49 protein-coding genes and 1 tRNA gene (1 of these 50 running past the window's edge) are annotated in these 57,671 nt (G+C 65.7%); 26 read left to right on the top strand and 24 right to left on the bottom strand.

Translation table 11 applies throughout. From position 1 onward, the window contains the following. Positions 1–294: the end of an EAL domain-containing protein gene (locus RTQ83_RS07595; RefSeq protein WP_312512826.1), read on the top strand. Its footprint begins 2,316 nt before the window's first position; 294 of the gene's 2,610 nt are visible here — the last part of the coding sequence; its start codon lies beyond the left edge, outside the window; the stop codon is at positions 292–294. Positions 295–307: 13 nt separating this feature from the next. Here RTQ83_RS07595 and thiL read toward each other — a convergent pair whose 3' ends face one another. Then, the gene (gene thiL / locus RTQ83_RS07590) at positions 308–1,288 is read right to left on the bottom strand and encodes a thiamine-phosphate kinase (RefSeq protein ID WP_312512824.1); all 981 of its coding nucleotides are present in this window, start codon (positions 1,286–1,288) and stop codon (positions 308–310) included. A gap of 161 nt (positions 1,289–1,449) precedes the next feature. Between thiL and RTQ83_RS07585 the strand changes: the two genes are divergently transcribed. From RTQ83_RS07585 to RTQ83_RS07570, 4 genes are all read left to right on the top strand, one after another. Continuing rightward, a complete protein-coding gene (locus tag RTQ83_RS07585) occupies positions 1,450–3,762 on the top strand; it encodes an NADP-dependent malic enzyme (RefSeq protein ID WP_312512822.1) in 2,313 nt (770 codons plus the stop codon). A gap of 340 nt (positions 3,763–4,102) precedes the next feature. Further along, complete coding sequence (gmd, locus tag RTQ83_RS07580) at positions 4,103–5,143, top strand: GDP-mannose 4,6-dehydratase (protein WP_312512820.1); 1,041 nt, start codon at positions 4,103–4,105, stop codon at positions 5,141–5,143. 1 nt (position 5,144) lies between these two features. Beyond that, positions 5,145–6,104 carry a GDP-mannose 4,6-dehydratase gene (locus RTQ83_RS07575; RefSeq protein WP_312512819.1) on the top strand — a complete coding sequence of 320 codons (960 nt, stop codon included), beginning with the start codon at positions 5,145–5,147 and terminating at the stop codon, positions 6,102–6,104. Positions 6,105–6,175: 71 nt separating this feature from the next. Then, positions 6,176–7,330, top strand: a complete 1,155-nt coding sequence (locus tag RTQ83_RS07570; protein WP_312512817.1) for a glycosyltransferase family 4 protein — start codon at positions 6,176–6,178, stop codon at positions 7,328–7,330. A gap of 22 nt (positions 7,331–7,352) precedes the next feature. Here the strand turns inward: RTQ83_RS07570 and RTQ83_RS07565 are convergent, their stop codons facing one another. The 10 genes from RTQ83_RS07565 to hutC form a co-directional block, all read right to left on the bottom strand. Continuing rightward, entirely contained in the window at positions 7,353–8,381 is a 1,029-nt protein-coding gene (locus RTQ83_RS07565; protein ID WP_312512816.1) for a two-component system response regulator, read from the bottom strand. Next, positions 8,378–11,704 (bottom strand): MHYT domain-containing protein, encoded by a 3,327-nt coding sequence (locus RTQ83_RS07560; protein ID WP_312512814.1) that lies wholly within the window; start codon positions 11,702–11,704, stop codon positions 8,378–8,380. Before RTQ83_RS07560 ends, RTQ83_RS07565 begins: the two co-directional genes overlap by 4 nt. A 402-nt stretch (positions 11,705–12,106) precedes the next feature. Further along, positions 12,107–12,191 (bottom strand) — tRNA-Leu (locus RTQ83_RS07555). Positions 12,192–12,317: 126 nt separating this feature from the next. Next, on the bottom strand, positions 12,318–12,785 hold the full coding sequence (locus RTQ83_RS07550) for a hypothetical protein (RefSeq protein WP_312512812.1): 468 nt from the start codon (positions 12,783–12,785) through the stop codon (positions 12,318–12,320). A 233-nt stretch (positions 12,786–13,018) separates the two neighbouring features. Further along, positions 13,019–14,740: a glycosyltransferase gene (locus tag RTQ83_RS07545; protein ID WP_312512810.1), complete on the bottom strand. Its 1,722-nt coding sequence runs from the start codon at positions 14,738–14,740 to the stop codon at positions 13,019–13,021. A 128-nt stretch (positions 14,741–14,868) separates the two neighbouring features. Next, the gene (locus RTQ83_RS07540; protein WP_312512808.1) at positions 14,869–15,138 is read right to left on the bottom strand and encodes a type B 50S ribosomal protein L31; all 270 of its coding nucleotides are present in this window, start codon (positions 15,136–15,138) and stop codon (positions 14,869–14,871) included. Positions 15,139–15,331: 193 nt separating this feature from the next. Next, positions 15,332–16,594, bottom strand: coding sequence for a transcription termination factor Rho (gene rho, locus RTQ83_RS07535; RefSeq protein ID WP_312512806.1), 1,263 nt, complete (start codon positions 16,592–16,594; stop codon positions 15,332–15,334). 135 nt (positions 16,595–16,729) lie between these two features. Then, complete coding sequence (gene trxA / locus RTQ83_RS07530) at positions 16,730–17,056, bottom strand: thioredoxin TrxA (RefSeq protein ID WP_290417537.1); 327 nt, start codon at positions 17,054–17,056, stop codon at positions 16,730–16,732. A 232-nt stretch (positions 17,057–17,288) separates the two neighbouring features. Next, positions 17,289–17,687: a response regulator gene (locus RTQ83_RS07525; RefSeq protein ID WP_312512800.1), complete on the bottom strand. Its 399-nt coding sequence runs from the start codon at positions 17,685–17,687 to the stop codon at positions 17,289–17,291. 82 nt (positions 17,688–17,769) lie between these two features. Continuing rightward, on the bottom strand, positions 17,770–18,498 hold the full coding sequence (gene hutC / locus RTQ83_RS07520; protein ID WP_312512798.1) for a histidine utilization repressor: 729 nt from the start codon (positions 18,496–18,498) through the stop codon (positions 17,770–17,772). A 148-nt stretch (positions 18,499–18,646) separates the two neighbouring features. Here hutC and ada point away from each other — a divergent pair, with 148 nt between their 5' ends. The 8 genes from ada to hutI all read left to right on the top strand — a co-directional run bounded on the left by ada (position 18,647) and on the right by hutI (position 28,916). Beyond that, positions 18,647–19,723, top strand: a complete 1,077-nt coding sequence (ada, locus tag RTQ83_RS07515) for a bifunctional DNA-binding transcriptional regulator/O6-methylguanine-DNA methyltransferase Ada (protein WP_312512796.1) — start codon at positions 18,647–18,649, stop codon at positions 19,721–19,723. 100 nt (positions 19,724–19,823) lie between these two features. Next, on the top strand, positions 19,824–21,503 hold the full coding sequence (locus RTQ83_RS07510) for an amidohydrolase (RefSeq protein ID WP_312512794.1): 1,680 nt from the start codon (positions 19,824–19,826) through the stop codon (positions 21,501–21,503). A gap of 130 nt (positions 21,504–21,633) precedes the next feature. Further along, on the top strand, positions 21,634–23,340 hold the full coding sequence (gene hutU / locus RTQ83_RS07505) for a urocanate hydratase (protein ID WP_312512792.1): 1,707 nt from the start codon (positions 21,634–21,636) through the stop codon (positions 23,338–23,340). Between the two features lie 13 nt (positions 23,341–23,353). After that, positions 23,354–24,901, top strand: a complete 1,548-nt coding sequence (gene hutH, locus RTQ83_RS07500) for a histidine ammonia-lyase (RefSeq protein ID WP_312512790.1) — start codon at positions 23,354–23,356, stop codon at positions 24,899–24,901. 21 nt (positions 24,902–24,922) lie between these two features. Then, positions 24,923–25,720 (top strand): N-formylglutamate deformylase, encoded by a 798-nt coding sequence (gene hutG, locus RTQ83_RS07495; protein ID WP_312512787.1) that lies wholly within the window; start codon positions 24,923–24,925, stop codon positions 25,718–25,720. After that, positions 25,717–27,078, top strand: coding sequence for a formimidoylglutamate deiminase (locus RTQ83_RS07490; protein WP_312512785.1), 1,362 nt, complete (start codon positions 25,717–25,719; stop codon positions 27,076–27,078). Before hutG ends, RTQ83_RS07490 begins: the two co-directional genes overlap by 4 nt. A gap of 25 nt (positions 27,079–27,103) precedes the next feature. Next, positions 27,104–27,709, top strand: a complete 606-nt coding sequence (locus RTQ83_RS07485) for a HutD family protein (RefSeq protein ID WP_312512783.1) — start codon at positions 27,104–27,106, stop codon at positions 27,707–27,709. After that, the gene (gene hutI, locus RTQ83_RS07480; RefSeq protein WP_312512781.1) at positions 27,702–28,916 is read left to right on the top strand and encodes an imidazolonepropionase; all 1,215 of its coding nucleotides are present in this window, start codon (positions 27,702–27,704) and stop codon (positions 28,914–28,916) included. Before RTQ83_RS07485 ends, hutI begins: the two co-directional genes overlap by 8 nt. A 260-nt stretch (positions 28,917–29,176) precedes the next feature. Here the strand turns inward: hutI and RTQ83_RS07475 are convergent, their stop codons facing one another. From RTQ83_RS07475 to RTQ83_RS07460, 4 genes are all read right to left on the bottom strand, one after another. Further along, positions 29,177–29,668: a GNAT family N-acetyltransferase gene (locus RTQ83_RS07475; RefSeq protein WP_312512779.1), complete on the bottom strand. Its 492-nt coding sequence runs from the start codon at positions 29,666–29,668 to the stop codon at positions 29,177–29,179. Then, a complete protein-coding gene (locus RTQ83_RS07470) occupies positions 29,665–30,603 on the bottom strand; it encodes an EamA family transporter (RefSeq protein ID WP_312512776.1) in 939 nt (312 codons plus the stop codon). Before RTQ83_RS07470 ends, RTQ83_RS07475 begins: the two co-directional genes overlap by 4 nt. Positions 30,604–30,711: 108 nt before the next feature. Beyond that, positions 30,712–31,170: an Mpo1-like protein gene (locus tag RTQ83_RS07465; protein ID WP_312512773.1), complete on the bottom strand. Its 459-nt coding sequence runs from the start codon at positions 31,168–31,170 to the stop codon at positions 30,712–30,714. Positions 31,171–31,216: 46 nt separating this feature from the next. Further along, positions 31,217–32,194: a LysR family transcriptional regulator gene (locus RTQ83_RS07460; RefSeq protein ID WP_312512770.1), complete on the bottom strand. Its 978-nt coding sequence runs from the start codon at positions 32,192–32,194 to the stop codon at positions 31,217–31,219. Positions 32,195–32,330: 136 nt separating this feature from the next. On the opposite strand from RTQ83_RS07460, the gene RTQ83_RS07455 reads away from it, so the two are divergent. From RTQ83_RS07455 to RTQ83_RS07435, 5 genes are all read left to right on the top strand, one after another. After that, entirely contained in the window at positions 32,331–32,549 is a 219-nt protein-coding gene (locus RTQ83_RS07455; RefSeq protein WP_312512768.1) for a hypothetical protein, read from the top strand. After that, entirely contained in the window at positions 32,546–33,397 is an 852-nt protein-coding gene (locus tag RTQ83_RS07450) for an alpha/beta hydrolase (protein ID WP_312512765.1), read from the top strand. The genes RTQ83_RS07455 and RTQ83_RS07450 overlap by 4 nt, the downstream gene beginning before the upstream one ends. A gap of 408 nt (positions 33,398–33,805) precedes the next feature. After that, positions 33,806–35,014 carry an efflux RND transporter periplasmic adaptor subunit gene (locus tag RTQ83_RS07445; RefSeq protein ID WP_312512763.1) on the top strand — a complete coding sequence of 403 codons (1,209 nt, stop codon included), beginning with the start codon at positions 33,806–33,808 and terminating at the stop codon, positions 35,012–35,014. 4 nt (positions 35,015–35,018) lie between these two features. Continuing rightward, positions 35,019–38,201, top strand: a complete 3,183-nt coding sequence (locus RTQ83_RS07440) for a multidrug efflux RND transporter permease subunit (RefSeq protein ID WP_312512761.1) — start codon at positions 35,019–35,021, stop codon at positions 38,199–38,201. A 1-nt stretch (position 38,202) separates the two neighbouring features. Continuing rightward, a complete protein-coding gene (locus RTQ83_RS07435; RefSeq protein WP_409456089.1) occupies positions 38,203–39,690 on the top strand; it encodes an efflux transporter outer membrane subunit in 1,488 nt (495 codons plus the stop codon). Positions 39,691–39,800: 110 nt separating this feature from the next. Here the strand turns inward: RTQ83_RS07435 and RTQ83_RS07430 are convergent, their stop codons facing one another. Beyond that, entirely contained in the window at positions 39,801–40,553 is a 753-nt protein-coding gene (locus RTQ83_RS07430) for a glucose 1-dehydrogenase (RefSeq protein WP_409456088.1), read from the bottom strand. 499 nt (positions 40,554–41,052) lie between these two features. Here RTQ83_RS07430 and RTQ83_RS07425 point away from each other — a divergent pair, with 499 nt between their 5' ends. After that, the gene (locus RTQ83_RS07425) at positions 41,053–41,583 is read left to right on the top strand and encodes a DNA-deoxyinosine glycosylase (protein WP_312512759.1); all 531 of its coding nucleotides are present in this window, start codon (positions 41,053–41,055) and stop codon (positions 41,581–41,583) included. A gap of 72 nt (positions 41,584–41,655) precedes the next feature. On the opposite strand, the gene RTQ83_RS07420 is transcribed toward RTQ83_RS07425, so the two are convergent. Together RTQ83_RS07420 and RTQ83_RS07415 are read right to left on the bottom strand one after the other, a co-directional pair. Continuing rightward, entirely contained in the window at positions 41,656–42,723 is a 1,068-nt protein-coding gene (locus RTQ83_RS07420; RefSeq protein ID WP_312512757.1) for a hypothetical protein, read from the bottom strand. Positions 42,724–42,836: 113 nt separating this feature from the next. Beyond that, positions 42,837–43,694: an HDOD domain-containing protein gene (locus tag RTQ83_RS07415; protein ID WP_312512754.1), complete on the bottom strand. Its 858-nt coding sequence runs from the start codon at positions 43,692–43,694 to the stop codon at positions 42,837–42,839. Positions 43,695–43,905: 211 nt separating this feature from the next. Here RTQ83_RS07415 and RTQ83_RS07410 point away from each other — a divergent pair, with 211 nt between their 5' ends. Further along, on the top strand, positions 43,906–44,475 hold the full coding sequence (locus tag RTQ83_RS07410) for a DNA-3-methyladenine glycosylase (protein WP_312512751.1): 570 nt from the start codon (positions 43,906–43,908) through the stop codon (positions 44,473–44,475). A 30-nt stretch (positions 44,476–44,505) separates the two neighbouring features. Here RTQ83_RS07410 and RTQ83_RS07405 read toward each other — a convergent pair whose 3' ends face one another. Together RTQ83_RS07405 and RTQ83_RS07400 are read right to left on the bottom strand one after the other, a co-directional pair. Continuing rightward, a complete protein-coding gene (locus RTQ83_RS07405; RefSeq protein WP_312512748.1) occupies positions 44,506–46,212 on the bottom strand; it encodes a methyl-accepting chemotaxis protein in 1,707 nt (568 codons plus the stop codon). A gap of 122 nt (positions 46,213–46,334) precedes the next feature. Continuing rightward, positions 46,335–46,790, bottom strand: a complete 456-nt coding sequence (locus tag RTQ83_RS07400) for a cache domain-containing protein (RefSeq protein WP_409456087.1) — start codon at positions 46,788–46,790, stop codon at positions 46,335–46,337. A 287-nt stretch (positions 46,791–47,077) separates the two neighbouring features. Between RTQ83_RS07400 and RTQ83_RS07395 the strand changes: the two genes are divergently transcribed. The 3 genes from RTQ83_RS07395 (at position 47,078) to RTQ83_RS07385 (ending at position 51,194) form a co-directional block, all read left to right on the top strand. Continuing rightward, a complete protein-coding gene (locus RTQ83_RS07395) occupies positions 47,078–48,508 on the top strand; it encodes a lysine 2,3-aminomutase (protein WP_312512746.1) in 1,431 nt (476 codons plus the stop codon). 2 nt (positions 48,509–48,510) lie between these two features. Then, positions 48,511–49,794 carry an MFS transporter gene (locus RTQ83_RS07390; protein ID WP_312513051.1) on the top strand — a complete coding sequence of 428 codons (1,284 nt, stop codon included), beginning with the start codon at positions 48,511–48,513 and terminating at the stop codon, positions 49,792–49,794. A gap of 83 nt (positions 49,795–49,877) precedes the next feature. Next, entirely contained in the window at positions 49,878–51,194 is a 1,317-nt protein-coding gene (locus tag RTQ83_RS07385) for a sorbosone dehydrogenase family protein (RefSeq protein WP_312512743.1), read from the top strand. 28 nt (positions 51,195–51,222) lie between these two features. Here RTQ83_RS07385 and RTQ83_RS07380 read toward each other — a convergent pair whose 3' ends face one another. From RTQ83_RS07380 to RTQ83_RS07365, 4 genes are read right to left on the bottom strand one after another with little or no spacing between them, the layout of a single operon-like run. Beyond that, complete coding sequence (locus RTQ83_RS07380) at positions 51,223–51,552, bottom strand: hypothetical protein (RefSeq protein ID WP_312512740.1); 330 nt, start codon at positions 51,550–51,552, stop codon at positions 51,223–51,225. A 5-nt stretch (positions 51,553–51,557) separates the two neighbouring features. Then, positions 51,558–54,065, bottom strand: a complete 2,508-nt coding sequence (gene ctaD, locus RTQ83_RS07375; protein ID WP_312512737.1) for a cytochrome c oxidase subunit I — start codon at positions 54,063–54,065, stop codon at positions 51,558–51,560. Continuing rightward, positions 54,062–55,030: a cytochrome c oxidase subunit II gene (coxB, locus tag RTQ83_RS07370; RefSeq protein ID WP_312512735.1), complete on the bottom strand. Its 969-nt coding sequence runs from the start codon at positions 55,028–55,030 to the stop codon at positions 54,062–54,064. Before coxB ends, ctaD begins: the two co-directional genes overlap by 4 nt. Positions 55,031–55,042: 12 nt before the next feature. Beyond that, positions 55,043–55,453 carry a c-type cytochrome gene (locus tag RTQ83_RS07365; RefSeq protein WP_312512732.1) on the bottom strand — a complete coding sequence of 137 codons (411 nt, stop codon included), beginning with the start codon at positions 55,451–55,453 and terminating at the stop codon, positions 55,043–55,045. 80 nt (positions 55,454–55,533) lie between these two features. Between RTQ83_RS07365 and RTQ83_RS07360 the strand changes: the two genes are divergently transcribed. The 3 genes from RTQ83_RS07360 (at position 55,534) to RTQ83_RS07350 (ending at position 57,432) form a co-directional block, all read left to right on the top strand. Further along, entirely contained in the window at positions 55,534–56,160 is a 627-nt protein-coding gene (locus RTQ83_RS07360) for a cytochrome c (RefSeq protein ID WP_312512729.1), read from the top strand. After that, on the top strand, positions 56,157–56,516 hold the full coding sequence (locus RTQ83_RS07355) for a c-type cytochrome (RefSeq protein ID WP_312512727.1): 360 nt from the start codon (positions 56,157–56,159) through the stop codon (positions 56,514–56,516). Before RTQ83_RS07360 ends, RTQ83_RS07355 begins: the two co-directional genes overlap by 4 nt. Before the next feature lie 64 nt (positions 56,517–56,580). After that, positions 56,581–57,432 carry a fumarylacetoacetate hydrolase family protein gene (locus RTQ83_RS07350; protein WP_312512724.1) on the top strand — a complete coding sequence of 284 codons (852 nt, stop codon included), beginning with the start codon at positions 56,581–56,583 and terminating at the stop codon, positions 57,430–57,432. Positions 57,433–57,671 lie beyond the last annotated feature (239 nt).

Genomic DNA, 57,671 nt, shown 5'->3' with positions numbered 1-57,671 from the left:
CAGGTGATCCTGTGCGACCAGCGCATGCCGGTGATGAGCGGCACCGAATTCCTCAGCAAGGTCAAGGAGATGTATCCCGAGACCATGCGCATCATCCTGTCCGGCGACACCGCGCTCGACGCGGTGCTCGATTCGGTCAACCGCGGGGCGATCTACCGCTTCTATACCAAGCCGTGGAACGACCAGGAACTGCGCGACAATGTGCGGCTGGCGTTCAGGCATTACTGGATGGAGCACGGGCCGTACGATGACCGCAAGGTGCCGCGCGAAGGGGATGAGGCGCAGGTGGCGTAAGGGGAAGCGCGTCTTATCCGGCCGCGAAGTGATCCCACCCGGCCAGGCCTAACTCAAGCGGCTTGCCATCCGCATCGACCAGCCGCAATCCGGCCTGCGCATCGATCGTCCCGACGCGTGTCACCTGCGTGTCGGACTGGCGCCCGGCGTCGATGACGGCAGCGCGCGCACCGGCCGGCGCGGTGAAGCACAGTTCGTAATCGTCGCCGCCGGCCGCGGTGAAGCGGCGCCGCAGGTCGCGCCCCTGGCGCGCCAGCACCGGGCCCGCCGGCAGCGCATCGACGTTCAAGGTGGCGCCGACCCCGGACGCGGCCAGGATATGCCCGAGGTCTCCGGTCAGCCCATCCGAGATATCGAGCGCCGCATGGGCAATCGGCGCACTCGATGGTGCCAGCCCGAGCGCCAGCCCGAGCGCCACGCGCGGCGTCGGCAGGTGCATGCGCAGGCCGGCCTGCTCGAGCGCTTGCGGTTCCAGTGCAATCTCGTTCAGGTAGCCGGCCAGCGCCAGGCGCGCGTCGCCCAGCGTCCCCGAAATCCAGATGTCGTCGCCGGCCTGCGCCGCGTCGCGCCGCAACGCGTGTCCCGGCGCCAGTTCGCCGAACACGGTGATGCAGATATTCAGCGGTCCCTTGGTGGTGTCGCCGCCGATCAGCTCGCAGCCATGCGCATCGGCCAGCGCGAACAGTCCCTGCGCAAAGCCTTCCAGCCAGGCCGGATCGGCGCCCGGCAGCGCCAGCGATAACGTGAAAGCGACCGGCCGCGCGCCCATCGCCGCCAGGTCGGACAGATTCACCGCCAGTGCCTTGTGCCCCAGCATGCGCGGGTCGGCGCCGGCGAAGAAATGGCGGCCTTCGACCAGCATGTCGGAAGAAATCGCGAGCTGGCGGCCGGGGGTGGGCTGGAGCAGGGCGCAGTCGTCGCCAATGCCCAACACCGCCCGTCCGGGACGGTCGCGCTTGAAATAACGCTTGATGAGGTCGAATTCGGAGAGCATGGGCGACGATTGTACCTTGTCAGCCAGGCTGGATAAACGCCTTGGATTGACAGGCGAACAATTGCTGCAAGTGCACATAAATCGAGTAAAAATACGTAGGCTTTGACAACTTCCTGTCTGATAGAATCGTAGACCCGTTTGCAACAGGAAGGCTGCCCAGCATGGATTCGTCATCTGACAAAAAAGAAGAATTGCGTCAGCAACTGCGTCAAGCAGCGCTCGAATATCACCAGTTCCCCCGGCCCGGCAAGATCGCCGTCACGCCGACCAAGGGTCTGCTGAACCAGCGCGACCTCGCACTGGCCTACTCGCCGGGCGTGGCCGCCCCTTGCGAAGAGATCGTCAAGGACCCGGCCAATTCGTTCAAGTACACCGCGCGCGGCAACCTGGTCGCCGTGATCTCCAACGGCACCGCCGTGCTGGGCCTGGGCAATATCGGCCCACTGGCATCCAAGCCGGTGATGGAAGGCAAGGGCGTGCTGTTCAAGAAGTTCGCCGCCATCGACGTGTTCGACATCGAGATCAACGAAACCGATCCCGATAAACTGGTCGACATCATCGCCTCGCTCGAGCCGACCTTCGGCGGTGTGAACCTGGAAGACATCAAGGCGCCGGAGTGCTTCTACATCGAGCGCAAGCTGCGCGAACGGATGAAGATCCCGGTCTTCCACGACGACCAGCACGGCACCGCGATCATTGTCGGCGCCGCCATCCTGAATGGCCTGAAGGTCGTGGGCAAGAGCCTCAAGGAGTGCAAACTCGTGGTCTCGGGTGCCGGCGCGGCCGCACTGGCCTGCCTCGACCTGATCGTCGACCTCGGCTTCCCGATCGAAAACATTTTCGTGACCGACCTGGCCGGCGTGGTCTACAAGGGCCGCGTCGAACTGATGGACCCGGACAAGGAACGCTTCGCGCAGGACACGCCGCACCGCTCGCTGGCCGAAGTCATCCCCGGCGCCGACATCTTCCTCGGCCTGTCGGCCGGCGGCGTCCTGAAGCAGGACATGGTGGCCTCGATGGCCCCGAATCCGCTGATCCTGGCGCTGGCCAACCCGACCCCGGAAATCCTGCCGGAAGACGTGAAGGCGGTGCGCAGCGATGCCATCATCGCCACCGGCCGTTCGGACTACCCGAACCAGGTCAACAACGTGCTGTGCTTCCCGTACATGTTCCGCGGCGCCCTCGATTGTGGCGCGACCACCATCACGCGCGAAATGGAAATCGCCGTGGTGCACGCGATCGCCGACCTGGCCCACGCCGAGCAGTCTGACATCGTGGCCTCGGCCTACGGCATCTCGAACCTGTCGTTCGGTCCGGAATACCTGATCCCGATGCCGTTCGATCCGCGCCTGCTGACCCATATCGCGCCGGCCGTGGCCAAGGCGGCGATGGACGGCGGCGTCGCCTCCCGTCCGATCGAGGACCTGGCCGCCTACGCCGAAAGTCTGCAGCAGTTCGTGTACCGCAGCGGCACCTTCATGAAGCCGCTGTTCTCGGTGGCCAAGAGCGCCCCGAGCGAACTCAAGCGCATCGTCTATGCCGAAGGCGAAGAAGAGCGCGTGCTGCGCGCGGTGCAGGTGGTGGTCGACGAAAACCTGGCGCGTCCGATCCTGGTCGGCCGTCCGGCGGTGCTGGAGCAGCGCATCGAGAAGTTCGGCCTGCGCCTGAAGCTCGGCAAGCACTTCGACGTCATCAACCCGGACTTCGACGAGCGCTACCGCGATTACTGGCAGAGCTATCACCGCATGGTGATGCGCAAGGGTATCACCGAAGACCTGGCCAAGCTGGCCATGCGCCGTCGCCACACGCTGATCGGCGCCATGATGATCCACAAGGGCGAAGCCGACGGCATGATCTGCGGCACCTACGGCACCACCCAGGTGCACCTCGAGTACATCGAGCAGGTGCTGGGCAAGCGCGCCGGCAGCAATGTCTACGCGGCGATGAACTTCATCATCACGCCGGAACGCCAGCTGGCCATGGTCGACACCCACGTCAACGAGAATCCGACTGCCGAGCAATTGGCCGAGATCACGATCATGGCGGCCGAAGAGATGGAACGCTTCGGCATCGTGCCGCGCGCGGCGCTGCTGTCGCACTCCAACTTCGGCACCGCTAACACCGAGTCGGCGCTGAAAATGCGTGCGGCCCTGGCCCTGGTGCAGCAGAAGAAGCCGGACCTGGAAATCGACGGCGAGATGCACGGCGACGCCGCGTTGGACGCCAAGAACCGCGCCAAGATCATGCCGGAATCGACCCTGACCGGCGACGCCAACCTGCTGGTGCTGCCGAACATCGACGCCGCCAACATCTCGTACAACCTGCTCAAGACGGCGGCCGGCAACGGCATCGCGATCGGCCCGGTGCTGCTCGGCTGCGCGCGTCCGGTGCATATCCTGACGCCGTCGGCGACGGTGCGCCGCATCGTCAACATGACCGCGCTGGCGGTGGTCGACGCGGTGTCGCAGCGCTAAGCCGCAAACTGGATGTCTGCCTGTCAGGAACGGGGCGCAAGCCCCGTTTTTGAGACGCTGTGTCCGATATGCCTGAGGTAGCGAACTTGCGCTGCGTCAGGCGTATTTGTCATCAACAGTCGCCATTTGTCGTCGCACAAGGACACTGGTAACAAACCGTAAGCGGACGCCGCATCAAGTCATTTTGCGGTCATAATGATCAGATGGTTGTTGCATTTATTGCACGAAGTTTCTAATGTGCAAAGGCCGAGCCAGCCCCGTCTGTTACAATCCCGGCCAGTCTTCTACTTGTCTTTCTAATGGGTGGCGCCTGCAGGACCACCACCAACGATCCAAGAACATGCATACAAAAAGAGCCCTCATTACCGGCATTACCGGCCAGGATGGCGCCTATCTGGCCCAACTGCTCCTGGAAAAAGGCTACCACGTCACCGGCACCTACCGCCGTTCCAGCTCGGTCAATTTCTGGCGCATCGAAGAACTCGGCATCGCCGCACATGCGAACCTGTCGCTGGTCGAATACGACCTGACCGACCTGGCATCGAGCCTGCGCCTGATCGAGAACGCACGTCCGGATGAGGTCTACAACCTGGCGGCGCAAAGCTTCGTCGGCGTCTCGTTCGACCAGCCGCTGGCCACCGCCTCGATCACCGGCCTGGGCGCCGTCAACCTGCTCGAAGCGATCCGCATCGTCAATCCGAAGATCCGCTTCTACCAGGCGTCGACCTCGGAAATGTTCGGCAAGGTGCAGGCCGTCCCGCAGAAAGAAGACACCCCGTTCTACCCGCGCAGCCCGTACGGCGTGGCCAAGCTGTATGCGCACTGGATGACCATCAATTACCGCGAGTCGTATGACATCTTCGGTTCCTCGGGCATCCTGTTCAACCACGAGTCGCCGCTGCGCGGCCGCGAGTTCGTCACCCGCAAGATCACCGATTCGGTCGCCAAGATCGTCCTGAACAAGCTCGACGTGCTCGAACTGGGCAACCTGGACGCCAAGCGCGACTGGGGCTATGCCAAGGAATACGTCGAAGGCATGTGGCGCATCCTGCAGGCCGCCAACCCTGACACCTACGTGCTGGCGACCAACCGCACCGAGACCGTGCGCGACTTCGTCACCATGGCGTTCAAGGGCGCCAACGTGGCGGTCGAGTGGAGCGGCAACGCCGAGAACGAAGTCGGCCACTGCGCCCGTACCGGCAAGCAGCTGGTGCGCGTCTCGCCCAAGTTCTATCGTCCGGCCGAAGTCGACCTGTTGATCGGCGACCCCGAGAAAGCCAAGCGCGAGCTGGGCTGGGAGCCGAAGACCACGCTCGAAGAGCTGTGCCAGATGATGGTCGACGCCGACCTGCGTCGCAACGAACTGGGCTTCTCGTTCTGACATGACGCGCATGGCCACGGAGCAGATTCCCGCCCAGGCGCTCGACGGGGTGCATCAAACGGGACGGGAAGGCGAGGGCCGGCGCGCCCTGATCACCGGCCTGCGCGGCTTCACCGGCCACTACCTGGCGCAAGAACTGACCGCCGCCGGCTACCGCGTGTTCGGCACCGCGATGCCGGGCGACGAACTCGGTCCCGACATGTTCGCGATGGACCTGTGCGACCGCGAGGCCGTGGCCGCCGTGGTCGACCAGGTCCAGCCGGACGTGGTGGCGCACCTGGCCGGCATCGCCTTCGTCGGTCACGCCAACGTCGAAGCGATCTACCGCGTCAACGTGGCCGGTACCCGCAATCTGCTCGAGGCCCTGAGTGCTGGCAAGCACCGTCCCACCAGCGTGCTCCTGGCCTCGTCGGCGAATATCTACGGCAATGCCAGCGTGGCCGTGATCGACGAAAACGTCCCGGCGGCGCCGGCCAACGATTACGCGGTCAGCAAGCTGGCCATGGAATACATGGCGCGCCTGTGGATGGACCGGCTGCCGATCACGATCGTGCGTCCGTTTAACTACACCGGCGTGGGTCAGGCCGAGAATTTTTTGCTGCCCAAGATCGTGTCGCACTTCCGCCGCAACGAAGCGCGCATCGAACTGGGCAACCTGGCCATCGCACGCGATTTTTCCGACGTGCGCATGGTCGCGCGCAGCTACCGCCGCCTGCTGGCGGCGGCGCCCGCCGGCGAAGCCTTCAATGTCTGTTCGGGGCGCTCGCATTCGCTGGCCAACCTGATCGACATGATGGGAGAAATCGCCGGCTACCGCATCGACGTGCAGGTCAATCCGGCCTTCGTGCGTGCCAACGACGTGCTGCAGCTCACCGGCAGCAACGACAAACTGAGTGCCGTGATCGGCGACCTGGAACCGACGCCGTTGTTCGACACCCTGCGCTGGATGTACCAGGCGTGAGCAGCATCCGTCTCGCGCACCCTGGGCCTGCCACGGCCCATGCCGTCCTTTCGCAGTAAGCTAGTTCAATTATGCGTGTCCTTCATTTCTCCAAGACGTATCACCCCGATTCCTTCGGCGGCATCGAGCAGGTGATCCGCCAGCTGTGCGTCGGTACCGGGCGCCTGGGCGTGACCAACAGCGTGCTGGCGCTGTCGCGCCAGCAGAACCTGGCGCCGCTCGAATTCGAGGGCCACATGGTGCACCGCGTGCCGCTCAATTTCGAGATCGCCTCGAACGCGGTCTCGCTGCAGGCCTTCGGCGCGCTGGCGCGTCTGGCGCGCGAAGCCGACGTGGTGCACTACCATTTCCCGTGGCCGTTCATGGACGTGGCACACTTCGTGGCGCGCATCGACAAGCCGAGCGTGGTCACCTACCACTCCGACATCGTGCGCCAGCGTAATCTGCTGCGCCTGTACCAGCCGCTCAAGCACCGCTTCCTGGGCAGCGTCGACTCGATCGTGGCCAGCTCGCCCAACTACATGGCCTCGTCGCCGGTACTGGGGCGCTACCGCGACAAGACCCGCATCATCCCGTACGGCCTGGACAAGGCCACCTACGCCAAGCCGGAACCCGACCGCCTGGCGCACTGGCGCGCGCGCGTCGGTCCTAAATTCTTCCTGTTCGTGGGCGTGCTGCGCTACTACAAGGGCCTGCACATCCTGCTCGAGGCGGCGGCGGGCACCGATTATCCGATCGTGATCGTCGGCGCCGGCCCGACCGAACATGAGCTGAAGGAACAGGCCGCGCGCCTGGGCCTCAAGAACGTGATGTTCGTCGGCGCGCTCGACGAGCAGGACAAGGCGGCGCTCCTGACGCTGTGCTACGCGGTGTCGTTCCCGTCGCACCTGCGTTCGGAGGCGTTCGGCATGTCGCTGCTGGAAGGGGCGATGTACGGCAAACCGATGATCTCGAGCGAGATCGGCACCGGCACCACCTACGTCAACGTCGACGGCGAGACCGGCCTGGTGGTGCCGCCGTCCGACCCGGTGGCGCTGCGCGCCGCGATGCGCACGCTGTGGGACAACCCGGAGCTGGCACGTACCATGGGCCGGCGCGCCGAGCAGCGCTTCGAAGAGCTGTTCACGGCCGAGACGATGGCGCGCAATTACACCGAGCTGTATCGGGAGCTGGTGGCGCGCAAGGCGCCGCTGGCGGTGGGAACCGAGGAACCGGTCCAGTTGTAATGATGCCGGGCGGCGGACGCGCTCACGCCGCCGCCTGCGCCGGTTCCACCTGCGCCTGCGCCGTCTCCGCCCAGCGCAACCTGATCTCGCGAATCGCCGGCATCTGCTTGGCAAACAGATCCACCAGCTGCGGATCGAAATGGCGCCCCTTCTGCTCGTGCAGGAAGTTCAGCGCCTCGTCCTCGCTCCACGCCTTCTTGTACGGCCGCTCCGAGGTCAGGGCATCGAACACGTCGGCGATCGCCGTGATGCGTCCCACCAGCGGAATCTGATCCCCCTTCAAGCCATGCGGGTAGCCGCTGCCGTCGTACTTTTCGTGGTGCGTCAGCGCGATGCTGCGCGCCAGCGCCAGCATGCCGCCGGCGTGCTCGCCGATGATCTCGGCGCCGATCGTCACGTGGCTCTGCATGATCTTCCATTCGTCGGCATCGAGCGGGCCGGGTTTCTGCAGGATGCGGTCGGGGATGCCGATCTTGCCGACGTCGTGCATCGGCGCCGCGTGCAGTAGGTCGTCGGCTTCAAGCTCGGTCATGCCGGCGGCGATGCCGAGGATGCGCGAGAAGTGGCTCATGCGGATCACGTGCAGGCCGGTCTCATTGTCCTTGTACTCGGCCGCCAGGCCCAGGCGCTGCACGATCTCGAGGCGGCTGGCGCGCAGTTCTTCCATGCGCACCAGCGAGAGGTGGGTGCGCACGCGCGCGCGTACCACCGGCGGGCTGACCGGCTTGGTGATGTAGTCGACCGCGCCGGCTTCGAAGCCTTCGACCTCGTCATCAGTTTCGGTCAGGGCGGTGACGAAAATCACCGGCACCGAGGCGGTGGCCGGATTGGCCTTCAGCGCCGCACACACCTCGTAGCCCGACATCCCCGGCATCATCACGTCGAGCAGCACCAGGTCGGGCTGCTCCTGGCGCGCCAGTTCGAGCGCGCGTGCGCCGTCCTTGGCGAACAGCAGGCGGTAGTGGTCCTGCAGGATCTGGCGCAGCAGTTGCAGGTTGGTGGCTTCGTCGTCGACCGCCAGGATCAGCGGCCGGGTATTCGGTTGGTTCATGCGGAAGCTTCGTGAAGTTCGTCTTGCAGTGGTTCGGTGGTGTCGCTGCCCAGCACCGACAATACGGTGTCGAGGTGCTTGAGGGCGAGGTCGAAGTCGAAGTCGGCGATCGCCGACTGCACCTGGGCCACGCGCGCTGCGCTCGGGTGCGCCGCCAGCGCCGCGGCCAGGCTGGCCATGGCGCCGTCGTTGAGGGCGCCGCGCTGCAGCGCCTGCAGCAGCACGTTGCCCGCGCGGCGCGCGCGTGCCAGGTCGACCTTGGCCGCCGCATTGACCGTGTCGGCGGGCGACGCCGGGGCGGCGTCGTGCAGGGCGGCCAGCGCGGCATCGAGCGCGTTGCTGGCGTTGACCAGGGCGGCGGCGGTCTTGCGTTCGTCGGTCGGCACGGCGTCGGTGGCCTGCTCCAGCGCGGCCAGCGCGTCGGACAGCACCTCCAGGCCGATGTTGGCGGCGGCGCCGCGCACCTTGTGCGCCAGCATGCGCAGCTGCTGGTGCTCGCCGGCCGCCGCGTGCAGCAGCATGGTGGTGCCCAGCTCCGCGTACTGGCGGCTGAAGTGGGCCAGCGCTTCGGCATACGCGTCTTCGCGTCCGCTCCAGCGGTGCAGGCCGGCGCGCCGGTTCAGCACTTCGCGCGGACCATTCGGGATGGCGGCGGCGGCGGCGCTGCCGGTAGGCAGGCCAAGCACCCGCGCGATCTCGTGCGACAACGCGAACCAGTCGACCGGCTTGCTGGCGAAACCGTCCATGCCGGCCTCGGTGCTGGCGGCGCGGTGCGCGGCCAGCACGCTGGCGGTCATCGCGATGATCGGCAGGCGCGGACGATGATTGCGCGCTTCATGTTCACGAATGGCGCGCGTCGCTTCCAGGCCGTCCATGGTCGGCATCTGGAAGTCCATCAGCACCACGTCGAAGTCGCCGCTGGTGGCCAGTTCCACCACGGCGGCGCCGTCGCGCACCGCGGTCATGGTGTGGCCGCGGCGCTGCATCAGGAGCTGCATCAGTTCCAGGTTCTGCGGCACGTCGTCGGCCACCAGCACGTTCAATGGCGGCAGCACGGTGGCGCTGCGCACGCGCGGCGCCTGCTGGGCGAAGCGCGCCAGCACCAGCGGCACGCGCACGTGGAAGGTGGTGCCGCATCCCAGCTCGCTCTCGGCCCAGATTCGGCCGCCCATCAGTTCGACCAGCTGCTTGCTGATCGTGGTGCCCAGGCCCGTGCCGCCGAAGCGGCGGGTCATCGAGGCGTCGGCCTGGGTGAACGGATCGAAGATTGCGGCCAGGCGCTCGGGCGCGATGCCGATGCCGGTGTCGCTCACCGCGATGCACAGCTGGTCGCCTTCGGCGCCGATTCTCAAGGTGACGCCGCCGCTGGCGGTGAACTTGATCGCGTTGTCGAGCAGGTTGGTCAGCACCTGGCGCATGCGCAGCTCGTCGCCGCGCAGGCCGGTCGGCAGCGCCGGGTCGTATTGAATGTCCAGGTGCAGGCCCTTGGCGCGCGCATTCGCCGCCAGGGTCGAGGACAGTTCGTCGATCAGCGACAGCAGGTTGTAGTCGTTCTGTTCCAGTTCCACCGCGCCTTTTTCGAGCTTGGCGGTGTCGAGGATTTCGTTCAAGAGGCGCAGCAGGGCGCGGCCGGCGTTGCGGATGGTGTCCAGGTGGCGGCGCTGCTCGGCGTCCAGCTTGCCGTCGAGGAGCACGTCGGTGAAGCCCAGAATCGAGTTCATCGGGGTGCGGATCTCGTGGCTCATATTGGCCACGAACGTGGCGCGCGCCGCCGCCGCCTGCTCGGCGGTTTCCTTGGCCGCGCGCAGCGCTTCTTCCATCTGGCGCCGCTCGGTGATGTCGAAGATGACGCCGTCCAGCCACGCCACCTCGCCCTGCTCGTTGCGCACGGCAGCGCCGTTTTCCCACATCCAGCGTACCCCGCCGTCGGCGTGCAGCACGCGGTATTCGACCAGGTAGGGGCGGTTTTCGCGCAGCGCGGCGCCGGCTTCGCTGGTCACGCGCATGCGGTCTTCGGCGTGGATCAGGGCGCCGAACACGCGCTTGGGCGGCTGGCCCAGGAAGTCGGCCGCCGGGTAGCCGGTGACGCGCTCCACGGCGTCGCTCATGAACACCATCGGCCAGTCGCCGCTGAGCATGCTGCGGTAGGAGATGCCGGGAATATTGCCGATCAGCGAGCGGAACTGCTGCTCGCTGGCGCGCAGCGCCACTTCCATGGCGCGCTGTTCGCTGATGTCGGTGACGAAGCAGACGAACAGATCCTGCTCGCCGTAGCGCGCATGGCCCATCGAGCCGCGCACCGGCACCAGGCTGCCGTCCTTGCGCAGGCCGGTGGTCTCGGTAGTGGTGCGGAAGCCCTCCAGCGTACCGCTTTCCAGCACGTGCATCAGGCCCTTCTTGTTGTTGCGGTCGTGCTCGTTGAGCAGCAGGGTGATGCTGCGGCCGACGATCTCGGCGCGGGTCCAGCCGAAGATGCGCTCGGCCGAGGTGTTGAATTCGGTGATGATGCCGTCGCGGCCCACGGTGATCACGCCTTCGACGGTGGTGGTGAGCAGGGCGCGCATCCAGGCTTCGCTGCGCGACAGGTCGAGGTACATCTGGCGGTAGCGCAGCAGGCCGTTGACCGCCACCACGCTCAGGCACAGCACCACGATCGTCACGCTCATGGCCAGCGCCAGGAAGTCGCTGTTGGTGGCGCCAGCATCGACCGGATCGACGTCGCCGACGAAGCGCGCGGCGGCCATGCCGGTGTAATGCATGCCGGCGATGGCGCAGCCCATCACCACCGCGGCGATCAGGAGACGGCGCGACTCCGACACCGACTTGAAGCGCGACAGGCCCGAGCGTACCCACAGCGCAAGCGTGGCCAGCACCACCGCGACCACGATCGACAGCGCGAACATCACAGGATCGTAGTGCAGCGACAGCGCCATGCGCATGCCGTGCATGCCGGCATAGTGCATGGCGCCGATGCCGGCGCCGACCAGCACGCCACCGACCAGCAGTTCCTTGCCGCCGATCTGCGGACGTGAGATCAGGTTCAGTGCCACGAACGAAGCGCCGATGCTAGGCAGGCTGGACAGGATCGTGGTCCAGTGCTCGTAGTGCACCGGCGTGCACAGGTTAAAGGCCAGCATGCCGATGAAGTGCATGGTCCAAACGCCGGCGCCGAGCGCCAGGCTGCCAGTGCCGAGCACGATCGCGCGGTGCGCCTGGTTGGCGCTGGCGCGGCCAGTGATCTGCAGTCCCATCCAGGAGGCGAAGATCGCCACCAGCACCGACAGCACGACCAGGCGTGGTTCGTATATTCCATAGCTGAGCATGGAAGGATCGGTAGGAACGTTAAAGATCGGCAGCATGGGTTAGAAAAGTTGACGTGAGGCACCAAAAAGCGAGCTGGACCGCGAGTATCGCATTTTCCGAATTGAAAGTGGTGTTGTTCTTGGGAATGAGTGGCTGAAATGTGTTGTTTTGTTGCGTCACATTACTGCCTGATGGTCGTATCACATTGAAAACATAGAGTTTTCATAGTGAACGGCTAAGCGCTTGATAGCCATTTTTATGCTGAATGCGATAAGAAAACGCTATGACATAAATAAATATGGCTTATCGTTTTTACTGATTTATGGAGAGTATAACGGCGCGATGTGGATTTGCTTGAGCGCAGAGGCAACAAAAAACCCGCGATGCCGAACAGCATGCGGGTCAATGTTGGTGCTAATGGATGGTGCCTCCGGCCGGAATCGAACCGGCACGCCTTACGGCGCTTGATTTTGAGTCAAGTGCGTCTACCAATTCCGCCACAGAGGCCCAATAGCAGGGGCGCATCTTAGCACATGCTGCGCACAACTGACCAGTGTGTAAGGCGATGCGGCACTGGGGCCGGTAATACGGCCAATGTGGCGACCGATACTGCGGCCACAAGTGCCGCTGGTTTCAGCAGGCAATCCGGTGCTGCAGCAAGCGCAGGCTGCCCACCGGGCCAACCACCTCGAGCGCGTGCGGCTGCACCGCCACCGTAATCGCGCCTTCCTGGCCGCGCAGCCAGGGCCGCGGGCGGAAGTAACGGATGCTGGCATTGTCGCCAATGCTGCGCCGGTAGCCCAGGCCGCCCAGCGCTTCGTCGAGCGTGTTGAGCATGTAGTGGGCGTCGAAGCGGGTGCGCATCTCGAACCGGCCCGGACCCAGCATGCACACCGGCAGCACGGCGCCGACCAAGGCCGGCAGCACGATGTAAGTAAGCGGGGTGTCGGGATCGATCAGGTGCAGCACGGCCACCAGCAGCGGCAGGCCGGCCAGCAGTGTCAGTGCCCAGGGCAGCGACTGGCGCCAGGTTTGTACCTGGCGCAGGAAGCCTGGCTTCTGTTGAATGCGTACAATTTCTGAAAACGTCACGCTTTTCATGGTGATCTCCTTGCGGCGCTGATGCGGCAAGTCCGGGATGAGGTGTCGGCAACCTGAATATTGTGACCACCACGCTCCAGCCCGGATTGCGTCTGCTCAAACGCATTCGTTGAAGATAGGTTCTCACAACGGCATCACAAGCCGCGCACGTGTGAATTTGACATCTTTTGCTGGCGCCAAAAACAGACAAGCCGCACAAAGGCGGCTTGTCGAGGCAGGGCTGGAAAGTAGTGTCAGCGCACGCGGCGGAACAGGCGGAAACGCTCGTCGCGGTCCGAGGCGCGCCGGCCTTCCCACAGCGGCGTGGCATCGCGCACGCCGTAGGCGCGCAGCAGGGCGCGCTCTTTCTTGCTGCGTACGCTGTCCTGCAGCAGCACGTAGTCGCAATTGCCGCCGGCGAGGGTAACGAACGGCAGGCGGCCATAGAAGGCCAGCGAGGCGCGCTGGGCGGGGCCGACGTTGGTCGCCAGGCAGTTGGTGTCGGCCGGCAAGCGCGCCGCGATCTGCTGCGCCACGCCGGCGTAGCTCTTGCCGTAGTTCAGGTCTGGCAGGAACAGCGTCATCAACAGCACCCACAGCAGGATCAGGCCGCCCGACGACAGCACCACCGCGCGCCACAGCACCGCCGGCTGGCGCGACAGGCGCCAGTGCACCAGCATGATCCAGCCCACGCTGGTGGCGGCCGCCACGGTGAAGGCGACGATGCCGATCTCGGGCGTGAAGCCCGGCACCAGCTTCAGAGCGTTGTGTGCCAGCTGAGCCGGCCAGCCAGTGAGCTTGGCGATCCAGAACAGCCAGATGATGGCGCCCAGCATGGTCAGGACCATCACCGAGAACCAGTCGATGGCGTTGATGGCGCCGCGCTTCATGGTCGGCAAGCCGAACGCGGCCATCAGGGCCAGCGGCGGCAGCATCTTGAGGAAGTCGCTGTTTTCCGGAATCGGATCGGCCAGCAGTTGCAGCGTCAGCGCCAGGAAGAAGAACACCGGCAGCACGATGTGCAGCATCTGCTGCTGGCGGCGCCAGGCCCAGATCGCCCACAGCGCGAACGGCCAGGCCGGCCAGAAGAACCAGACGCCGATGCGGAAGAAGGTCTTGATGGCGGTCCAGCCCGGCAAGCCGATCTGCTCGGCGTTCCAGGTGAGCCAGTCGGCGATCGGCGTCAGGCCATACGGCTGCACCAGCAGCGCCAGCAGGATCCAGACCAGGGTCAGGCCGAAGGCCACGCCCAGGGCGATGCCCATGTGGCGCAGCGCGGCCGGCGCCGGCAGCGCCAGGAAACGGGTGCAGGCGAACAGGGCCAGCACCAGCACCAGCGGCGGCAGGAAGCCCTGGGTCAGCGTCAGCGCGCCGAGCGACAGGCCGACCAGCACCGCATTGCGGTTGCCGGCGTGCTCGACGTAGCGCACCGCGCGGTACAAAAAGTAGGCCAGCAGCGCGCCTTGCAGCGTGGCGGGCAGGGTCAGGTGGCTTTGCAGCAGCAGGCCAAGGCTCCCGAGGTAGATCAGGACCGCGGTGTCGCCCAGGGTACGGCCGTAGTCGTTCGGTTCCGGCTGGCCGCCGAAGGCCAGGCGCAGCGGCTGCGCCTCGGCGCGCCGGCCCAGGTGGAAGGCGGTGTACCACAGCGACATCGTGCCCAGCGCGAAGATGGCGACCGTCGAGACGCGCGCGGCCAGCACATCGCCCAGGATCCAGCCGAACAGCTTGATGCAGATGGCGCCCAGCCAGAAGGCGAGAGGGCCTTCGTCGACATTCGCCAGGCCGGCGATGTTGGGGTACAGCCAGTCATCCAGGGTGCCATGCGCCATGGTCCACATGATGCCGAAGCTGCCCGCGTCTTCCTTCCACAGGTCGCGCCCGATGACGCCGGGCAGGATGTACAGCATGCCCAGGGCGAGCAGGGCCCAGCGGGGCAGCGCCAGGGTGGCGGCGGCGGAAAGGCGGACTGGTTTCATCGATAAGTCTGATGGAAAAATTGAGCGCGTAGTATAGCCGCGTAGTATAGCTGCGAAAAAAAAGAAGCCGGCGAACCGGCTTCTTTTCAGGAAACCCGCAAGGGGCTCCGGGATGCTTGCGGCAGTGATCAGCCGTTGGCGACCGAGGTCTTCGAGCCGACCGAACCGAACTTCTGACGGAACTTCTCGACGCGACCGGCGGTGTCGACGATCTTGTGCTTGCCGGTGTAGAACGGGTGCGATTCAGCCGAGACTTCGATCTTGATCAGCGGGTAATCTTTGCCTTCGTGGTTGATCGTTTCGCGGGTAGCGATGGTCGAACGGGTCACGAACTTGAAGTCGCACGACAGGTCGTGGAAGACGACTTCACGGTAATCTGGATGGATTTCGTTTTTCATGGTGTTGCCTTTCTAATGTTGGTAGCCAAACAGCACTTCGTCGGTCGCCTTGCTTCTTGACCCGATTGCCGCTCACTTGCCAGGGGTGGACTGAACCGGAGATTATACGGTGATCCGAAAGGGGATGCAACGACGGTGCCACAATGAAAAAGCGGCCCGAAGGCCGCCTATTGCGCGAACGCTGCGTCGGGGCTTAGCCGCCGCGGCGCATCATGTCGAAGAACTCGACATTGTTCTTGGTCGCGCGCATCTTGTCGAGGATGAACTCCATCGCTTCGATCTCGTCCATCGAGTACAGCAACTTGCGCAGGATCCAGATCTTCTGCAGCTGGTCCGGCTTGATCAGCAGTTCTTCGCGGCGGGTACCCGACTTGTTCAGGTTGATCGCCGGATAGACGCGCTTTTCGGCCAGACGGCGCTCGAGGTGTACTTCCATGTTGCCGGTGCCCTTGAATTCTTCGTAGATCACGTCGTCCATGCGCGAGCCGGTTTCGATCAGCGCGGTCGCGACGATGGTCAGCGAGCCGCCTTCTTCGACGTTACGGGCGGCGCCGAAGAAGCGCTTCGGACGCTGCAGCGCATTGGCGTCGACACCGCCGGTCAGCACCTTGCCCGAGGCCGGGATCACGGTGTTGTAGGCGCGTGCCAGGCGGGTGATCGAGTCCAGCAGGATGACCACGTCCTTCTTCATTTCGACCAGGCGCTTGGCTTTTTCCAGCACCATCTCGGCGACCTGCACGTGGCGGGTGGCCGGTTCATCGAAGGTCGAGGCGACCACTTCGCCGCGCACCGAACGCTGCATCTCGGTCACTTCTTCAGGGCGTTCGTCGATCAGCAGGACGATCAGGGTCACGTCGGGGTGGTTTGCGGTGATGGCGTGCGCGATGTGCTGCAGCATGACCGACTTGCCCGACTTAGGCGACGCCACCAGCAGGCCGCGCTGGCCCTTGCCGATCGGCGAGATCAGGTCGACGATGCGGCCGGTGATGTTCTCGGCGCCGTTCATGTCGCGCTCCAGGCGCAGCGGCTCGTTCGGGTGCAGCGGGGTCAGGTTCTCGAACAGGATGCGGTGCTTCGAGGCTTCCGGCGATTCGCCGTTGACCTTGTCGACCTTGACCAGCGCAAAGTAACGCTCGCCGTCCTTCGGCGTACGCACTTCGCCTTCGATCGAGTCACCCGTATGCAAGTTGAACCGGCGGATCTGCGACGGCGAGATATAGATGTCGTCGGTCGAAGCCATGTAGCTCGCGTCAGGCGAGCGCAGGAAACCGAAACCGTCCGGCAGCACTTCCAGGGCGCCGTCGCCGAAAATCTGCTCGCCGCCTTTCGCGCGCTTTTTCAGGATCGCGAACATCAGTTCCTGTTTGCGCAGGCGTGCCGCGTTGTCGATGTCGAGGCCGATTGCCATTTCCAGCAGCGCGGAAACGTGCATCGCCTTCAGTTCAGATAAATGCATGTGTGTGGGTGACCCGTGACGGGTAAAAAAGGTAGGGGAGGGAACAGCGTGGGTTGATCAAGGCGGGAGCGTGGCTCCCGGCCATACATGGCGACAGCGCGGGCGCGCCGTCGCCGCTTATCTTATAAGTATTGTTTAGATGTTGCTGTCGAGGAAAGCGGTCAACTGACCCTTGGCCATTGCGCCAACTTTCTGGGCAGCGGCTTCACCGTTCTTGAACAGGATCAGGGTCGGGATGCCACGGATACCGAACTGGGCCGGCACGGCCTGGTTGGCATCGACGTCCACCTTGGCGATGGTCACTTTGCCGGCGTATTCCTTGGCTACTTCTTCCAGGATCGGGGCAATCATCTTGCAAGGACCGCACCACTCGGCCCAGAAATCGACCAGCACCGGCAGCTCGGATTTGAGCACGTCGGCTTCGAAGGTTGCATCGCTGATGTGTTTGATGTTTTCGCTCATGGTTTCCTCAGTGTGAGGTAGAAATCGTTATCTTAACGCCTGGAGACCAACTACTAGGAACGTCTCGGCCGGCTGCCGTTTGAATCTGCTTGCTCAATATTGCTGCTACACAATGGTGGAGGCACTGTGTGCAAAATTCAATATTGGAAGGACGGCTAGAGGGTGTCAGGCGGGGAATGAGGCGAATAATACCCCATTTTTCTAAACCGTGTTCACGGCTTTGTACAAAATCTCAACATCCCAGCGCCTCTCGCAATTGCTCAGGCAACAGTGGCTTGCGGAACGTTCCTGCCACCTGCAATCCGAGCGCGCGCGCCAGGTCGCCGGCGGCATTGCGCATCCCGTCTTCGGCCGCCGACAGCAGGATCACCTTGCCGTGGTAACCATGCGCCGCGGCGGCAGTGAGGAATTCGATGCCGTCCATCTCCGGCATCATCAGGTCACAGATCAGGACGTCGGGCATGTTCTCGTCCAGGCGCAGCAGGGCCTGGCGCGCCTCGGTCTCGGTGACGATGTCGAATGGGCCGCACGCAGCCAGCATTTCGCGCATGACGTCCAGCAGGAGCTGGTCGTCGTCGAGCACCAGCACGCGCAAGGGAGCGGGGCGGGAGGCGGCAGCGGAAGCGGGCATGGCGTTCGGTCGGGCAGGTGGAATCGACGGCCATTATGGCGGCAAACGGGCGCGGCGGGGCGCTTGGGCCGCGAATAAATCTTTACACGGTGCCGGTAAAGCGCGCCAGGTGGCCTGGATGCCACATCGTGACCACCGAGGCCACCCTGCCGGCCGAGGTGGTGCGCCGGTGCAGCACCAGGCAGGGCAGGCTGGCGTCGATGCCGAGCAGCTGCGCCGCGTCCGGTGGCGCGGGCTGGGCTTCGATGGTGTAGGCCGCGCCCTGCAGCGGGGCCACCGACGTCAGGTGTTCGTTGGGGGTGATGCTGGTGAAGTCCTGCTCCAGGTAGGCCGGGGCACAGGCCGGGTCGACCCAGCGGTCCTCGAGCTGGATCGGGGTGTCGTTCTCGCAATGCACGATCAGAGAGTGGAACAGCGTGGCACCCGGCTCGAGCATGAATTCGGCGGCCAGCGCTTCGTCAGCAGGTTCGGCGCGCAGCAGCACCACGCGGCTGGCGTGCAGCTTGCCGCGCGCGCGGATCTCGTCGGCGATGTTGCGGATCTCGACCAGCGTGGCCTGGTACTTCTGCGGCGCCACGTAGGTGCCGGATCCCTGGCGCCGCACCAGCACCTGCTCCGCGGTGAGTTCGCGCACGGCGCGGTTGACGGTCATGCGCGAGACGCCGAACTGACGCACCAAGGCTTGCTCGGACGGCACCACGTCGCCTTCCTTCCAGCGCCCGGATGCGATTTCGCCGAGCAGGTAATCCTTGATCTGCTGGAAGATGGGGGACTTGTCTTGCGGTCGGTCTTGCGCGCTCTGTGCTTCCAAACTAATCTCCGAAGTGCCGGTGCTGACGGGGACGAACAGTCCGCGAGTCGCCTGAATTCTAGCACCGTGGATTCGATAGCAAGACCCGGAGTGCATGGCTGCGTGGATGGGACCAGAATCGCACCATCGACCTGCAAGGAGCAGCATCATGAGCACGACCACCCGATCTTTCGATAGCGACGAGGCGCGTTGGCACGCCGTGCAGCAGCGCGACCCGGCCGCGGATGGCCACTTCTATTACTCGGTACTCAGCACCGGCGTCTATTGTCGGCCGTCGTGCCCATCGCGCCCGGCGCGGCGCGCTAACGTGGGCTTTCACGCATCGTGCGAACAGGCCGAGGCAGCGGGCTTTCGCCCCTGCCTGCGCTGCGCGCCGACCCAGCCGCCGCTGGCCGAGCGCCAGGCCGAGGCAGTGGCGCGCGCCTGTCGCCTGATCGAACAGTCGCCCGAGGAACCAGACCTGGACCAGCTGGCGCAGGCCGCCGGCATGAGCCGCTTCCACTTCCATCGCGTGTTCAAGGCGCACACCGGCATCACGCCCAAGGCCTACGCCGCCGCCCGGCGCGCCAGTCTGGTGCGCGACGGCTTGCGCGATGGCGTTTCGGTGACCGACGCGATCTACGAAGCCGGCTTCGGTTCCAGCGGGCGCTTCTACGCAGCCTCGCAAGAGGTGCTGGGCATGGCGCCGGCCCGCTATCGCGCGGGCGGGCGTGGCGAGACGATCCGCTTCGCGCTTGCTCAATGCTCGCTGGGCGCGATCCTGGTCGCGGCCACCGAACGCGGCATCTGCGCGATCCTGATCGGCGACCAGCCGGAGCCGCTGCTGGACGACCTGCAGGCGCGCTTCCCGCACGCCGAACTGGTGGGCGCCGAGCCCGCGTTCGAGCAGACGGTGGCGCAGGTGATCGCGCTGGTCGAAGCGCCGCGCCTGGGCCTGGAGCTGCCGCTCGACGTGCGCGGCACCGCCTTCCAGCAGCGCGTGTGGCAGGTGCTGAGGGCGATCCCGGCAGGGCAGACGGTCAGCTACGCCGAACTGGCCGAGCGTCTTGGCCTGGCGGGCGGAGCGCGCGCCGTGGCAGGGGCCTGCGCCGCCAATCCGGTCGCGGTGGCGATTCCCTGCCACCGCGTGGTGCGCACCGGCGGTGCGCTGTCCGGCTACCGCTGGGGCATCGAGCGCAAGCGCGCCTTGCTCGACCGCGAAAAGGAGCAATCGACGTCCGATTGAAGCGGCCGCCGGCGCTATGCCCGTCATGCAAAGTTCTATACACTGGCTCCCTGCCGCGCCCACGAAGCGCGGGACCCTACAACACGGAGAAAAGAACAGCATGCGTGCGCGCCACAACCCCCTGAAATCCTCATTGTTGGCCCTTGCCGTCATCGGCGCTCTTGGATCGGTCTCGGCCCATGCCGGCACGGTCGTCGACAACGCCAACGGCTACACCCTGAACGCCAAGGGGGACCTGGTCCAGTTCAGCGCCATCGCTTTCGACGACAAGGGCCGCATCATCGCGGTCGGCGCCAGCGCCGATGTGATCAAGGGGGCGCCGAACGCCAAACGCATCGACCTCAAGGGCCGCACGCTGCTGCCCGGCCTGATCGACGCCCACGGCCACGTGTTCGGCCTGGGCCAGCAACTGACGCAGCTCGACCTGTTCCATTCGACGTCGCTGCAAGGCGCGCTGAAATCGATCGGCGACTACGCCAAGGCGAATAGCGATCATGCCTGGATCCGCGGCCGCGGCTGGAACCAGGAAAACTGGAAGCTGGGCCGCTTCCCGACCGCCAAGGAACTCGACGCCGTCGTCAGCGATCGCCCGGTATGGCTCGATCGCGTCGACAGCCACGCCGGCTGGGCCAACAGCCGCGCGCTGGCGCTGGCCGGCATCACCCGCTCGACCCCGGATCCGGCCGGCGGCAAGATCGTGCGCGACGCGAATGGCGACGCCACCGGCGTGCTGGTCGACGCCGCGCAGGAACTGATGACCAAGGTGCTGCCGCAGCAGACCGAGGCCGAAGGCCGCGTCATCCTGAACCACGCGCTGGCGGAGATGGCACGCGTCGGCATCACCAGCGTGCACGACGCCGGCGTCGACGTCGCCCAGGACAAGATCTACCGCGCCTATGCCGATGGCGGCAAGCTGACCGCCCGCGTGTACGGCATGATCGCCGGCACCGACCAGGACTTCGACCAGCTCTCAAGCAAGGGCCCGCTGAAGGACTACGGCAACGGCATGTATGCGCTGCGCGCGGTGAAGCTGTATTCGGACGGCGCGCTGGGCAGCCGCGGCGCGGCGCTGATCAAGCCGTACAGCGACGATCCGCACTCGCACGGCCTGCTGTTCCACAAGAGCGCGGACATGGACAAGATGATGGCCAAGGCGATGCGCAAGGGCTACCAGGTCAACGTGCACGCGATCGGCGACGCCGGCAACAAGCAGATCCTCGACCTGTACCAGAAAGAAGTGAAAGCCACCGGCACGGCGGGGCAGCGCCACCGCATCGAGCACGCGCAGGTGGTGCAGCCGACCGACATCCCGCGTTTTAAAACGCTCGACATCATCCCGTCGATGCAGCCGACCCACGCGACCTCGGACAAGAACATGGCCGAGACCCGCGTCGGCCCCGAGCGCATCAAGGGCGCGTACGCGTGGCGCAGCTTCCTGCACCAGGGTTCGCGTATCGCTTGCGGGTCGGACTTCCCGGTGGAGTCGCCGAATCCGTTCTTCGGCCTGCACGCCGCCGTCACGCGCCAGGACGCGCAGGGGCAGCCGGTGGCCGGCTGGTATGCGAACCAGGCGATGTCGCTAAAAGAAGCGTTTCGCTGCTTCACGCTCGATGCCGCGTATGCCGGGCACCAGGAAACCACGCTCGGTTCGCTGGAGCCGGGCAAGCAAGCTGACTTCATCGTGATCGATCAGGATCTGTTCCGCATGCCGACCTATGACATTCACAAGACCGGCGTGCTGGAGACCTGGGTGGCGGGCAAGCAGGTGTTCAGGAAGTGATGCGGTAGCGGGGCGCGCCGGGCCTCGCGGCGCTGACAAAATGGATTGACTTGGTTGTATAGACAACCTAGACTCGTCGCAACGTGGCGTGTGCGCCCATGCACGCGCCGTCCTTGACCAAGGAGCCGCCATGACCGACACGTCCCGCCTGGAAGACCCCCGCTTCGATCCATCGCGCACCATCCGCGCTCCGCGCGGCACCGAGCTCGCCTGCAAAAGCTGGCTTACCGAAGCCGCCTACCGCATGCTGCAGAATAATCTCGACGCCGAGGTCGCGGAAAACCCGCAGCGCCTGGTGGTCTATGGCGGCATCGGCCGCGCCGCGCGCAACTGGGAATGCTACGACCAGATCCTGGCCTCGCTGCGCGCGCTGGAAGACGACCAGACCCTCCTGATCCAGTCCGGCAAACCGGTGGGCGTGTTCCAGACCCACGCCGACGCGCCGCGCGTGCTGCTGGCGAACTCGAACCTGGTGCCGAAGTGGGCCGACTGGGAACACTTCAACGAACTCGATCGCAAGGGCCTGTTCATGTACGGCCAGATGACGGCCGGCAGCTGGATCTACATCGGCACGCAAGGCATCGTGCAGGGTACCTATGAAACCTTTGCCGAAGCAGGGCGCCAGCACTTCGGCGGCGACATGGCGGGCCGCTGGATCCTGACCGCGGGCCTGGGCGGCATGGGCGGCGCCCAGCCGCTGGCGGCAACCTTCGCCGGCGCCGTATCGCTGACCGTCGAATGCCAGCAAAGCAGCATCGATTTTCGCCTGCGCACGCGCTACCTGGACAAGCAAGCGCGTGATATCGACGAGGCGCTGGCCATGATCGCGCAGCACGTCGAGAAAAAAGAGGCGATTTCGATCGGCCTGCTCGGCAACGCCGCCGAAGTGCTGCCGGAACTGGTGCGCCGCGCTAAAGCTGGCGGCATCAAGCCCGACCTGGTCACCGACCAGACCTCGGCCCACGACCTGATCAACGGCTACCTGCCCGCCGGCTGGACGGTCGAACAGTGGAAGGCGGCGCAGCAGGACCCGGCCCAGCACGCGCGACTGAAAAAGGAAGCGGCGGCATCGTGCGCCGTCCACGTGCAGGCCATCCTCGACTTCAAGGCACTGGGTTGCTACGCCGTCGACTACGGCAACAACATCCGCCAAGTGGCCAAGGACGAAGGCGTGCAGGATGCCTTCGACTTCCCCGGCTTCGTCCCGGCCTATATCCGCCCGCAGTTCTGCGAAGGCCGCGGCCCGTTCCGCTGGGTGGCGCTGTCGGGCGACCCGGAAGACATCTATAAAACGGATGCCAAGATCAAGGAGCTGTTCCCGCACCACGCGCGCGTGCACCGCTGGCTCGACATGGCGCGCGAACGGATCGCCTTCCAGGGCCTGCCGGCGCGCATCTGCTGGCTGGGACTGGGCGAGCGTCACCTGGCCGGCCTGGCGTTCAACGAGATGGTACGCACGGGCGAACTGAAAGCGCCGATCGTGATCGGACGCGACCACCTCGACACCGGCTCGGTGGCGAGCCCGAACCGCGAGACCGAAGCGATGCGCGACGGTACCGACGCGGTGTCCGACTGGCCGCTGCTGAACGCCTTGCTGAACACCGCCGGCGGCGCCACCTGGGTCTCGCTGCACCACGGCGGCGGCGTCGGCATGGGCTACTCGCAGCACTCGGGCGTCGTGATCGTTGCCGATGGTACCGAGGCCGCCGCAAAGCGCCTGGCACGGGTGCTGGTCAACGACAGCGCCTCGGGCGTGATGCGTCACGCCGATGCCGGCTACGAGACGGCCATCGAGACCGCCAAGCAGAACAGCCTGAATCTCCCTATGATCAAATAACGTTTCAAGCACCATGAACAACAACATCACTCTGCAACCCGGCCAACTGACCCTCAAGGATCTGCGCGCCGTCTGGTCCACCCACGCGCCGTTGGCCCTGGCCGACGAAGCATGGTCCGCAATCATTGCTTCCGCCAACCTGGTCGACGCCATCGTCGCCAAGGGCGACCCGGCCTACGGCGTGAACACCGGCTTCGGCATCCTGGCCAAGGCCGATATTCCGCACGACCAGCTGGCCGCGCTGCAGCAGAACCTGATCCTGTCGCACGCGGTCGGCACCGGCCCGCTGCTGTCGGATGCCATCGTGCGCCTGATCGTACTGACCAAGATCGGCAGCCTGGCACGCGGCTACTCCGGCGTGCGTCCGGTGATCGTCGAGACCCTGATCGCCCTGTACAACGCGGGCATCATGCCGGCGATCCCGTCGCAGGGTTCGGTCGGCGCCTCGGGCGACCTGGCGCCGCTGGCGCACATGACGCTGGCCATGCTGGGCGTGGGCCAGGTGCGCCACAATGGCGAACTGGTGGAAGCGGGCGACGCGCTGCGCGCGGCCGGCATCGAGCCGGTGGTGCTGGGCGCGAAAGAGGGCCTGGCCCTGATCAACGGCACGCAAGTCTCGACCGCACTGGCGCTGCACGGCCTGTTCATGGCCGAACGCCTGCTGGAAGCGGCGATGGTCACCGGCTCGCTGTCGGTCGACGCCGCGCGCGGCAGCGACGCGCCGTTCGACGCCCGCATCCACGCGGTGCGCGGCCAGCCGGGCCAGATCGCGGCCGCTGCAATATATCGCGAACTGGTGGCCGGCAGCGCGATCCGCGCCTCGCACCTGGTCGGCGACGAGCGCGTGCAGGATCCGTACAGCCTGCGCTGCCAGCCACAGGTGATGGGCGCGGTGATGGACCTGATCGCCAACGCCGGCCGCACGCTGCTGATCGAAGCGAATGCCGTCACCGACAACCCGCTGCTGTTCCTGGACGCGGAAGGCGGCGGCGACATCGTCTCGGGCGGTAACTTCCACGCCGAGCCGGTTGCCTTTGCGGCCGACACGCTGGCGCTGGCGATCGCGGAGATCGGCGCGTTGGCCGAGCGCCGCATCGCGCTGCTGATCGACGCCAACCTCTCCGGCCTGCCCGCCTTTTTGGTGCGCGAGCCGGGCCTGAACTCGGGCTTCATGATCGCCCACGTTACCGCCGCCGCGCTGGCGTCAGAAAACAAGTCGCATGCGCACCCTGCCAGTGTCGATAGCTTGCCGACGTCCGCCAACCAGGAGGATCATGTCAGCATGGCCACCTTCGCGGCGCGCCGCCTGGACCAGATGGCGCACAATACGGCGGTGATCGTCGGCATCGAGCTGCTGGCGGCGGCCCAGGGCATCGAGTTCCACCGCCCGCTGCAAAGTTCGCAGCACCTGGAGCACGTGCACGCGCAGCTGCGCGCCCAGGTGGCGCCGTACGACGCCGACCGCTTCTTCGCGCCCGACATCGAAGCTGCGCGCAGGCTGGTGGTGGACGGCGCGCTGTCGGCGTCGTGCAAGGAGCTGTTCACGGTGCTGCATCCCTAAATTATTCAGACAGGAGGCGTGATGGCGTTCCGGTTCAAGGCAGGCAGGCTTCCCATGCTGGTATCGATGCCGCATGCGGGTACGGACATTCCCGACGACGTGGCGGCGACGCTGGCGCCCTGTGCGCAGGCGCGTGCCGACACCGACTGGCACTTGCCGGAGCTGTATGGCTTCCTGGAAGAGATGGGCGTCTCGACCATCTCGGCGCGCTGGTCGCGCTACCTGATCGACCTGAATCGCCCGCCCGAGAACACCAACCTGTATCCGGGCCTGGACACCACCGGCCTGTGCCCGGTCGATACCTTCGGGCGCGAGCGCTTGTATCAGGAAGGGAAAGAGCCGGACCAGGCCGAGGTCCAGCGCCGCCTGGAGCTGTACTGGCGGCCGTACCACGAACAGCTGCGCGCGGAACTCGACCGCCTGAAGGCCGAACATGGCGCGGTGGTGCTGTGGGAAGCGCATTCGATTGCATCAAGGGTGCCGCGCTTTTTCGAGGGCCGCCTGCCGGACCTGAACTTCGGCACTGCCGAAGGCAAGTCGTGCGCGCAGGGACTGGAAGACGCGATCCTGAACGTGGCGCGCTCGCAGGACCGCTTCTGGCTTGCCCTCAACGGCCGCTTCAAGGGTGGCCACATCACGCGCCATTACGGCCAGCCGGCCAACGATGTGCATGCGATCCAGCTCGAGATGTGCCAGTGCCTGTACATGAACGAGTCGCCGCCGTTCGAATATCGTCCCGAGGTCGCGGCCGAAGTGCAGCCGCTGCTGCGCGACATGATTGGCTCCGCGCTGGATTGGGTGCATGGAGGCGCGCGATGAACGCGCTGTTTGCGCGCTACGCGCTGCTGCCGGAAGGCTGGCGGCGCGAAGTGCTGCTCGAATGGGATATCCACGGCGACCTGACCCGGGTCGCGGCCGGTGCCCAGGCACCATTGAAAGTAGCGCGCGCCGACTACGTGCTGCCGGGGATGGTCAACCTGCACTCGCATGCCTTCCAGCGCGCGCTGGGCGGCCTGACCGAGCGCGCGGGAGATGGGCCAGACAGCTTCTGGACCTGGCGCGACCTGATGTACCGCTTCGCCGCGCGCATCACGCCGGGCCAGATCGAAGCCATCGCGGCCCAGCTGTTCGCCGAATGCCTGCGCCACGGCTACACTTCGCTGTGCGAATTCCACTACCTGCAGCGCGACGTCGATGGCCGCAGTTATGCGCGCCCGGCGGAAACGGCGGAACGCGTCGCCGCGGCGGGGCAGGCGGCCGGCATCGGCCTGACGCTGCTGCCGGTGCTGTACAGCCATGCCGGCTTCGGCCAGCAGGCGCTGAAACCGGAGCAGGGACGCTTTCGCACGAACGTGGACGACGTGCTCGGCATCGTCGACGCACTGGGCACGCTGCGCGGCGGCCAGCTCGAGGTCGGCGCGGCGCCGCATTCGCTGCGCGCCGCCACGATCGACCAGATCCGCGCGCTGCAGGACGGACTGCCGCAGGAACGTCCGCTGCACATCCACATCGCCGAGCAGCAGGCCGAAGTACAGCAATGCCTGGATGCGGTTGGCCGCCGTCCGGTCGAATACCTGATGGGCGAGATTGCACTCGACCCGCGCTGGTGCCTGGTACACGCGACCCATCTGAACGATGGCGAGGTGACGGCGCTGGCCGGCAGCGGGGCGGTCGCCGGCCTGTGCCCGACCACCGAAGCCAACCTGGGCGACGGCCTGTTCCCGCTCGAGCCCTTCATCGCGGCTGGCGGCGCGTTTGGCATCGGCAGCGACAGCCATGTGTCGCAAAGCCCGGTCGAGGAACTGCGCTGGCTCGAGTATGGCCAGCGGCTGCAGCACCAGCGCCGCAACGTCGCCGTGACCCGCGAGCAGCGCAATGTGGGAGACTATCTGTGGCAGGCCGCGCTGCAGGGCGGCGCCCGGGCGGCGGGACGGCGCGTCGGCGCCCTTGAAGCCGGCAAGCGCGCCGACCTGGTCGTGCTGGACGGCACCCATCCGAACCTGGACGGTGTGCGCGACGACGAAGTATTGGGACGTCTGGTATTTTGCGGGAACGATAACCTGGTGCGCGACGTGCTGTGCGGAGGGCACTGGGTAGTGCAGGGCGGGCGCCATGTGGCGCAGGATGCGATCGAGCAGCGCTATCGCCAGGCCGTCCGGGAATTACGTGAAGGTTGAACTGCGTTGAGCCAGAGGTGAGCACATGAGTGTCCTGATTCCGTTTGCAGGCTTGGCCCCGGCGCCGTGGAAGAACGGCGGCGGCAGCACGATCGAGATCGCGATCGGCCCGCCCGACGCCAGCTTCGACGACTTCGACTGGCGCGTCAGCCTGGCAACCATCGCCGAGGATGGCGCGTTTTCGCAGTTCGACGGTGTCGACCGCACGCTGGCGCTGGTCGACGGCCCCGGCATGCTGCTGCACATCGACGGCGAGCCGACCATGGTCAGCGAGGCCGAGCCGGTGGTGGCCTTCGACGGCAGCTCCGAGGTGAGCGCCAAGCTCAATCGCGGGCCGACCACCGACTTTAATGTGATGTCGCGCAGCGAACGCTGCTACCACCAGTTCGGGCGCCGGCGCCTGAGTGGCGACTCGACCTTTGTCGCGCGCGCCGAGATCACGGTGCTGTTCCTGGCCGAAGGCGACAGCCTGCAGCTGGCCAGCGACGACGAGCGCATCGGCCTGGTGCGCTACGACGCCGTGGTGCTCGACCCCGGCACCGTGTGGACGCTGGAAGCGTGGCAGGCCACGATCTATATTGTCGACGTCCATTACCACTCGGACGACGACGACGAGGCGATGTATGACTGAAGCGGATCTGCTGTTCACCAACGTGCACCTGGCCACGATGGAGAACGGCTACGGCGAATGTAAGGACGCCGCGCTGGCGGTGAAGGATGGCCGCATCGCCTGGATCGGCCAGCGTCTTGACGCGCCGGCGGCGGCACGGGAACACGACTGCGGCGGCACCTGGATGACGCCGGGACTGGTCGACTGCCACACCCACATCGTCCACGCCGGCAACCGCAGCAACGAATGGGAAGCGCGCCTGAATGGCGCCACGTACGAGGATATCGCGCGCGCCGGCGGCGGCATCATGTCCACCGTGCGCGCCACGCGCGAGGCCGATGTCGATGCGCTGCTCGCAGCCAGCCTGCCGCGCGTGCGTTCCCTGCTGGCGGAGGGCGTGACCACGCTCGAGATCAAGTCCGGCTACGGCCTGGCGCTGGACGCCGAGGAGCGCATGCTGCGCGCGGCGCGCCGCGTTGGCGAGCTGCTGCCGATGCGGGTCGCCACCACCTTCCTCGGCGCGCACGCACTGCCGCCGGAGTTTGCCGGCCGTCCGGACGATTACGTGGACGAGGTATGCGAACGCATGTTGCCGGCGTTGGCCGGGCAGGGCCTGGTGGATGCGGTGGACGCGTTCTGCGAGCGCATCGGTTTTACTCATGACCAGACCGCGCGCGTGTTCGAGGCGGCGCGCGCGCTCGGCCTGCCGGTCAAGCTGCACGCGGAGCAGCTGTCGGACCAGGGTGGGGCGGGACTGGTGGCGCGGTTCGGCGGCCTGTCGGCCGACCACCTCGAACACCTGAGCGCGCAAGGGATCGCGGCCATGGCGCAGGCGGGCACGGTCGCGGTCCTGCTGCCTGGAGCCTATTACTTTTTAAGAGAAAGCACGCCGCCGCCGGTGGCCGCCCTGCGCGAAGCCGGCGTGGCGATGGCGGTAGCCACCGACTGCAATCCCGGCACCTCGCCCATGACGTCCCTGCTGCTGGCGATGAACATGGCCTGCACGCTGTGGCGCTTGACGCCGCAGGAGGCATTGCAGGGCGCCACGATCAACGGCGCACGCGCCCTTGGCCTGCAGGACCAGATCGGCACACTGACAGTCGGCAAGCGCGCCGACTTGGCGCTGTGGGACATCGCGCGTCCGGCCGACCTGGCGTATGCGATCGGCTTCAATCCGTGCCGCGCCGTGGTCAATGACGGCGTGGTGCGCACCCCGCACTGCGGCTGAGCCCATACGGCGTCCCACCCACGCAACAGGACGTTGCCGGCTTGATCGTCCTCAATCCGTATTTTTCCATCCGGGTAATGATGGTCCCGAAGTCACGCAGCAAGCATGGACGCGGTAAGCAAATGTAAAGCTTAATGGTTCGTTAAGAATCAACGTCTATAGTGGCTTCATGTGATTCCCATCTCCCCTCCCCATTTGCCAAAATGGGTTTGCCCACGGTGCCAAGGCCCGTGGGCTTTTCTTTGTGGGTACGGGTTTGTTCAGCCGCGTTCCGCCAGGGCAGTGAGGCTGTCGCCGGTGACGCGGCAGATGCGCCAGTCCGGCATCACGTCCGCGCCCATGGCCTTATAAAAATTGATTGCCGGCTCGTTCCAGTCCAGCACCGACCATTCGAAGCGGCCGCAGCCGCGTTCGAGCGCGATCTGCGCCAGGCGCTGCAGCATCTGCGTACCAAACCCTTTGCCGCGATGCGATTGGCGCACGTACAGGTCTTCCAGGTACAGGCCTTTCTTGGTGAGGAAGGTCGAGAAGTTATGGAAGAACAGGGCGAAGGTCACGACTTCACCGTTCTCTTCACCGACGATCGCTTCGCAGCTTGGGCGAACGCTGAACAGGCCTTCATGCAGCAGGGCTTCGGTGGCCACCACCATGTGCTCCAGCTTTTCGAACACGGCCAGCTCGACGATCATGGCGTGGATGTGAGCAACGTCCGCAGGCGTGGCGGGGCGGATCGAGAAGACGGAATCAGTCATGGCGTTTCGATGGCATTGTTCAGGGTGGCGGATTGTACGCTCTTGGGCGCCGGTGCGCGCAGGGCCCAGGCGACGCTGGCCAGGCACAGCACCATGCCCGCGAATTCGATCGGGCCCGGACGATAGCCTTCGAGCTGCACCGACAGCAGCACCGACAGCACCGGCGTGATGACGCCGATGTACACGGCCTTGTTGGCGCCGATGCGGCCGATCAGCGTGAAGTAGGCGAAGAAGGCGATCACCGAGCCGGCGATCGACAGGTAGACCAGGCCGGCCCAGTAGGTGCCGCTGTCCGGCAGCACGAAGGTATCGCCGTTGGCCAGCGCCCACACGGTGACCAGCGACGCGCCCCACAGCATCGACCACGCCATCGTCAGCGGCAGGTTGGAACACTGTTCCTTGACCTTGTTCACGACGATGCTGCCGGCCGAGCTGGCCAGGGTGGCGCTCAGCGCCAGCACCACGCCGGCCAGGAAGTGGCCGTTGCCGCCGCTCTGCAGATCGCGCCAGGCGTCGCCGATCGAGTGCCAGAACAGCAGCGCCACGCCGGCGGTGGCAACCACGCCGCAGGCCCAGGTGCGGCGGTTGATGGCGGTGCCGAAGAAGATGCGGCTCCAGATCGGGGTCCAGAACACCATCAGCGCGAACAGCACCGCGACCAGGCCGGACACCACGTGCTGCTCGGATTCGTAGGTGCAGATGTAGGAGATGCCGAAGGTAAGCGAACCCTGCAGCGCCATCCAGCGATGGGTACGCCACGGCAGGCGCAGCGAATCGCGGCGCGCGATGCAGATCGCGAACAGCGTGGCGGCGGCGAGGAAGAAGCGGTAGGCAACCGAGACCGCCGGTGGCGTGTGCCCCAGCTGCAAGGTGATGGCCCAGAAGGTCGAGCCCCAGATCAGCGAGGCGATGGTGAACAGGACGGGAGAGGACATCGCGGGAGTATAGAGCGCCGCGATTGCTCATCTGGAATGTTTTACGCCCGCGCGCGACCACGTTGTATCAATCGCGCAACATGTAGGGTTGGCGGCATAGCCGCCACCCTACCAATCGATGCGCATGCGCCGGTAGAGCAAGCTCAGCACGAACAGCGGCCCGATCAGCAGAAAGCGCAGGTCCTCGAAGAACGACGGCTTTTTGCCCTCGATGCGGTGCCCGATGAACTGCCCCACCCAAGCGAGTACGAAAATCCCGATTGAGGCCGGCAGTACCATCCCGTCTGGAATCAAGGACAGCAAGGCAAGCATGATCGCTCCCATCGCCCCCATCCCCAGCGCGAACGGCCGCGACAAGGTGAAGTAATACGCCAGAGAACCCGCCACCGTCAGCAACGCGACCAACGGATGGATCGCCCACAGCAACCCCAGCAGACTGAACACGATAGCCGGAATGCACACCACATGAATCGTTTCATTCAGCGGATTGCGATGACTCTCGGCATAGCGCGCCAGCAGGAAATCGATCGGGCGCGCGGCGAGATGGCGCGGCGAGGCGTGGTCCATGGCGGCGTCTCCTGTCCTTGTTGTGTCAGGACGATTCTACGCCCGCTCAGCCGCGTTGTGCCAACCTTGCCGCGTCCGCCGGCAACGGCGGAACCGGGGCTGCCGTATCCGCCGGCTGCAGGCGCAGGTGCGGATTATTGGCGAACAATTCCGCCACCCATTCGACGAATACCCGCACCTTGGCCGACAAGTGGCGGTTTTGTGGATACACCACGTGTACCGGCAGCGGATCGCTGCGCCACTCCGGCAACAGGCGCACCATGGTGCCCAGTGCCAGGTGTTCGTTGAGCAGATAATCGGTCATGCTGATCACGCCCAGGCCTGCCAGCCCGGCCTTGACGTAGGAATTCGAATCGTTCAGCGCCAGCGTGCCCGGCAGCGCCACTTCGATCCGCTCGCCGTCGCGGTTGAAATCCCAGTGGCTAACCTTGCCGGTCTTGGCCGAGAAGTAATTGACGCAGCGATGACGCTCGAGATCGTTCGGGTGCAGCGGCATGCCATAGCGCTCGACGTACGACGGCGCGGCGCAGGTGACGAAGTTGATCACGCCCACGCGCCGTGCGATCAGGCCGGTATCCATCAGCTCGCCGCCGCGCACGGCGCAGTCGACGCCTTCCTCGACCAGGTCGACCGGGCGGTCGGTGCTGCCCAGTTCGAGCGTGATGTCGGGATAGCGCTCGAAGAAGTCGGGCAGGGCGGGAATCAAGATCTCGGATGCCAGCCCGGTCGGCGTATCCACCCGTAATTTGCCGCTGGGGCTGAAGCGGTGGCGCGACAGCGATTCCTCGGCGTCGCGCACGTCGGACAGGATGCGGATGCAGCGTTCATAGTAGGCGGCCCCGTCCGAGGTGACCGAGACGTGACGCGTGGTGCGGTGCAGCAGCTTCGATGCGAGCGAAGTTTCCAGCGATTGCACCAGGGTCGATACGGTCGCCTTGGGCAATTGCAGCATTTCGCCAGCGCGCGTGAAGCTGCCACAGTCGACCACGTGCACGAAGACTTCCATGGCTTGGAGTTTGTTCATCTCAAATTCTCGATGAAATTAACGTTATTGTTCAGCAATCCGAACAATCAATTCGGAATTGATGTATTTATCTGATTGTAGTTGAAAGCTATAGTGTGTGCATCGCAACAAACATTTTGACAACTGGAGCAGCACCATGAGCATGCGGGACGGAATCTTCACCACGGTAGCAGTCACCCTGAGCGGCGTCGCACTGGCGGGGCTGCTCTGCACCGATGCCTATTCGCGTCCTGCCAGCCTGGAAGCGCGCGGCCTGCATGCGCTGTCGCTGCAGGTGCAGATGAGCTGCTCGGGCGAGTGCGCCGGCGTCGACGAACGGATTGTCCAGCTGCAGGAACAGGGAACCGCACGATGAGCGCCGTGCCACAAGCCGCATCCGACGCCGTGAAAGTGCGCGACCTCGAGGTCGAGGGCGCCAACGGAGCGCTGGCCGCCAGGCTGTACACCGCCGGCCCGGCCGCCAAGAAAGACATGCTGGTCGTGTTCTTCCACGGCGGCGGCTTCGACAGTGGCGACCTGCAGAAAGCCGACGACTTCCTGCGCTCGCTGGCCGAATGCGACCATTATCCGGCGGTGCTGGCCTCGACCTATACGCTGGCGACCGTCAGCCCGTTCCCCGCGGCGGTCGAAGACGCGCACGCGGTGCTGGCCTGGGCCAAGAAGAACAAGACCAAACTGGGCTGGAACGGCAAATACCTGGTGGCGTCCGGCATCGAAGCCGGCGCCAACCTGGCGGCGGTGTGCGCATTGATGAGCCGCGACCGCGGCAGCCCGGCGCTGGCCGGCCAGATCCTGATCATGCCGATGCTGGACCCGGCGCTGAGCACCGGCTCGATGCGCCAGATGACGTTGTGTGTCGACCGCGAAAAGGCCGCCACCGAGTGCGCCGCCGCCTACCGCGGCTACCTGCCGCACGCAGCCGATCGCTCGCACCCGTATGCCGCGCCGCTGCATTCAAGCCGGCTGAAGAACCTGGCGCCGGCCCTGATCCTGTCGGCCGAAGACGATCCGCTGCGCGACGAAGCGGAACAATATGGATCGAAGTTGATCAATTCGGGAGTCTGCACCACGGTGCGCCGCATGCCGCCGGCCGACCTGAACCTGCAAGACCCGAATGGCCGCAACGTCTGCGCGTGCAAGGTGCATGCGATGGACGAAATCACCAGCTTCCTGTCGGGGCTGGAGAAACGCAAGGGCGCATGACGCGCAGCGCGTAGCCTCAACCATCGCCCGGCCGCAGCCGGGCCAGCATCCGAAGCACCAGGACACCGTGCCGATCGCACGGCAAGGCCCCCGTTTTGCCCGCATCTTTGGGCCCGACGGGAATCTCACCAGAAGGAGAGTCGCCATGAACCATCACCGACAAGGCCCGCGGACGCGCTCGATGCGCCGCTGTTGCCGGGGATAAGCCGCACCGGCCGCGCGCCGCCGGATTGACCCGGCAGGCCGCGATCCCGCCACCACATCATTGAATTTTTTCCACGCCCGCTGCGTGGAAGGGGCTTCTATTCGCCCGCGTTTCGCCCGGCACGACATGCCGGCGACGCGCGACGGGTTCTTATTGTCTGCAGATTTACCAAAGTACGTTGTCATTAATAAGAAAGGTGCATCATGAAAAACCAACGAGGAATGGGCAAACTGAAAGCGATGGCCGGCGCCCTGGCGCTGGCCGGTATTGTCGGCGCGGCCTTGAGCGGCTGCTCCGACGCCAACAGCAACGCCGCGCCCGCGGCGGCGCAGGCCGGGCCGCCGGTGTCGAGCGCGGTGGTGGTGCAGAAGGCAGTCACTGAAACCCAGGAATTCTCGGGCCGCCTGGAAGCGATTGAGATCGTCGAGATCCGCCCGCGCGTGTCGGGCTATATCACCGCCGTCAACTTCAAGCCGGGCGCCGAAGTCAAGAAGGGCGACGTGTTGTTCGTGATCGATCCGCGCCCGTATCAGGCCGAAGCCGACCGCACCCAGGCCGCCGCCGCCGCCGCGCGTGCCAGGGCCGACCTGGCGCGCCTGGAACTGCAGCGCGCCGAGCGCCTGCTGGCCGATAAAGCCGTGGCCCAGCGCGAGTTCGACGAACGCGCCGCCGGCCAGAAGGAACTGGACGCCAATGCGCGCGCCGCCCAGGCCCAGCACGAGGCCGCGCGCCTGAACCTGGCCTACACCCGCGTCACCGCACCGATCGACGGCCGCGTCTCGAAAGCCGAGATCACCCTCGGCAACCTGGTCGACGCCAGCGCGGTGCTGACCTCCGTCGTGTCGCTGGACCGCATCTACGCCAGCTTCGACGGCGACGAAGACACCTACTTGCGCGTGAGCCGCCGCGTGCACGCCGGCCAGCCGGTCGAAGTGAAAGTCGGCCTGGCGGGCGAAGAAGGCTTCCCGCACACCGGCAAGCTCGAGTTCGTCGACAACCAACTGGACAGCCGCAGCGGCAGCGTGCGCATGCGCGCCACCTTCGCCAACAGCGAGCGCCTGCTGGCGCCGGGCCTCTTTGCCCGCGTGCAGATCGCCGGCGGCGCGCCTCAACAGCAGATCCTGATCACCGACCGCGCCATCGGCACCGACCAGGACCGCAAGTTCGTGTACGTGGTCGACAAGGCAGGCAACGCCGAATACCGCGCCGTCAAGCTCGGCCCCGTCAACGAAGGCCTGCGCATCGTGCGCGAAGGCCTGAAGCCGGGCGAGAAGATCGTCGTCAACGGCCTGCAGCGCGTGCGTCCGGGCGCGCCGATCACGGCGCAGACGGTGCCGATGGTGGCCACCACCACAGCCCCAGCCTCAGCCCCGGCCAAGGCTACCGAGCTGGCCATGGCAGGCAAGGAGTAATCACATGAACTTCCCTCGTTTCTTTGTCGACAAGCCGATCTTCGCGGCCGTGCTGTCGGTCCTGATCTTCGTCGGCGGCCTGATCTCGATCTTCATGCTGCCGATCTCGGAGTATCCCGAAGTGGTGCCGCCGTCGGTGGTGGTGCGCGCCCAGTACCCGGGCGCCAATCCCAAGGTGATCGCCGAGACCGTGGCCACGCCGCTCGAAGAGCAGATCAACGGCGTCGAGGACATGCTGTACATGTCCTCGCAAAACACCTCGGACGGCGCACTGGCGCTGACCGTCACCTTCAAAATCGGCACGGACGTCGAGCAGGCCGAGACCGCGGTGCAGAACCGGGTCCAGCGCGCGCTTCCCCGCCTGCCGGAAGAAGTGCGCCAAATCGGCGTGACCACGGTGAAGTCGTCGCCCAACCTGACCATGGTGGTGCACCTGAATTCGCCCGATGGCCGCTACAACGACCTGTACCTGCGCAACTACGCGGTGCTGAACGTGAAGGACCAGTTGGCCCGCATCAAGGGGATGGGCGAAGTCCAGCTGTTCGGCTCGGGCGACTACGCGATGCGCATCTGGCTCGACCCGCAAAAGGTCGCCGCGCGCGACCTGACCGCGACCGACGTGGTCGATTCCATCCGCGAGCAGAACGTGCAGGTCGCGGCCGGCGTGATCGGCCAGGGTCCGTCGAAAGACGCCGACTTCCAGCTGACCGTCAACACGCAAGGCCGCCTGCAGAGCGTCGAGGAATTCGGCAACATCGTCCTGAAGACCAACGCCGACGGCGGCACCACGCTGCTGAAAGACGTGGCGCGCCTGGAGCTCGGCTCCAGCTCGTACGCCCTGCGTTCGCTCTTGAACAACAAATCCGCGGTGGCGATCCCGATCTTCGCCGCACCTGGTGCCAACGACCTGCAACTGTCCGCCGACGTGCGTGCGACCATGGAAACGCTGTCGAAGGACTTCCCGACCGGCGTCGCGTACTCGATCGTGTATGACCCGACCCAGTTCGTGCGCGAGTCGATCGACTCGGTAATCCATACCCTGCTCGAAGCGGTCGTCCTGGTTGCGCTGGTGGTGATCCTGTTCCTGCAGACCTGGCGCGCTTCGATCATCCCGCTGATCGCGGTGCCGGTGTCGGTGGTCGGTACCTTCGCCGTGATGCTGGCCTTCGGCTTCTCGATCAACACGCTGTCGCTGTTCGGACTGGTGCTGGCGATCGGTATCGTGGTCGACGACGCCATCGTGGTGGTGGAAAACGTCGAGCGCAATATCGAGAACGGCCTCAATCCGCACGACGCCACGATCCAGGCGATGAAGGAAGTCTCGGGCCCGATCATCGCCATCGCCCTGGTGCTGTGCGCGGTGTTCGTGCCGATCGCCTTCGTGTCGGGCCTGACCGGCCAGTTCTACCGCCAGTTCGCCCTGACCATCGCGATTTCGACCGTGATCTCGGCCTTCGCTTCGCTGACCCTGGCGCCGGCGCTGTCGGCCGCGCTGCTGCAGCCGCATGGCGCCCCAAAAGACCGCCTGACGCGCATGATCGACACTGTGTTCGGCCGCTTCTTCGCGGGCTTCAACCGCTTCTTCAAGCGTTCGTCGCTGCAGTACGAAGCAGGCGTCAAGGGTGTGCTGCGCCGCAAGAGCGCCGCCATCGGCGTCTACCTCCTGCTTGCCGTGGCTGCGGGCTTCATGTTCAAGGCGGTGCCGCCGGGCTTCGTTCCGCAGCAGGACAAGGCTTACCTGATCGGCTTCGCCCAGCTGCCGGACGCCGCTTCGCTCGACCGCACCGACGCCGTGATCCGCAAGATGTCCGAGATCGCCAAGGAAATCCCTGGCGTGGAATCGTCGATCGCCTTCCCGGGCCTGTCGATCAACGGCTTCACCAATGCGCCGAACGCCGGCATCGTGTTCGTCGGCCTGAAACCGTTCAGCGAACGCACCACCAAGGAAACCAGCGCCGACGGCATCGCCGCCGAAATCAACAAGCGCATGGGTTCCGTCGAAGACGCCTTCGTGCTGGTGCTATCGCCGCCTCCGGTGAATGGCCTCGGCACCACCGGCGGCTTCAAGATGATGATCGAAGACCGCGCCAACGTCGGCTACGACGAGTTGTACAAGGGCGTGCAGGCGCTGCAGGCGCGCGCCTGGCAGACGCCGGAACTGGCGGGCGTGTTCTCGGGCTTCCAGATCAACGTGCCGCAGCTGTACGCCGACATCGACCGCGTGAAAGCCAAGCAGCTCGGCGTGCCGCTGGCAACCATCAACCAGACTTTGCAGATCAATCTGGGTTCGATGTACGTGAACGACTTCAACCAGTTCGGCCGCACCTACCAGGTGCGGGTGCAGGCCGATGCGCCGTTCCGTTCGCAGCGCGAGCAGATCGAGCAGCTGAAGGTGCGCAGCAACAGCGGCGAAATGATTCCGCTGTCGTCGCTGATGCGGGTGCGCGATACCTATGGTCCGGACCGCGTGCAGCGCTACAACGGCTACGTCGCCGCCGAGATGAATGGCGGCGGGGCGCCGGGTGTGTCGTCGGGCCAGGCCCAGGCCATCATGGAAAAGATCGCGCAAGAGACGCTGCCGAAAGGCGTCGGCTTCGAGTGGACCGAGCTGACCTACCAGGACATCCTGGCCGGTAACACCATGATCTATGTGTTCCCGCTGTGCGTGCTGCTGGTGTTCCTGGTGCTGGCCGCCCAGTACGAAAGCTGGACCCTGCCGCTGTCAGTGATCCTGATCGTGCCGATGTCGATCCTGTGCGCGCTGATCGGCGTAAAGCTGACCGGTGGCGACAACAACGTGTTCACCCAGATCGCACTGTTCGTGCTGGTGGGGCTGGCGTCGAAGAACGCGATCCTGATCGTGGAATTCGCCCGCGAACTCGAACACCACGGCCGTACCGTGGTCGAAGCGGCGCTGGAAGCGAGCCACCTGCGTCTGCGTCCGATCCTGATGACGTCGATCGCCTTTATCGCCGGCGTGGTGCCGCTGGTGTTCTCGAGCGGCGCCGGCGCCGAGATGCGCCATGCGATCGGCATCGCCGTGTTCGCGGGGATGCTGGGCGTGACCTTCTTCGGCCTGTTCCTGACGCCGCTGTTCTACGTGCTGCTGCGCACGCTGGCCAAGCGGTTCGAAAAACCCGTGCATGCGCCGGCAGTGGCGGCGCATGGTACCGAAGGAGTGCATTGAGATGATGAACATGATTGCACGGGGCGTGGCTCCATTACTGGCGGCGCTGCTGCTCACCGCCTGCGCCACGCCTGAATTCAGGCAGCCGTATGTCGAGACGCCGGATGCCTTCCGCGAATCGCAGACGCCGGCGCTCGCCGTCGACGGCATCGACGGCGCGCGCTGGAAGCCGGCGCAGCCGGCCGAACAGCAGCCGCGCGGCCAGTGGTGGCTCGCCTTCAACGATCCGGCGCTCACCGCGCTGGTCGAAGAGGCGACCGTCAACAACGCCAACCTGGCGGTGGCTGCGAGCCGGGTGCGCCAGGCGCGCGCAATCGCCGGCATCGCCGAGGCGGACCGCATCCCGCAGGTGGGCATCGGCATCGGCGCCCAGCGCGCCCGTTTGTCGCCGCTGGAATCGAATCTGGCGCCGGGCACGAACACTGAAGCGCACACCAGCTACAACGCGCGCCTCAGCGCCAGCTACGAAGTCGACCTGTTCGGCCGGGTGGCGGCCGGCGTGGCGGCGGCGCGCAGCGACGCGGCGACGTCCGAAGCCAACTTCCGCTCGGTGCTGCTGGCGCTGCATGCCGACGTGGCGCAGACCTACTTCAGGCTGCGCGCGCTGGACGCGGAGCTGGACACCGTGGCGCAGACCGTGCGCCTGCGCGAAGAAAGCGTGGGCGTGACCCAGCGCCGTTTCGACCTGGGCGACATCGGCGAATTTGACCTGTCGCGTGCCAAAACCGAACTGGCCACGGCGCGCGCCGAAGCCATCGGCCTGCAGCGCCAGCGCGCCACCAGCGAGCATGCGCTGGCGGTCTTGCTGGGCAAACCGGCAGCCAACTACGTGGCCGGGCCTAGCCCGCTTCTGGGTACGACCGCGATGCCGGCGATCCCGGCCGGCCTGCCTTCGAGCCTGCTCGAGCGCCGTCCCGACATCGTCGCCGCCCAGCGCGCGATGGAAGCGTCGAATGCCCGCATCGGCGTGGCGCGCGGTGCGATGTTCCCGGCGCTGGTCATCAGCGCTGACGGCGGCGGTGTCGGTGGCGCGTTCTCGGACGTGTTCCGCTGGAGCAGCCGCTCGTGGGTGATCGGCGCGCTGGCTTCGATGCCGATCATCGACGGCGGGCGCAATCGCAACAATGTGCTGCGCAGCGAAGCGGCGCTGGAAGAATCGGTCGGCAGCTACCGCCAGAGCGTGCTGGTGGCGTTCGCCGAAGTCGAGGACAGCCTGGCAGGCCTGCGCGTGCTGGCCGGCCAGTCGGCTCAGATCGAGGCGGCGCTGGTCTCGGCGCGGCGTTCGGCCGACCTGGCGCAGAAGCTGTACGACGCCGGCCGCTCGAGCTACCTGGAACTGCTCGACGCCCAGCGCAATCTGGCGACGGTGGAACGGACCGCGGTGCAGTTGCGTGGCGACCGCGCGCTGACGACAGTGGCGCTGATCCGCGCCCTGGGCGGCGGCTGGGACAATGCACAGCCGGGTCACGCAACGCTGGTGCAGCGCTGATCTGGCTTTTCCGCAGGGTTGTTTGCCCTTTGCGGCGGCATGCGCGAGCGTGCCGCCGCTTTTTTATGCGTGAGGAGCACGCCATGGCCGCGCCAGAGCGCGCGAGGATGTCAGACGGCCAGGTAGCCGCCATCGACCGGATAATAGGCGCCGGTCACGAACGACGCCTTGCCTGAACTGAGCCACACGACCAGTTCGGCCACTTCTTCCGCCGTGCCTAGCCGGCCGATCGGATGCAGGCCGATCAGGGGCGCGCGCGCATCCTCGGGCATGGCCTGCACCGCCGGCGTGTCGATGAAGCCCGGCCCGGCCGCATTGATGCGAATGCCGCGCCCGGCATATTCGACCGCGGCGGTCTTGGTCAGTCCGATCACGCCGTGTTTGGAAGCGACATAGGCGCTGTTTTGCGCCGACGCGACCTGGCCCAGGATCGATGCCATGTTGACGATCGCGCCGCCGCCGGAAGCCAGCAGTGCCGGCAACTGGTAGCGCATGCCGTAGAACACACCGGACAGGTTGATGCCGATGATCTTGTCCCAGGTGGCAATGTCATAGTCGGCGACATCGCTGGCGGGAGCGCCAATGCCGGCATTGTTGCAGGCAATGTGCAGCGCACCGTAGTGTGCGAGCGCAGCGGCAACCAGCGCCTCGTTGTCGCTCGCCAGCGAAGTATCGGCGCGCACGAAGATGGCGTCGCCGCCTGCGGCCAGGATGGCGGCGGTAGTGCTTTCGCCACCCTGTTGGTTAATGTCCGACACGACGACCTTGGCGCCGGCGGCCGCATAGGCGAGCGCGACTGCGCGACCGATGCCCGAGCCGGCGCCGGTGACCAACGCAATCTGATTCTGCAAAATCAATGACATGACATTCCTTTCCAATGGAACTTTCTGCGAAGAAATACGAAAGCAGTATTTACTAATATCTTACCTATCGATGCCCATCTTAGCAGCCAGCGGAAAAGCGCGCCGTCGCGCTGCGAGATGACGCCGGCGGCAGTTGTCCGTCGGCCTGCGTTGCCGCCAGATTCGATAAATAGTGCTTCCATCGCCGCATACCGCATGCATGCGCTCGATTGCAGAGCCGCATGGCGCCGAGTTCGGCCGGCGGAAAGTGCGCCGAGTACGACTCCTTGCGCTCTTCACCTGGAACAATGCGACGGACGTGGACGCCGGTCCGGAAGTGGCGGGCCTGCTACGTGAGCTATACTTCGTCGGGTTCGGTCGTGGCCCCAGGCGAGATGCCCGGGCTGGTATCGCTCGCGCTCCTTGCCCGGGCGCTTCCGGCCGCTGGCACCCCGTCGCAAGGCCCGACTTCCATCGCGGCAGGTGGCACGCCATCTGCCGGCCCCTTACTGATGCATCCATGTCCGGTTCCCGCCTGACAGGCCTGGCGCCCGTCATCACACCCGCCATCCGCGTTCTGGTACTTGGTAGTTTCCCGGGTACCGCTTCACTCGCCGTCGGGCAGTACTACGCCCATCCGCGCAACGGGTTCTGGCGCCTGATTTCCGCTGTCGTCGACGAAGACCTGGCGGCACTGCCGTATGCCGAGCGCTTGACCCGCCTGCTGGCGCATGGCGTTGGCCTGTGGGATGTGCTGGGGGAATGCGAGCGCGAAGGTAGTCTCGATTCAGCGATCCGCAAGCCGGCCGCGAACGACTTCCAGCGCCTGCGCGAACTGTGTCCGCTGCTCGAAACGGTTGGCTTCAATGGCCAGGCATCGGGCAAGTTCGCGCCGCAGTTCGATGCCGCCGGTTACCGCACCGTGGTGTTGCCTTCGAGTTCGCCGGCGCACATGGCGATGAGTTTCGAGCAGAAGCTGGCGGTATGGCGCCGGCTGGTCACGGACCCGGGGCCATTGGATGCGATGCCAAGGCAGGGTGCATTGCTCTAAGGTAAGGCGGCAGTTGACATGCATCGCAGCCGCCGCGCACCGCATCCGGCGTGGGCACGCACGTGCAGGCATTCAGGATCTGCAATAGGCCGGCAAAGGCGGCCCTGGCGGCAAGGCCTGCGTTCTGGTGCAGGCGAACGTATATATGCAGGCGCCATTGTTGTCGCTGTATTCGCTGTCATACGCGCCCGAGTGCACGACCGTACCTTTGATCTGGAGCGCGGGTGCGCCGCCCGGTACATTCGGATCGCAGGAATGCGCGCAGGCAGGGCTCCAGTCATCGTGATGGCAGCTCCATTGTCCTACGGCAGACACCAGCGTGCAGCTGTCGCTGTCCTCGATGCCGGCATTGATACTCTTCAGGTCGATCGACCATTGTCGATTCATGCCGATGGCTGATGTCGTCGCGACGTTGCGAACCGGTTGCGGTGCCGGTGCGGGCGCACTGTAGGCGGGCACTTCGATTGAGGCGGGAAAGATTTCATGGGTGGTATGCGATAGGCTCAGCTGGAAGCTGCCACATGTCCTGCGCTCACAGGAAAATGTCTTTACGCTCGGATCGACCTCGAACACCCTGCCAGGCTCGATGACGATCCCGTTCGCATCCTTGCAGAGTACCTGCTCGGGAATGCCGAGCTGGATCCTCTGAGTCGGATTCGTTGATCGAATGGCGTTGGAAATGTGCCAGGTAAAATATCTGTCGTCCCTGTTGACACCCCGCAGATACATCGAAAACGGGCGCTGACTGACGCATTGCTGCAGCACCGCGAGAATTGCGCCGCTTGCTGTGGACGCTTTTTGCGACAGCCATCCCTGGCGCGCATACAGCTCGTCCTTTCCGCTGCACAGGCTGGTCCTGAAGTCCCGGTAATCGCGCTCGCTGTTGCCAAAACCCAGTTCGGTCATCACACCGTCGATGGGAACAGTGCTGTTGACATTCAGCGCCCTGGCCTTCTCATACGTGTCCACCCGTTCGTCGCAATAGGTTTGCTTGATGGTCGTAAAATTGTTCCATGACCGGTTGGTCTCGGTCTGGTCGAATACCTTGGAGGCCAGGATGTCGCATACCTTGGGCGACTCCGCCATTGCCACGCAGGGAGCAAGACACAGGCAGCAACAGGACAATCGTATGCGATTCATGCGCTTCTCCGGTAAGTGACGGCCATCCGGCCGCTGTCGGAGTCAGACGGTTTTTCAGGACGAAGGTTCGGGAACCGTGCGCTCTCATTGCGCCAGGGCGGCGCCATGACACCTCAGTCTTCGTGGAAGGCTTCCAGCAGTTCGTCCAGCAGCTCGGCCGTCTCTTCACCCGACAGCCCCAGATACGCGCAGGCGGCAGCGCCGCCCTTGTTCCATTCCAGCGATTCGCCATGGCCCTGGTAGCGGCAGATGGCGTTCTCGGCCAGCAGCGACAGCGCCACCAGCGAGCGCACGCCGGGCGCGGTCGCGGGGTCGTCGATGATGGCGAAATCGTGGTGGTGCAGGATGGCCCAGCCGACGTGGTCCGACAGGCCCCAGTTGCGCGCCAGCAGGCAGCCGATCGCGGAGTGGCTGGTCTGGTGGCGCCGGTCTTCGAGCGCGGTGAACGGCAGTTCCGCTTCCAGCGAGGCTTCGGCGTAGGTGGTGGCGTAGTCCTTGAAGCGGTCCATCAGCAGCGGCACGCCGGTGTCGCAGAACAGCCCGAAGGTGTGCGCCACGTCCGGCTCGCCCATGCGCAGGCGGCGCGACAGGAACACCATCGCGTGCGCACGGCGGGTCGAGATGTCCCAGAAGCTGGCCAGGGCGGCGCTGTTGGCGGGAATCGCCTGGCGCGCCAGCAGGCCGGTCATCATCGCCGCCACCTGGTTAATTCCGAGGAACAGGATCGCCTGCTCGACCGACTTGGCCTTGCGCCGGCCGCCGTAGATGGCCGAGTTGGCCAACTTGAGCAGGGCGCCGGACATGCCGACGTCGCTCGCCACGATCTTGCCGATGGCATCCAGCGACGGATCTTCGGCAGCCAGCTCGCGCTGCAGGTCGGCCAGCAGGCTGGGCCGTGGCGGAATGCGGATCGATTTGATCAGGGCATCGACCTGGTCGATCTGCTGGATGGGCTCGGCGACGGTATTCATGGGAACGATGTGGAAATGCTACGAGAGAACGCGAACCCGTGGACGCGGTCCGGAGAAACGCGGACCGGCGCAGCGCACGGGAAACGCAGGCGACGCTGCCACTATACCCGAGTCGATCTGGCATTGCAGCAAAGCAATTACATTTTTCGACAATTGTTGTGTTGGTTTCACCAAGACGGCGGGTCAGGCTGCCCCGCGCTAGAATCGCCGCATGGCTATTTCTACAATTGCAGGAATCGATTTCATGGCGCCGGCCGAGCTGGTGGCGCAGCAACTGATCGGGGTGACGGTGCTGGTCGACGGCGTCGGCGGGCGCATCGTCGAGACCGAGGCCTATGACCGCGAAGATCCGGCCTCGCATGCGTATTCCGGGCCGACCGAGCGCAACGCCTCGATGTTCGGGCCACCGGCGCATGCCTATGTCTACCGCTCCTATGGGATTCACTGGTGCCTGAACTTCGTGTGCCGCGAAGCGGGGCACGGGGCCGGGGTCCTGATCCGGGCGCTGGAGCCGGTGGCCGGGCTGGAGCTGATGCGCACGCGGCGCGATGCGGATGACGAATGGCTGTTGTGTTCCGGGCCCGGCAAATTGTGCCAGGCATTGGGCGTGACGCGCTCGCACAACGGGATGTCGCTGGCGGCGCCGCCGTTCGAGCTGCTGGCGGCGCCGGAAGGTTTGCCGGTGGTGGCCGGACCGCGCATCGGCATTTCGAAGGCGGTCGATGTGCCGTGGCGCTTCGGACTGGCCGGCTCGCGCTTCGTCAGCCGGCCGTTCCGCTAAGAACCTTAAGGCGCAAGCGCGCCACTAACATCAGGCACGCCGGCGTGCGTGCGCCATAGGGGCAGCGGGCAGGGCGCGCACCGGCGTGCCGCGCATCGCGCTGCCGGCCGCACGCCGTTCGTCCACGCCGTGGAAGTCGGCGTCCTGGTCTTCATCCTGCGAATGCGCGATCGGTGCTTCGCCGGTCTGCGGTGCCACCTTGAAGATCGCCACCGCGCGCGCCAGGTTGACGGTCTGCTCGTGCAGGCTGGCGGCCGCCGCCGCGGCCTGTTCGACCAGCGCCGCGTTCTGCTGCGTCATGCTGTCCATCTGGCCGACCGCGCGATTGACTTCGGCGATGCCGTCGGCCTGCTCGGTGCTGGCGACGCTGATGCGGCCGATGATGTCGTTCACCTGACGCACCGAGGACACGATGTCGCCCATGCTGGCGCCGGCGTCCAGCACCGAGGCGTTGCCGCTCTCGATGATGGTCACCGAGTCGGCGATCAGGGCCTTGATCTCTTTCGCCGCCGCCGCCGAACGCTGGGCCAGCGTGCGCACCTCGGACGCCACCACCGCGAAGCCGCGCCCCTGTTCGCCGGCGCGCGCCGCTTCCACCGCCGCGTTCAGGGCCAGGATATTGGTCTGGAACGAGATGCCGTCGATGACCCCGATGATCTCGACGATCTTGCGCGAGCTGGCCTGGATCGATTCCATGGTGGTCACCGCGCGCTCCACCGCCTGGCCACCGCGCGATGCCAGCTGCGCCGCTTCCGCCGCCAGGGTGGATGCCTGGCGCGCGTTGTCGGCGTTGTCCTTGACCGCCGTGGTCAGGGTTTCCATGGTGCTGGCGGTCTGTTCGAGCGAGCCGGCCTGCATCTCGGTGCGGGTCGACAGATCGAGGTTGCCGCTGGCAATTTCCTGTGACGCGGTGTCGATCGAGCGCACCGAATCCATCACGCTGTGCAGCGCCGCGTTCAGGCGCGCGATGGTGTGGTCCAGGGCGCGCGCGGTGTCGGCGATCTCGTCGCGTCCGAGCGCGCCATTGGGCGCGGCGTCGAGCCGGCCTTCGGCCAGTTCGGCCACCGTCTGCGCGATCGACTTGATCGAGCCGAGCATGGCGCGCCGCACCAGCATCGTCACCGCCAGCGACAGGCCGATCGAGAGCAGCACCAGGCCGGCCATGGTCCAGCCCAGGGTCTGGAATTCGGCCTTGGCGGCCGCGTGCGCGTTCACGCTCAGGGTCTTTTCGAGCGCCGACAGGCGCGCCAGTTCGGCGTCGAGCGCGATGAACTGCTGCTCGGCCTTCTGCATCGAGTTGGTGGCGATCGACTGGTCGACCGACGCCATCTCGATGGTTTCATTGACCGCCTTGCGGTAGCGCGCCAGGGCGCCCAGCGACGCCTCGATCGGCGCGCGCTCGGCGCTGCCGGCCACCTTGGCCAGGGCGTCGAGTTTGGTGCCGATGGCGGCGTGCTTGCTGCCGATGTCGGCGGTGAGTGCCGCCAGCCGGTTCTGGGCGAAGCTGCCGTTGACCCAGGCCAGCAATTGATAGATGTTGGCGTGGGCGAAGCGTGCCTCGCCGGCGACGTCGGCCACCGCCTGCAGGCGCGCGGCGCGCACCTGCACGATGTTTTCCAGCGACGCGTTCTGGCGCACCATGCCGTACCAGGCGGCAGCAGAGAGCATGGTCAACAGGACCAGCACCAGTCCCGGGGCCAGCAACAGTTTCTGGCCGATCCGCAGTTTGTTCAGCATGGGAGAACTCCGATAGACATGACCGCTGCCGAAGCGTTTCGCCCAGCGTTAGCAGTTGAATCGCCACCCCCGCGCCGGCGGGGGCCCAAGTTGGCCGCATCGATGCGATGACGGCATATGCCTTATTTCTTGTAGATCCCCGCCTCCAGCACCACATCGTCGATCCGCAGGATATAGGTGGTCTTCGGCTCGATCTTGCCGGTGGTCGGATTCTTGTACTGGTAATCCACCCAGCCCTTGCCCTTGGCCGCGGCCAGCTCGATGATCTCGCGCCGGTATTTCTTGCCGTTGGCGTCGGGCACGTCGGTCAGGTCCTTGCCGACGATCGACGGGTTGTAGGGGTGGGCCAGCACGATGCCGGTCTTGATGTCGCGCAGGTCGACGTACAGCGAGCCTTGCACGTAGTCCGGGTGCTTGGCATTGATGAGTTTCATCATCTCGTCCTTGCCCTTGGACTTGATCAGGGCCGCACCGCGCTCGGCCATGGCGATGGCATCCTTTTCGGTCGGCTCGTTGGCCTGGGCGGCGTTGGTGGCCATGGCCAGGCACACGGCAGCGACGGTAGCGATCAGCTTCATGTTGGCTTCCTTTAGCGTAATGAACTTTGAAAATATTGCCTAAGTGCATTCACTAATGTAGCCAGCCGGCCGGGTACCGGCTTGCGCCTGCACAAGCGCGACCGGCTCTACAGCGGAACGTTGCGCCGCCGCATCATCGCCCGGCTGCATGCACCGGGTTTGTCCTGACGCCGGCGTCAAGCATCTTCTGATTGATTGGCGGCAATTCTGATCAGAAAGCCGTCCATAACATGGGTTCTTCGCGGCAACTGGCCGCCGATCAGCCATCCTTCATCTGGAGAATACCTGTGACCACCGCAGCCCCAACGCCCTCGAAATTCAAGCCCTACACGCGACAGACGATCGCCGCCGCGCGCCAATGGGACTGGCTCACCCCGGATCTGCAGGAAGCGGTGCAGGTGGTGTCCCACGTGCTGCCGTTTCGCACCAACGCCTACGTCATGGACGAGCTGATCGACTGGAAGCGGGTGCCCGACGATCCGATCTACCGCCTGACCTTCCCGCACCGCGACATGCTCCCGGCCCAGGAATACGAGCAGCTGCGCGACCTGGTGCTGTACAAGAAGGACGAGGCGGCGATTGCGCGCCTGGTGCACGGCATCCGCATGCGCATGAACCCGCACCCGGCCGGCCAGATGACGCACAACGTGCCGCGCGTGAACGACGCCCCGCTCAAGGGCCTGCAGCACAAGTACAAGGAAACCGTGCTGTTCTTCCCCAGCGCCGGCCAGACCTGCCACGCCTACTGCACCTTCTGCTTCCGCTGGCCGCAGTTCGTCGGCATGGAAGACATGAAGTTCGACGCGCGCGAATGCTCCGACCTGGTCAACTACCTCAAGACCCAGCCCCAGGTCACCGACGTGCTGCTCACCGGCGGCGACCCGATGATCATGAATACCCGCTCGCTGGCCGAATTTCTCGAGCCGCTGCTGGCGCCGGAGCTGGCCCACATCCAGAACATCCGCATCGGCACCAAGTCGGTGGCGTATTGGCCGCAGCGCTTCGTGTCGGACAAGGACAGCGACGATTTGCTGCGCCTGTTCGAGCGGGTGGTCGACGCCGGCAAGAACCTGGCCATCATGGGCCACTACAACCATGCGGTCGAACTGCGACACCCGATCGCCCAGCAGGCGGTCAAGCGCATCGTCGGCACGGGCGCCACGCTGCGCATGCAGGGGCCCCTGATCCGCCACATCAACGAAGACCCGAAGAGCTGGGCCGAGCTGTGGACCACCGGCGTGCGCCTGGGCGCGATTCCATACTATATGTTTGTCGAGCGCGACACTGGCCCGCGCGACTACTTCGCGCTGCCGCTGGCGCGCGCCCACGAGATCTTCCAGGAAGCGTATTCGATGGTCTCGGGCCTGTCGCGCACCGTGCGCGGACCGTCGATGAGCGCCTTCCCCGGCAAGGTGGTGATCGACGGCGTGGTCACCATCAACGGCGAAAAGCTGTTCGCACTGCAGTTCCTGCAGGCCCGCAATCCCGAGTGGGTGCGGCGGCCGTTCTTCGCGAAGTACGATGCCGAAGCCACCTGGCTCGATCACCTCAAACCCGCGTTCGGGCGCGACCGCTTCTTCTTCGAGGTCGAAAGCGGCGGCCCGCTGCGCGGTCCGGGCGGGCGCGTGATTCCGCTGGTGCCGGCCGGGCAGCATGGCGATAAGCGGCCCGGTGCAGAGACCGGCGCGCAGTCCGACGCGCAGTCCGACGCCGCTTGAGCATGCAAGCCGCCACCCCGGCTCCGGCCCTGGCCGCACCATCGATGCCGCGCCTGTCCGGGGTGGCGGTGTTCTTCTACGTGTTCCTGCCGTTCGCGCTCGGGCATTATCTGTCTTCGCTGCTGCGTAACGTGAACGCGGTACTGGCCTCGCATCTGGTGGGCGCGCTGGCGCTCACGCCCGGCGAGCTGGGGCTGCTCACCAGCGCCTTCTTCTTCGCCTTCGCCCTGGTCCAGCTGCCGGTCGGGATCGCGCTCGACCGCCACGGCCCGCGCCGGGTGCAGCTGACCATGCTGCTGCTGGCCTCTTTCGGTGCGCTGCTGTTCGCGCGCGGGGAGGGCTTCATGCAGCTGCTGCTGGCGCGCGCCGTGATGGGCTGCGGCCTGGGCGGCTGCTTCATGGCGGCGGTGAAGGCGGTGTCGACCTGGATCGCGCCGAATCGCCTGCCGTCGGTGCATGGCTACCTGATCGCGGTTGGCGGCATGGGCGCGGCCAGCGCCACCATGCCGGTGCGCGCGGCGCTCGAATACACCGACTGGCGCGGGCTGTTCATGCTGCTGGCGGCGCTGGTGGCCTGCACCGGCCTCCTGATCGCGCTGCTGTACCCGAAGAGCGACGGCCCGGCCGCCAACCGCGGCCCGCTGCTGCCGGCGCTGCGCGAGGTCTGGCGCGCACCCGCATTCCGCTCGGTGGTTTCGCTGGTGTTGATCCCGCATGCGGTGTTCTTCGGCATCCAGGGCCTGTGGATCGGGCGCTGGCTGAGCGACGTCGCGGGTTATTCCGAGGACGCCGTCGCCTACATGCTGTACCTGGGCATGGCGGCAGTGGTGTTCGGCGCCATCGCGGTCGGCATGATCACCGAATGGGCCGGGCGGCGCGGCATGCCGCCGCTTGACGTGGCGGCCGCCGGCATCACCTTTTTCGTGCTGGTGCAGGCGGCGTTTGTGGTCGGTTACCGGCCCAGCTTCCAGGTGCTGTCGGTGCTGTTCACGCTGGTGGGCACGATCACCGGCATCGAGTACGCGATCGTGGCCCAGGCCATGCCACGCGAGCTGACCGGGCGCGCCGCGACGTTCCTCAACCTGTTGATCTTCATCGGCGCCTTCCTGGTGCAGGCCGGCTTCGGGCTGGTGGTCGGCCTGTGGCCGTCGGACTTGCTGGGCCACGCGCCGGCCCAGGCCTACCGCGCCGGCTTCGCGCTGCTGGTGCTGATCCAGCTGCCCGGATTGTGGCTGTTCGCGCGCCGCCGCAAGCGTGTCGCGGTGCTGCCTGCGCGCGGCGCCTGATCCCGGCTCGGCTCTGCCGTAACGGGCGCGGCGGTTTTCCCCAGGCTTATAGAATTGTCCATTCGTAAACTCGGGGGAACACCATGGGCACTCCACTGCCGCGCCTGTGCATCGGCGCCACGCTGGTCATGCTGGCCGCCTGCAGCGAGCAGTCCACGCTGCAGCAGGGCGACGACGTCGGCCCGCGGCCGACCCTCAAGGCGCCGGACAAGCAGCTGATCCCGACCGTGAACATCGCACCGGCCAAGGGCTGGCCGTCGGGCGGCATGCCGACGCCGGCGCCCGGCCTCGCGGTGAACGCCTTCGGCATCGCGCTCGATCACCCGCGCTGGCTGTACGTGCTGCCCAACGGCGACGTGCTGGTGGCCGAGACCAATGCCCCCAAGCGCCCCGCGAAGAGCGGCATCAAGAGCTACGTGATGGGCAAGGTGATGGCGCGCGCCGGTACCGGCGTGCCGAGCGCGAACCGCATCTCGCTGCTGCGCGACGCCGACGGCGATGGCGTGGCCGAGCTGAAAAGCGTGTTCGTGAAAGACCTGAACTCGCCGTTCGGCATGGCGCTGGTGGGCGACAGCCTCTACGTGGCCAATACCGACGGCGTGCTGCGCTTCCCATACAAGGAAGGCGCCACCGAGATCACGGTCAAGGGCGAGCAGGTGGCGCCGCTGCCGGGCGGCGACCTGAATCACCACTGGACCAAGAACATCATCGCCAGCAAGGACGGCAGCAAGCTGTACGCCACCACGGGCTCGAACAGCAACGTGGCCGAAAACGGCATCGAGAACGAGGTCAATCGCGCCGCGATCCTGGAGATCGATATCGCCAGCGGCAAAAGCCGTGTGTTCGCGTCGGGCCTGCGCAACCCGAACGGTCTGGCCTGGAACGCGGAGAGCGGCGCTCTGTGGACCGTGGTCAACGAGCGTGACCTGATCGGCAGCGACCTGGTGCCCGACTACCTGACCTCAGTGAAGGATGGCGGCTTCTATGGCTGGCCGTACAGCTATTTTGGCCAGCACGTCGACGAACGCGCCAAGCCGGCGCGCCCGGACCTGGTTGCCAAGGCGATCGTGCCCGACTACGCGCTCGGCGCCCACGTCGCCGCGCTCGGCCTGGCGTTTTATGAAGGTGCGCTGCTGCCGGACCAGTACCGCCATGGTGCTATCGTCGGTAATCACGGCTCGTGGAACCGGCGGCCGCATTCGGGCTACAACGTGGTGTTCGTGCCCTTCAAGGAGGGCATGCCGAGCGGGAAGCCGATCGAGATGCTGACCGGTTTCGTCAACAAGGATGGCGAAGCGTACGGGCGGCCGGTCGGGGTGGCGGTGGACAAGAAGGGTGCGGTGCTGGTGGCGGACGATGTCGGCAACGTCATCTGGCGCATCGTTCCCGACGCCCGCTGACGTAGGGGCGGCGGCCGAGCTGCCAACCCTACGCACATCCCCTGACCAGCAGCACCGGGATCCCGGTCCACACGATCGCGATGATCGACAGCACGGCGCCGACGCCGGCAACGTAATCGGTGAACTGCTTGCGGCTCGACGCCTTCAGGCGCCGGTGCGCGGCGATCCCGATCCACACGCAGGCCGCCAGCGCGGCCACCGTGACCGCCCCCAGCAGATACGGATTCGGCCCCTCGGGCCGCCAGCCGCCCGGCGTGCACTGGGCCGCGGCGACGATGTAGCAGAAGCCGAAGTGCGCGGCCCAGATCAGGAAGGGCAGCGAGGCGCCGGTTGCGCGGCGCAGGAAGTGGTCGCTCATCGTGTTTACTCCATCACCAGCAGCAGGCCGCGCACCACCACCACGCCGGCGATGCCCTGCAGCGTCACGTAGTGCCAGATTAGCGCGATGTTGTCGCGCGTGGCGCGGTTCTCGGGCTTGATCAGGCGGCGCCAGGCGCGCAGGCACAGATACGGCGCCGCCAGCAGCAGCACGAACAGCATCACGCCCTGGAAGCCGAGCAGGATCGAAATCGAGGCGCTCCACGCATCCTTGGTGCCGTCCAGGTGTACCAGGCGCCAGCTGTGCACGTCGACCCCGAAGGCGGCCGTGGTGCACATCAGCGCTGCGATCAACAGCCATGGCGTGAGATGTTGCTTGACCCGGTCGCTCAGCCACACCAGCGCCGAGCCGCCCAGCAGCAGGCCGACGTTCAGCAGCGTCCATAGCGAATCGGGCAGCGAGGCGCCCGGCGGCGGGCAGATCTGCAGCCGCATCGAGGTGTGGATGTAGACATAGGCGAACGACGAATAAATCAGGCCGATCACCACCAGCATGATGAAGGTGCCCCACCACGAATGCGACTTGGTGCCGACCGCGCCCACCGGCAGCGTGATGCCGCCGCCGATATCCACGTCACGCAGTGGCACGCTGCGGTCCGACTGCCACAGCCAGGCGATGATGGAGCCGATCGCGATGATGCCGCAGATGAAGGCCAGCACCATCGCCTTGACGGTCAGCAGCAGGAAGAAGCCGGCGGTGCCGAAGGCGCCCAGCACGGTCAGCCAGCTGTCGCCGGGCAGGATCATCAGGTAGCTGGGCTTGGCCGACACCGGGCTGGTGGCGATGGTCTCGCGGCGGCCGGTGGCGGTGTTCGGCAGGTAGTGGCGCGCATCGGCCACCTCTTGCGACAGCGTCGGCTGGTCCCACAGCGGATCGTCGCTGGTGATGCGCGGGATGCTGCGGTTGCCGTAGTCTTCCGACGGCAGCCATTCCAGCGTGGCGGCGTTCCACGGGTTGCCGACTTCCTTGGTCGGCCGGCGCAGCGTACGCACCGCATCGACGATCATGCCCAGGATGCCGAGCGCGAACAGGAACGAACCGATCGTCGAGATCATGTTCAGCCAGTCCCACCCCATCTCGTGCGAGTAGGTGTAGACGCGGCGCGGCATGCCGAACAGGCCGGTGATGTGCATCGGGAAGAAGCTGATGTTGAAGCCGCCGAACAGCAGCCAGAAGATCGGGCGCGCCCACTTCTCCGACAGTGTGTTGCCATTAATGAGCGGCAGCCAGTAATAGATCGCGGCGAACACCGGGAACACCATGCCGCCAATGAGCACATAGTGCAGGTGGGCGACGATGAAATAGGTGTCGTGCACCTGCCAGTCGAACGGCACCACCGCCACCATCACCCCGGTCAGGCCGCCCAGCACGAAGATGAACATGAAGCCGAGCATGAACAGCGTCGGCGCGTTCATCGTCACCCGCCCGCTCCACAGCGTGGCGATCCAGGCGAACACCTGGATCCCGGTCGGGATCGCGACCGCCATGCTGGCCGCCGAGATCAGCGTCATCTCGAGCGTGCCCAGGCCAGTGGTGAACATGTGGTGCGCCCACAGGCCGAAGCTGAAGATGCCCACGCCCACCAGCGCCACCACGATGACGTTGCGGCCCACCAGCCGGTTCTGGGCGATGGTCGGGATCATGGTCGAGATCATGCCGGCCGCCGGCAGGAAGATGATGTACACCTCGGGGTGCCCGAAGAACCAGAACAGGTGCTGCCAGATCAGCGGGTCGCCGCCGCGTTCGGCCTCGAAGATCGGCATGTTGAAGGCGCGCTCAAGCTCGAGCAATGCCGTGCCGGCGATCACGGCCGGGAAGGCGATCACGATCATCACGCCCACCACCAGCATGGCCCAGGCGTACACCGGCATGCGGCGCAAGGTCATGCCCGGCGCGCGCGTGAACAGGATGCCGACGATCAGTTCGATCGCACCGGCGATCGCCGAAATCTCGATGAAGCCAATCCCCAGCAGCCAGAAGTCGGCGTTCAGCCCCGGCGAATACTTCATGCCGGTCAGCGGTGGGTACATGAACCAGCCGCCGTCCGGCGCCAGGCCCCAGAACAGGGTGCAGAAGAAGGCCAGGCCGCCGAAGGCGTAGCACCAGTAGGCATAGGCCGAGAGTCGCGGGAAGGGAAGGTCGCGCGCCCCCAGCATGTTCGGCAGCAGGTAGACCGCGATCGCTTCCACGATCGGGATCGCGAACAGGAACATCATCACGGTGCCGTGCATCGTGAAGATCTGGTTGTAGGTGCTGGCCGCCACCAGGTCGTTGTCCGGCACCGCCAGCTGCACCCGCATGATCAGGGCCAGGATGCCGGCCAGGATGAAGAACAGGATCGCGGTGCCGATGTACAGCAGGCCGATATTGGTGTTGTTGACGCTCTTGAAGAAGCGCCAGCCGCTCGGGGTTTCCCAAACTTCCTCCAGGCGGGTCAGTTCCAGCGGAGGGCGGGGCAGCGGGCTTGGGAGTGCGTCGTCGCGCGTAGTCATTTCAGGTGCTCGAGGTAAGTGGCCAGTGCGCGCAGGGTTTCGCCGTCCAGGTCTTGCGACGGCGGCATGAAGACGCCGGGTTTGATGGCTTGCGGGTCGGCGATCCAGCCGGCCAGCGTGCCGCGGTGGTTGTCCAGGGTGCCGGCGCCGATGGAACGGCGGCTGCCGACGTGGGTCAGGTCGGGGCCGAGGCGCGAGGTGTCGGCGATCTGCTGCTGCATGTTGTCGCCGTCAGTGACACCGCGGATGGTGTGGCAGGCTTGGCAGCGCTGCTCCAGGAAGGCCGTCTTACCGCGCTGCAGTACCTGGGTGTCGGCCGCCAGCGCCGGCGCGGCCTGGCGCGCCAGCCAGGCATCGTATTCGGCGCGCGGCAGCGCGATCACGTGGAAGGCCATGCGCGCGTGCTGCTCGCCGCAGTACTCGGCACACTGGCCACGGTAGGTGCCGGGCTTTTCCGCTTTCAGGGTCAGGCCGGTGACGCGGCCCGGAATCATGTCGCGCTTGCCGGCCAGCGACGGCACCCACAGGCTGTGGATCACGTCGGACGACGTCAGGCCCAGGTAGACGGACTCGCCGACCGGGATCACGATCTCGTTGGCGCTGACGATTTCGCGGCCGGTGCCGGGATCGCGGTAGCGCACTTCCCACCACCACATCTTGCCGGTGACCGAGATGGTCAGTGCCTTGTGCGAGGTCTGCGGCGCCAGGTCGATGCTGCGCCAGGTGCTCCAGGTGAGCAGGGCGGTGAGCACTACCGTTGGAAAGACGATGCCGCCGCCGAAGATCCACCACATCGGGCGTACCGGGCGCGTGTCTTTCTGCATGCCGCGCCGCATGCCGAGCGCCAGCAGCGCCATCACGGCGACGAAAATGACCGTGCCGCCGACGAACAGCACCCACGAGAACTGGTGAATGATGGCGGCATCGGCGCCGGCTGGGTGGAGGACGGACTGGATGTCGTTCATGGGCATCGGCGCTCAGCGCAACGTGTACATGTATGCCGCCATATGGCGCGCCTCTTCTTCGGAAATGCCAAGCGACGGCATCAGGGTGCCCGGTTTCACGGCGGGCGGGTTTTGCAGGAAGCGGATCATGTTGTCGGGCTGGTTCGGAATGCCGCCAGCGATATAGCTCAGGCGGCCCATGTATTCGAGCGAAGGGCCGGCGTCGCCATTGCTGCCCTGGACGTTAGGGATGAAATGGCAGGCGGCGCACTGGTATTGCTGGGCCAGCAGGCGGCCGCGCTCCGGATCGCCACCGGCGACGCGGCTGGTTTCGGTGCTGGCGTCGTTCTGATGACAGGCGCTGACGAGCGCAACGCAAGACAGCGCCGCAACTGTGCGTAAAACGCGTCTAAAACGCTCGTAATGACAGTAAAGGTTGCGCACGTTTGATAAATCGTAAAAAGGCTGTGGCTTTTATAATACAAGAAATCAGATGTCATTTTTTTAACAGAACACCCTAGTCCATGCTATCCAATCGCGCACGACTTATCGTCAAGACCATGGTGCTGACCCTGCTGGGAGCAGGCGCCACCGCCGCCATCGTCGGCCTGATCGTCCTGCGCGGCGGCTTCTACAACATCAGCGCGACCGAATCGCACTACCCGCTGATCTATACCGTGTTCGAGGAAGGCCTGCAGTATTCGATCAAGAACCACGCCGAGGACATCGAGGTGCCGGCGCTGGGCGCGCCCGAGCAGCTGCTGCGCGGCGCCACCGTCTATGCCGCCAACTGCGTGCAATGCCACGGCGGGCCGGGCACGGCGCCGTCGAAGCACGGCATGAGCATGCAGCCGGTGCCGGGACCGCTGGTTGATGCAGACGTCAATTGGGAAACGCGCGAGCTGTACTGGATCACGCGCCACGGCATCAAGATGAGCGGCATGCCGGCCTGGGAATATCACCTGAGTGACAGCGACATCTGGGCGGTGGTGGCCTTCGTGTCGGCGATGCCGGCCATGTCGCCGCAGGACTTCAAGGGCATGACGGCGCCCGACGCCGGCGTGCAGTCGGTGCCGGTGGCGGTGCAGGAATCGGCGAAGCAGTCGGCGCAGGAGTCGGCAAATGCGGCCCGCCAGGGAGATCAATCATGAACCGACCATACTTGGCCATGTTGTTGACGGCGCTGGCGCTGGCCGGCTGCGGATCCGACCGGCCGCCGCCCGGCGTGCAGGGCGACCCGGAACGCGGCAAGATCGCGCTGACGCAGTACGCCTGCCACTCCTGCCACGTGGTGCCGAGCGTGGCCGGCTCCAAGGTCTATGTCGGGCGGCCGCTGGACGACCTGGACAAGCGCCGCTACATCGCCGGCAAGGTGCCCAATACCCAGGACAACCTGGTGCGCTTCATCCGCAATCCGCAGGCCGTCGATCCCGGCAACGCAATGCCGACGCTGGGCGTGAGCGAGCGCGATGCGCGCGACATCAGCGCCTATCTCCTGAGCCGCTAGTCAGCGGCCTGCGCGCCATCCTTGGTATCATCGACCCTTTCGATTTCACTACCAGGGAAACACAATGAGATTGGTGCGCTATGGCCGTCCGGGCAAAGAGAAGCCGGGCCTGTTCGACGAAGAGGGCCGCCTGCGCGACCTGTCCGGGATCATCGACGACATCGACGCGTCGCAGCTGTCCGACAAGGCACTGCGCAAGCTGTCGAAGCTCGACGCCAAGACCCTGCCGCTGGTGCGCGGCAACCCGCGCCTGGGCGTGCCGGTCAAGGGCATCGGCAAATTCATCGGCGTCGGCATGAACTATGCCGACCACGCGCGCGAGACCGGCGCGGCGGTGCCGAGCGAGCCGGTGTTCTTCACCAAGGCGATCAGCTCCCTGAACGGCCCGGACGATCCGATCCAGCTGCCGAAAGGCTCGAAGAAAACCGACTGGGAAGTCGAGCTGGGCGTGGTGATCGGCGCCCGCGCGCAGTACGTCACCGAAGAAGAAGCGCTCAAGTTCGTGGCCGGCTATTGCGTGGTCAACGACGTGTCCGAGCGTGCGTTCCAGTTCGAGCTGGGTTCGCAGTGGGACAAGGGCAAGGGCTGCGATACCTTCGGTCCGGTCGGTCCGTTCCTGGTGACGCGCGATGAGATTTTCGACGTGCAGGACCTGGACCTGTATCTGGAGCTGAACGGCAAGCGCATGCAGACCGGGAATACGGCCAACATGATCTTCACGGTGGCGCAGATCGTCAGCTACGTGTCGCGCTTCATGACGCTGGAACCGGGCGATATCATCACCACCGGCACGCCGCCGGGCGTCGGCATGGGGCGTTCGCCGCAGCGCTTCCTGAAGAAAGGCGACAAGCTGCGCCTGGGGATTGCAGGTCTGGGTGAGCAGCAGGCGGAAGTGGTGGCGTTCCCTAAAGCCTGACCGCGATCGTTGTAAGGGGACCGGGTCCGGCTGACGCGACCCGGTTCAGCCAATGCCGCTCGTACGGCAACCTCACTCCGGCAACCTCCACGCCCCATCCTCCGGCACCGCAGTGCGCGCAACATTCATGGTCATGGCCAGGAACGCGTAATACCCGCAGATCCCCACCAGATCCACCACCCCCTGTTCGCCGAACAGCGCCAGCGCATCCGCATACACCCGGTCCGACACCGCTTTCC

Origin of the sequence: Massilia sp. (genome assembly GCF_031995545.1) — a bacterium.
In the GTDB taxonomy this organism is placed as follows: domain Bacteria; phylum Pseudomonadota; class Gammaproteobacteria; order Burkholderiales; family Burkholderiaceae_D; genus Telluria.
Note: the sequence above shows the minus strand (reverse complement) of the source record. Positions and strands in the feature narration are given on the sequence as shown.

Coding starts and splice junctions, on each gene's coding strand:
- thiL (WP_312512824.1), bottom strand. CDS start 1,288: ATGCTCTCCGAATTCGACCTCATCAAGCGTTATTTCAAGCGCGACCGT.
- RTQ83_RS07585 (WP_312512822.1), top strand. CDS start 1,450: ATGGATTCGTCATCTGACAAAAAAGAAGAATTGCGTCAGCAACTGCGT.
- gmd (WP_312512820.1), top strand. CDS start 4,103: ATGCATACAAAAAGAGCCCTCATTACCGGCATTACCGGCCAGGATGGC.
- RTQ83_RS07575 (WP_312512819.1), top strand. CDS start 5,145: ATGACGCGCATGGCCACGGAGCAGATTCCCGCCCAGGCGCTCGACGGG.
- RTQ83_RS07570 (WP_312512817.1), top strand. CDS start 6,176: ATGCGTGTCCTTCATTTCTCCAAGACGTATCACCCCGATTCCTTCGGC.
- RTQ83_RS07565 (WP_312512816.1), bottom strand. CDS start 8,381: ATGAACCAACCGAATACCCGGCCGCTGATCCTGGCGGTCGACGACGAA.
- RTQ83_RS07560 (WP_312512814.1), bottom strand. CDS start 11,704: ATGCTCAGCTATGGAATATACGAACCACGCCTGGTCGTGCTGTCGGTG.
- RTQ83_RS07550 (WP_312512812.1), bottom strand. CDS start 12,785: ATGAAAAGCGTGACGTTTTCAGAAATTGTACGCATTCAACAGAAGCCA.
- RTQ83_RS07545 (WP_312512810.1), bottom strand. CDS start 14,740: ATGAAACCAGTCCGCCTTTCCGCCGCCGCCACCCTGGCGCTGCCCCGC.
- RTQ83_RS07540 (WP_312512808.1), bottom strand. CDS start 15,138: ATGAAAAACGAAATCCATCCAGATTACCGTGAAGTCGTCTTCCACGAC.
- rho (WP_312512806.1), bottom strand. CDS start 16,594: ATGCATTTATCTGAACTGAAGGCGATGCACGTTTCCGCGCTGCTGGAA.
- trxA (WP_290417537.1), bottom strand. CDS start 17,056: ATGAGCGAAAACATCAAACACATCAGCGATGCAACCTTCGAAGCCGAC.
- RTQ83_RS07525 (WP_312512800.1), bottom strand. CDS start 17,687: ATGCCCGCTTCCGCTGCCGCCTCCCGCCCCGCTCCCTTGCGCGTGCTG.
- ada (WP_312512796.1), top strand. CDS start 18,647: ATGAGCACGACCACCCGATCTTTCGATAGCGACGAGGCGCGTTGGCAC.
- RTQ83_RS07510 (WP_312512794.1), top strand. CDS start 19,824: ATGCGTGCGCGCCACAACCCCCTGAAATCCTCATTGTTGGCCCTTGCC.
- hutU (WP_312512792.1), top strand. CDS start 21,634: ATGACCGACACGTCCCGCCTGGAAGACCCCCGCTTCGATCCATCGCGC.
- hutH (WP_312512790.1), top strand. CDS start 23,354: ATGAACAACAACATCACTCTGCAACCCGGCCAACTGACCCTCAAGGAT.
- hutG (WP_312512787.1), top strand. CDS start 24,923: ATGGCGTTCCGGTTCAAGGCAGGCAGGCTTCCCATGCTGGTATCGATG.
- RTQ83_RS07490 (WP_312512785.1), top strand. CDS start 25,717: ATGAACGCGCTGTTTGCGCGCTACGCGCTGCTGCCGGAAGGCTGGCGG.
- RTQ83_RS07485 (WP_312512783.1), top strand. CDS start 27,104: ATGAGTGTCCTGATTCCGTTTGCAGGCTTGGCCCCGGCGCCGTGGAAG.
- hutI (WP_312512781.1), top strand. CDS start 27,702: ATGACTGAAGCGGATCTGCTGTTCACCAACGTGCACCTGGCCACGATG.
- RTQ83_RS07475 (WP_312512779.1), bottom strand. CDS start 29,668: ATGACTGATTCCGTCTTCTCGATCCGCCCCGCCACGCCTGCGGACGTT.
- RTQ83_RS07470 (WP_312512776.1), bottom strand. CDS start 30,603: ATGTCCTCTCCCGTCCTGTTCACCATCGCCTCGCTGATCTGGGGCTCG.
- RTQ83_RS07465 (WP_312512773.1), bottom strand. CDS start 31,170: ATGGACCACGCCTCGCCGCGCCATCTCGCCGCGCGCCCGATCGATTTC.
- RTQ83_RS07460 (WP_312512770.1), bottom strand. CDS start 32,194: ATGAACAAACTCCAAGCCATGGAAGTCTTCGTGCACGTGGTCGACTGT.
- RTQ83_RS07455 (WP_312512768.1), top strand. CDS start 32,331: ATGAGCATGCGGGACGGAATCTTCACCACGGTAGCAGTCACCCTGAGC.
- RTQ83_RS07450 (WP_312512765.1), top strand. CDS start 32,546: ATGAGCGCCGTGCCACAAGCCGCATCCGACGCCGTGAAAGTGCGCGAC.
- RTQ83_RS07445 (WP_312512763.1), top strand. CDS start 33,806: ATGAAAAACCAACGAGGAATGGGCAAACTGAAAGCGATGGCCGGCGCC.
- RTQ83_RS07440 (WP_312512761.1), top strand. CDS start 35,019: ATGAACTTCCCTCGTTTCTTTGTCGACAAGCCGATCTTCGCGGCCGTG.
- RTQ83_RS07435 (WP_409456089.1), top strand. CDS start 38,203: ATGATGAACATGATTGCACGGGGCGTGGCTCCATTACTGGCGGCGCTG.
- RTQ83_RS07430 (WP_409456088.1), bottom strand. CDS start 40,553: ATGTCATTGATTTTGCAGAATCAGATTGCGTTGGTCACCGGCGCCGGC.
- RTQ83_RS07425 (WP_312512759.1), top strand. CDS start 41,053: ATGTCCGGTTCCCGCCTGACAGGCCTGGCGCCCGTCATCACACCCGCC.
- RTQ83_RS07420 (WP_312512757.1), bottom strand. CDS start 42,723: ATGAATCGCATACGATTGTCCTGTTGCTGCCTGTGTCTTGCTCCCTGC.
- RTQ83_RS07415 (WP_312512754.1), bottom strand. CDS start 43,694: ATGAATACCGTCGCCGAGCCCATCCAGCAGATCGACCAGGTCGATGCC.
- RTQ83_RS07410 (WP_312512751.1), top strand. CDS start 43,906: ATGGCTATTTCTACAATTGCAGGAATCGATTTCATGGCGCCGGCCGAG.
- RTQ83_RS07405 (WP_312512748.1), bottom strand. CDS start 46,212: ATGCTGAACAAACTGCGGATCGGCCAGAAACTGTTGCTGGCCCCGGGA.
- RTQ83_RS07400 (WP_409456087.1), bottom strand. CDS start 46,790: ATGAAGCTGATCGCTACCGTCGCTGCCGTGTGCCTGGCCATGGCCACC.
- RTQ83_RS07390 (WP_312513051.1), top strand. CDS start 48,511: ATGCAAGCCGCCACCCCGGCTCCGGCCCTGGCCGCACCATCGATGCCG.
- RTQ83_RS07385 (WP_312512743.1), top strand. CDS start 49,878: ATGGGCACTCCACTGCCGCGCCTGTGCATCGGCGCCACGCTGGTCATG.
- RTQ83_RS07380 (WP_312512740.1), bottom strand. CDS start 51,552: ATGAGCGACCACTTCCTGCGCCGCGCAACCGGCGCCTCGCTGCCCTTC.
- ctaD (WP_312512737.1), bottom strand. CDS start 54,065: ATGACTACGCGCGACGACGCACTCCCAAGCCCGCTGCCCCGCCCTCCG.
- coxB (WP_312512735.1), bottom strand. CDS start 55,030: ATGAACGACATCCAGTCCGTCCTCCACCCAGCCGGCGCCGATGCCGCC.
- RTQ83_RS07360 (WP_312512729.1), top strand. CDS start 55,534: ATGCTATCCAATCGCGCACGACTTATCGTCAAGACCATGGTGCTGACC.
- RTQ83_RS07355 (WP_312512727.1), top strand. CDS start 56,157: ATGAACCGACCATACTTGGCCATGTTGTTGACGGCGCTGGCGCTGGCC.
- RTQ83_RS07350 (WP_312512724.1), top strand. CDS start 56,581: ATGAGATTGGTGCGCTATGGCCGTCCGGGCAAAGAGAAGCCGGGCCTG.